The following is a 56,985-nucleotide window of genomic DNA, read 5'->3' as shown; positions in this document are numbered from 1 at the left end:
GCGCTGCGAGCTGGGCGAACAGCGTGAAGCGCTGCTGGCCGTAACGATCCCGGAACAGCAGGGCAGTTTCCTGCGTTTCTGCCAGACGCTGGGTGGACGGTCGATTACCGAGTTCAACTACCGCTACGCCGATGCGGACAAAGCCTGCATCTTTGTTGGCGTACGACTGACGCGCGGCGTGGAAGAGCGCAGCGAGATCATCAGCGAGCTCACCAGCGGCGGTTATCAGGTGGTCGATCTCTCGGATGATGAGATGGCGAAACTGCACGTGCGTTACATGGTGGGTGGACGTCCTTCTAAACCACTGCGTGAACGCCTCTTCAGCTTTGAATTCCCGGAGGCACCCGGCGCGTTGCTGAAGTTCCTGCAAACGCTGGGCACCCACTGGAATATCTCGCTGTTTCATTACCGCAGCCACGGCACCGATTATGGCCGTGTGCTGGCCGCTTTTGAACTTGGCAGCGATGAGCCACGCTTCGAAGAGCATCTCACCGATCTGGGTTACGACTTTCATGACGAAAGCCAGAACCCGGCGTTCCGCTTCTTCCTGTCAGGCAACTGATTACAGCTGGCTCCAGAAAGCACTGATCAGCGGCTCTCCGAGCCGCTTTTTTTGCACGCAGATGCCGAGTTCGAACGGCGCAACCGAGTCAATATTCTCCAGTAGCAGCACGCGGTTACGCACCGGCTCCGGGCTGTTTTCCAGCACCACATCCGGCAAAAGTGCAATACCGCAGCCCAGCGCCACCATCGAAACAATCGCCTCATGCCCCGAGACCGTGGCGTAAATCACCGGATTCGGGATGCGCTGGCGGCGGAACCAGAGATCGATACGTCGCCGTGCCGGTCCCTGCACCGGCAGGATAAACGGAATTTTTGACCAGTCGGGCTGCGGCTGTGTTGCCTGAGTACGAACGGCACAGGGCAGTGCAGGCGCGATCAGCACCAGCGGGATCAGGCCCAGTGGCATAAAATCAATGCTGGCGGGCAGCGTTTCAGGACGGCCGGCAATGGCCAGATCGGCATCGCCGGAGTGCACTTTTTCCACCGCATCCGCGGCATCGCCGGTATCCAGTTTGATTTCGACCTGCGGATGTTCAGCGCGAAAGCGGTCCAGGATGGGCGGCAGATGACTGTAGGCCGCCGTCACCGAACAGAACAGGCGCAGCTCGCCGCTGAGCGACGGACCGTTAAGATCCATCACATGGCGCAGTTGCTGATACTGCAACAGCGTCTGCTGGGCAAACTGGCGCAGGCGTTCGCCCGCTTCTGTCAGCGTCACGGTGCGGTTATCGCGCAGAAACAGCGCATGGCCGACATCTTCTTCAAGCCGCTGGATCTGGCGTGACAGCGTGGAAGGGCTGACGTGCATAGCACGCGCAGTGCGCCCGAAGTGGCAGCTTTCTGCCAGATGAAGAAACAGTTTCAGATCCCGTAAATCCATGTGCGCGTCGCCTCTGGGTGGTGTTGCATTTATTGCAATGTGACGTTGTTAATATATCAATTTAAGCAACAGAATTCCTGTCATATGATGGGGGCATTCGCGGCGCTGCATGACTCGCCGTTCCTGAACAAAAAAAGCAAACACAACCTTACCGGAGTACCCATGGCTAACTATTTCAACACATTGAACCTGCGCAACCAGCTGGCGCAATTAGGTAAATGCCGTTTCATGGCACGCGATGAATTCGCGGATGGTGCCAGTTTCCTGAAAGGTAAAAAAGTCGTTATCGTTGGTTGTGGTGCGCAGGGCCTGAATCAGGGTCTGAACATGCGTGATTCCGGTCTGGATGTGGCCTATGCACTGCGTGCTGAAGCAATTGCGGAAAAACGCCCTTCATGGCGCAAAGCGACCGATAACGGTTTCAAAGTGGGCACCTACGAAGAACTGATCCCGCAGGCTGATCTGGTGGTTAACCTGACGCCAGACAAGCAGCACTCCGCTGTAGTTCAGGCTGTTCAGCCGCTGATGAAAGATGGCGCTGCGCTGGGCTACTCGCACGGTTTCAACATCGTTGAAGTGGGCGAAAGCATCCGTAAAGACATCACCGTGGTCATGGTGGCACCGAAGTGTCCGGGTACAGAAGTTCGTGAAGAGTACAAACGTGGCTTTGGTGTACCGACGCTGATCGCGGTTCACCCGGAAAACGATCCAAAAGGCGAAGGCATGGCGATTGCCAAAGCCTGGGCAGCAGCAACTGGCGGCGATCGTGCTGGCGTGCTGGAGTCCTCCTTCGTTGCTGAAGTGAAATCTGACCTGATGGGTGAGCAGACCATCCTGTGCGGCATGTTGCAGGCTGGTTCACTGCTCTGCTTCGACAAGCTGGTGGCTGAAGGCACTGACCCGGCTTACGCAGAAAAACTGATCCAGTTCGGCTGGGAAACCATCACCGAATCACTGAAGTTTGGCGGCATCACACTGATGATGGATCGCCTCTCTAATCCAGCCAAACTGCGCGCTTATGCGCTGTCAGAGCAGCTGAAAACCATCATGGCACCGCTGTTCCAGAAACATATGGATGACATCATCTCCGGCGAATTCTCTTCCGGCATGATGGCGGACTGGGCTAACGATGATAAAAACCTGCTGACCTGGCGTGAAGAGACCGGCCAGACCGCGTTCGAAACCGCTTCACAGTATGAAGGCAAAATCGAAGAGCAGGAGTACTACGACAAAGGTGTGGTGATGGTTGCGATGGTTAAAGCGGGCGTTGAGCTGGCGTTTGAAACCATGGTAGACGCCGGCATCATTGAAGAGTCTGCTTACTACGAATCACTGCATGAGCTGCCGCTGATCGCGAACACCATCGCCCGTAAGCGCCTGTATGAAATGAACGTGGTGATCTCCGATACCGCCGAATATGGTAACTACCTGTTCTCCTTCGCCGCGGTGCCGCTGCTGAAAGAGTTCATGACCACGCTGCAGCCAGGCGATCTGGGTAAAGCGGTTGAAGGCACGCAGGTTGATAACGCGCAGCTGCGTGACGTTAACGAAGCGGTTCGCCAGCACCCGATTGAAACCGTTGGCCGCAAGCTGCGTGGCTACATGACCGACATGAAGCGTATCGCTGTCGCGGGCTAATTATCGTCATCACAGTTTTCAGCAAAACAAACCCCGGCTTGCCGGGGTTTTTTGTTGGTTAACAACGGCTGGACGGTTCTCTGTGAGACCGTGCCTGCACAGGCAACACGGTCAGATCGGAAAGACGCAAAACCGCCATCCATGGCATGCTCGGCCCGCGCGATTACGCACCTCATCCCTGAGGTGCGCCCGTTTCCGGGCCAACGCTTTGCGTTGTTCAAAAACGCTCCCGGCGTTTTTGTCCCTGGCGCGGGACGCTTTCCTCTTCTGACCGTATTCCCTGTGCCCTTAAGCTTCTTTATTGCTGCCAATATCAATACGCCTTTCAGCGAGGTCCGGTTTTTTCAAACAGAAAGCTAACCCGCTTAAGGCGTATGCTCCCTGAGCCTGTCGCCTGATATTGTTTAGCCCTTCAGAGCGGTTGTACTCTGTGAGCCTGCTCCATAAAAAAACCCGGCAGCCGCCGGGTTTTCACTGACCTTCATCCAGCCGGATTAAACGTCATACAGCGTCTGATTACGCGTCTCTTTACAAGCGAGCAATGCAATCAGCGTCAGCACGGCCATCGACGCCAGATAAAGTCCCACCGCCTGCAAACCATAATGCGCATTCAGCCAGGTCGCGATATAAGGCGCAACAGAGGCACCCAGAATCGATGAGAGGTTATAAGAGAACGATGCGCCGGTATAACGCACTTCGGTCGGAAACAGCTCCGGCAGCAGCGCGCCCATCGGACCAAAGGTCAGGCCCATAATGCTCAGACCCAGCAACAGAAACGCCATCACCAGCGCCTGCGATCCGGAACCGAGCATCGCCGGGAACAGGAACGAAAACGCGATAATCATCAGCGTAATGGTAATCATCGTCTTGCGGCGACCAAAACGGTCAGCCAGCAAACCGGCAATCGGCACCATCACTCCAAAGCCAATCACCGCCAGCATCAGCATCCACAACATACTATTACGCGGAATACCCAGACCGGCCGGTGCTGCCGTGGTGCCGTAGCTCATCGAATAGACGGTCATGATATAGAACAGCGTATAGGTCGCCAGCATGATAAAGGTGCCGAGAATGGTGGCAGTCAGATGCTTGCTCAGCAGCGCCGCAATGGGCACCCGAACCTGCTTCTTCTCTTTCTGTACTTTGGCAAACACCGGACTCTCATGCAGCGAAACGCGCACATACAGGCCAATCAGCACCAGCACGGCGGAGAGAATAAACGGCACGCGCCAGCCCCACTGCATAAACTGCTCGTCGGTCAGCAGCCACGAAAGCAGCAGAAAAGTGCCGTTAGCGAAGAAAAAGCCAATCGGCGCACCCAGCTGAGGGAAGGAACCGTAAAGCGCACGCTTCTTCGCCGGGGCATTTTCCGTCGCCAGCAGCGCTGCGCCACCCCATTCACCACCCAGTCCCAGTCCCTGACCAAAGCGCGCCAGCGCCAGCAGCAACGGAGCCATCACGCCGATGGTTTCATAGCCGGGCAGCAGACCAATCACCACGGTGGAGATCCCCATGGTCAGCAGCGAGGCAACCAGCGTGGCTTTGCGACCCACGCGATCGCCAAAGTGACCAAACACGGCGGAGCCAATCGGACGCGCGATAAAGGCGATAGCAAAGGTGGCCAGCGACTGTAGCGTCGCGACCGTGGCATCACCCTGCGGGAAGAAAATGTGCGGGAAAACAATCACTGCAGCAGTGGCATAAATATAAAAGTCGAAGAACTCGATGGCCGTTCCGACCAGCGAGGCAATCACCACTTTACTGCGTGAGTTAACCGGCGTGGGATCCTGCTGTTTGTCGAGCGTGTCTGTGAGGGAGGCTTGCATAACTGTTTCTTATTTGTAAATACAGACAAAGAATCTTACGCATCTGCCAGAGCGCATTCAATGAAGAAAACCCGCGCCGCGTCTGGCTTCAGCGGGCAAAAAGAGGATAATTTCTGAGGTGCGACGAATGTCGGGTGATACCGGGGTAATCCGGACGATATCTGGCGGGATACTCTACGAAAGGGCTAAATAAAAGTGACCCCTCAGCTATTCATCCTGTTATCTGGTTAAAAAATAGCCGAGGGATAATATTTTCCGCTGTTGTTAACGGATTACGATGATTTGTGTCGTGACGCGCTGCCCGCTTCAGGCATTTGTGGGTCGTCTTTATATTTGGCGGTGGCGATCCACGCCGCACAGAACAGCGTCAGACGGGCGAAGAAGTAGAAAAACGCCATCAGGCCGAGCACGGAACCAAAGGCCGCACCGGAAGGCGAGGTCGCCAGCTTCGGCAGCGTTAGCGTCATCACAAACTTGATCACCTCAAAACCGATTGCCGCCAGCAGCGTGCCGCGGAACAATGCTTTCTTACGCGGCTTATGACGCGGCAGGATCCAGAAAATCCACAGGAACAGCAGATAGTTAGCCATAACGGAAATCGAGGTGGCAATAATGGTCAGGGCGGGCCGTAACCAGTCGATGCCATCCAGCCCCAGTGCGCTGACGATCATTGCCTGCGCCGAACCGGCTACCGAGGTCAGCGACAGCGTAATTACCAGCGCCAGCATCAGACCGGTCAGCGACAGGAAATCGCGAATATAACGCTTCCAGATCTTCTCTTTGTCATCCGGTTTGCGTTCCCACACGTCGCGCGACTGGGCACGAATCGCTTCGCGCAGGTTACCCATCCAGTTAAGACCGGAGTAGAGCGCCAGCAGTAAACCGGTAATACCCACGGTGGCACGCTGCTGAATGGCGGTATTTACCGTATTCTTCAGCGTGGTGGCCAGCGTCGGGTCGCTGATGCTGCTGACGATTTTGTTGATGATATCGGTCAGCAGATCCTGGTTCGATGCCAGCACAAAACCCACGGCGGCAAACGACACCATCAGAATGGGGATCAGCGATAAAAAAGAGAAATAGGTAATGGCCGCGCCAAACTGGCTGCCGAGCCGATCATTAAAGCGGTCAAGGGCGCGAATAAAATGCGCCACTGCCGGGATCGCCTGAAACCAGGCGGCAAAACGCGACACGCGCACTATCGAATGATCAACCGTCTCGTTGCCGGTTTTAATATCGATAAGTGGCTTTTGCGGCTGCGTATCCTGTGGGTTTTCCTGCTTGTCTGTCATAGACCTTCACTGTCCTGTTTATCATTAAAATCAAAGTATAGCCGCTCAGGTGACGTACTCCTGTAACACCTGACTCAGCCACTCCATAAAAACCCGCACGCGACGCGCCACATTGCGCCGGTGCGGATAGAGCAGGTGGATCGGCATCGGTCTGGCGGGAAAGCGATGCAGCACTTCTACCAGCTCGCCTCTTTCCAGTAATGTCTGAATCCCGGCGGCAGGCACCTGAATAATGCCTAACCCCGCCAGACAGGCGGCGCGATAGGTTTCGGTGCTGTTCACGGTGACCACACCGCCGGTGTGAACATAGTGACACTGCCTGCCATCAAAATATTCAAAACCCGGTGAGGCCTGACCCAGTTGCTGGCTGTAATGCACCATCGCATGCTGCGACAGCTCTTCCAGCCGGATCGGCATGCCGAAACGCGAAAGGTAGCCAGGGCTGGCGCAGTTGATCAAGGTATGGGTACCAATTTTTCGCGCAATCAGGCCAGAATCTTTGAGCTCACCGACGCGGATTACGCAGTCAAACCCTTCCCTGATCACATCTACCTGACGGTCGCTGCTGCTCAGCTCAATCTCTACGCCGGGGTAGTGCTGCAAAAATTCCGGCAGCCGTGGCAGGATAAAACTGGTGGCCATGGCCACAGACATATCAATCCGGAGTTTACCGCTGAGCGAGGCAGGCTCGTGCTGGAACAGGCTGTCCATATCGTCAATCATCGACAATAAATCCAGACAGCGATCGTAATAGACCAACCCGTCCTGGGTTAGTTGCACCCGGCGCGTGGTGCGATGCAGCAAACGTGTTGCCATTTGATTCTCCAGCGCCTGTATCTGCCGCGAAACGCTGCCTTTGGGGACACCTAAACTCTCTGCCGCGCGGGTAAAACTGCCCATTTCGGCCACCCGCACAAACACCTGCATTGCTTGAATTTTGTCCATGTTGTTCACCGATTGTTGTTTTTATTGAAACAGTGATGCGCATTTAACACTGTTTATAGATCAATAATTCGCGAATATCCTTAACCTGTGTTCAATTTTTCAACAGGTGCGAGAGATGAATCAGAAAGTGGCGTTAATTACCGGTGCAAACCGCGGTTTAGGCCGCAATGGCGCGTTAAAACTGGCGGCCAGGGGGACAGACATTATCCTGACTTACCGCAGCCATGCCGATGAGGCACAGACGGTGGTGAAGGAGATTGAGGCGCTGGGACGGCGTGCAGTGGCGCTGGCGCTGGACGTCGGCGAAACCGGTCAGTTCGATCGTTTTGTCGGCCAGGTGAAAGAGGCACTGCAACAGCAGTGGCAGCGTGAGCGCTTTGACTATTTAGTGAACAACGCCGGACACGGACACTACAAGCCGTTTACCGACACCACCGAGGCGGAATTTGATGCGCTGGTTAATGTGCATTTCAAAGGGCCTTACTTCCTGACCCAGAAGCTGCTGCCGCTGATCAACGACGGTGGCCGCATCCTGAATATCTCCAGCGGTCTGACCCGGCTGATCTATCCTGGCTCCTCGACCTATGCGTCAATGAAAGGGGCGATGGAGGTACTGACGCGCTATCAGGCGAAGGAGCTGGGCGAACGGCGCATTCGCGTTAATATCCTGGCACCTGGCGCGATAGAGACCGACTTTGGCGGTGGCCGGGTGCGCGATACCCCCGAGATTAACCATCAGATTGCCGGGCTGACGGCGCTGGGCCGGGTCGGACTGCCGGACGATATCGGCGACGCCATCAGCGCGATCCTCAGTGACGAAACCGGCTGGATCACCGCTCAGCGTATTGAAGCCTCAGGCGGGCAGGGGATTTAACCGCTGGTGGCGTCGCGGAAAGCACCCCGCGACGTCGCCGCCGCCTTTTACAGCGTAATGGTGCCATCGATAACGGTAACGGTATTACCGCCAATCCAGATGGTTTCACCATTAAAGGTTACGTTCACCCGACCGGCACGCTGCAGGGCAGTACCCTGACGCACGCGATAGGAGGTGGTATGGCCTGCGGCTGCAAAATACCGCGCCAGACAGGCGTTGGCGCTGCCGGTCACCGGATCTTCGGTCAGGCTGCCATTTTCCACCAGCAGGCCACGCACTTCATACTGTTCATGCTCGCCCGAGGGCAAACGGCCAAAGGGCATCACGCCCGAGACACCCGCATGTTTAATCAGGCGCTGCAAATCGCTGACATTGGGCTGCAGCGCCAGCACGGCCTCGGCGCTGACCATCGGCACCAGCAGCCAGCGGATACCCATATCCACCACGGTCGGGCTTTGCGTCAGATCGAATGCATCGCTGTTTAAGGCGTTACCCATCAGCGCATCCTGCCATGGCATCAGGGTGGCAGCTGGCGCGGCAAAGGCCAGTCCGCCCGTCTCATTAATCTTCACCGTCACGTTACCGACGCCGCACTCCTGCACGATTTCACCCGGCGTACGGGTTGGCCAGCCCGCCTCCAGCAGCGCGTGTGCGGTGCCCAGCGTTGGGTGACCGGCAAACGGCAGTTCGCCTTCCACGGTAAAAATACGCACCCGGTAGTCCGCCTCTTCATGTTGTGGCGGCAGCACAAAGGTGGTTTCCGACAGGTTAGTCCAGCGGGCAATCGCCGCCAGCTGGCTGTCGCTCAACCCCTGAGCATCCATAATCACCGCCAGCGGATTGCCATTAAAGGCTGCTGAGGTAAACACATCGACTTGCTTAAACGCGACCTTCATGATGACTCCTTGCGATTGGGTTCAGTGCGGCCTTTTCTCTGCCGGATGATTGCTTATAACAGCTAACAGCGTTATCAATAAGTTAAAGATTTTACCGGAGACTGTGAATGCTAACGATCCTGGGACGCGCCTCCTCAATCAACGTGCGCAAAGTATTATGGCTGTGTGACGAGCTTGACCTTGATTACCAGCGCGAAGAGTGGGGCGACGGATTCCGCTCAACGCACCTGCCCGAATTCATGGCACTCAACCCCAATGCGATGGTGCCGGTACTGAAAGATGATGACTTTGTGATGTGGGAATCCAACGCCATCCTGCGCTATCTGGCGAACGCCTATGGCGGCGAGTGGCTCTATCCTCATCATCCGCAAACGCGTGCGCCTGTCGATCAGTGGATGGACTGGCAGTCCACTGAACTCAACACCTCATGGCGCTACGCATTTATGTCGCTGGTGCGAAATTCACCGGCTCATCAGGATCCACGTCTGCTGGCCGCGGCCAGCAAAGGCTGGGCACACACCATGAGCATTCTCAATCAGCAGCTGGAAAAAACCGGTCGTTACGTTGCCGGACGTAATTTCACGCTGGCAGACATTCCGATTGGTCTGGCGGTGAACCGCTGGTTTGAAACGCCGCTCGAACACCCTGATTATCCGGCGGTACGCACCTATTACGAACGCCTGACTGAACGCCACGGCTATACCGTCTGGGGCCGCAACGGTACACCCTGAGCCTCGCCGCAGGATACTCCCGCCAGTTCACAGGCGATTTCGCCCGCGCGTCTGATCGCCCAGCTGTAGCGCGCATCAAACGGATAGCAGCAGGAGAGGCGCAGTGCATGGTTGTAGCGCTCGCTCAGCGAATAGAGCGCGCCGGGCGTGACGCAAATCTGCTCCTGCAGCAGCCGATCAAACATCTCGGTGGTATTTACGCCGCCCGGTAACTCGACCCAGAAGACGAAGCCACCGCGCGGCAGCGTCGCGCGGGTGCCCTCCGGGAAGTAGCGGGCGATCAGCCCCCGCGCCTCATCCAGGTTGGCCGCGTAGCGACGGCGCAGCGTGCGCAGATGGTGGTCATAACCGCCGGAAGCAAGAAACTCCGCCAGCGTTTCAGAGAGCAGGGCGGATTCTGCCATCGACGACACCGCTTTCAGTCGGGCAATCGCATCATGAAAACGGCCAGCGGCGGTCCAGCCAATACGGAAATCGGGCGCCACGGTTTTGGTGAAGCTGGTGCAGTAGATCACCCAGCCGTCGCGATCAAAGGCTTTTACCGCGGGCGAGAGCGGCCAGTCGAACTGTAACTCGTCATACAGCCCATCTTCTATCAGCGGAACGTGGTAAGTATTCACTAACTTCGCCAGCCGCTTCTTGTTCTCCAGCGACATGCCGCAGCCCAGCGGGTTCTGCGCGCTCGGCATCGCAATCAGCGCCTTAATTCGCTGCTCCTGAAGCAGCATCTCCAGCGCATCCAGCGACAGCCCATGCTGCGGATCGGTGGGGATTTCCAGCGCCTTAAGGCCCAGTGAAGCCAGCAGCGGGAAGAGGAAAAAGTAGGTTGGCGACTCCAGTCCGACGCAGTCGCCGGGCTGCGTGACCGCCCGCAACGCCAGCTGAAGCGCCTCCATGCAGCCGTGAGTAAGAGTGATCTCATCGGCGGTGAGCGTCTGTCCGGCGTGCAGCGCCCGTCGCGCAATCTCCTCCCGTAAGCGCTCACTACCGGGCGGAAGCGCATAGCGCCCAATCATGTTCGGATGACGGCGCAGCAGTGAGGCGGTAATCCGGGCAATACGTGCCGCAGGAAACAGCTCGCTATCCTGGGGACAGGCCAGGGAAATATTGATGTAGTCGGGATGGTTCTGCGCCGCAAATACCTTATCGATCAGGTCGAGCTTGCTGCTGCTGGGGTCGCGTACCCGGGTTTTATGCTGACCATGGCGGGTCACGGCGGGCAACACGCCGCGCACGTAATAGCCCGACTGGGGACGCGCCTCAATCAGCCCGCGATCTTCCAGTAACTGCCAGGCATTCAGTACCGTATTGACGCTGACCTGATGTGACTGGGCTACGCGGCGGATCGCCGGCAGACGTTTGCCGGGTTTCAGCGTGCCCTGATGGATAGCCTCAGCGAAGCTGTCTGCCAGCTGCTGATAGAGCGGCTGATCGGAAGTGGGAGCAAGGGACACAGTAGCCTCCGGATTGGATGGGTACAATTGCTGTTAACGGGAACTGTAACCATAACAATAGAGATTTTGTGTCACTGTTACCATCCCTTTTCCCGCCGTAGCATAGAACTCTGTCTGTTTTCAGGAGAGTCACCATGCTCGATCCCTCTTTCTTCAGTTACGTTACCGTCATGTCGATTACGCCAGGCCCGAACAATCTGCTGCTGGCGACCTCAGGCGTCAATTTCGGCATGCGCCGCACGCTGCCGATGGTGTTTGGCATACTGGTAGGTTGTGCGCTGCAAACGGTGATCGCCGGCGTCGCACTGGAGGTCTTACTGCACTGGATGGCGGCGATTCGCCTGCCGCTGACGCTGGCAGGCTGTGCCTATCTGTTGTGGCTGTCATGGAAGATTTTCCGTGCGGCAGCACCTGAAGTGCGCAGCAAGCCGCAGCCCATGACGCTGCTGGGCGGTGCCTGTTTCCAGGCGATCAATCCCAAAGCCTGGCTGATGGCGACCAATGTGGCGCTGTTGTACAGCGCCAGCAGCGGCGTGCTGACGGTGATGATCGGCTTTATGCTGCTGAACCTGCCCTGCATTCTGATCTGGGCTGCGCTGGGCGATCGCCTGCGCAGCCATCTGCAGATTGCCTGGAAGCGTCAGTTATTTAACAGCCTGATGGCGCTGTCGCTGGTGGCGACTACCATCTGGATGCTGACCGACGCCTTGCTGGCCGCTTAATCGGGTGCACCAGGTGCAGTGGCCGACGGCCATTTCCAGTTCTGCACCTCCGGCACATCTTCACCGTGTTCACGCACATAGCGATGATGTTCAGCGATGCGCTCCTGCAGATCGTCCAGCAGCTCAGGATGCGCATCGGCCAGGCCAGGCACGCGAAGAATCGCCTCCTGCGCCAGATGATAGCGGTCAAGCTCGTTCAGCACCGTCATATCAAATGGCGTGGTGGTGGTTCCCTCTTCATTAAAGCCGCGCACATGGAAGTTGCGGTGGTTAGTTCGCGAATAGGTCAGGCGATGTATCAGCGTCGGATAGCCGTGGAAGGCGAAGATCACCGGTCTATCCGGGGTAAACAGCGCGTCGAATTCCGCATCAGATTTGCCATGCGGATGCTGATCCTGCGGCTGCAGCGCCAGAAGATCGACCACGTTCACCACGCGGATACGCAGTTCGGGCAGCATACCGCGCAGCAGATCCACCGCCGCCATCGTCTCCATGGTCGGCACATCACCGGCACAGGCCATCACCACATCCGGCTCCTCATGCTCTGGGGTGGTGCCCGCCCAGCGCCACTCGCCCATGCCCGCTTCACAATGGGTCACCGCACTCGCCATATCCAGCCACTGCGGCGCAGGCTGCTTGCCCGCCACAATCACATTGATGCGGTCCCAGGTGCGCAGGCAGTGATCGCCAACCCACAGCAGCGTATTGGCATCGGGCGGCAGATAGATGCGCACAATGTCCGCTTTTTTATTGGCAACGTGATCGATAAAGCCCGGATCCTGATGGCTGTAGCCATTGTGATCCTGTCGCCAGACGTGTGAAGAGAGCAGATAGTTCAGCGACGAGATCGGCTTACGCCAGCCCAGTTTACGCGACACTTTCAGCCACTTGGCGTGCTGGTTAAACATCGAATCGACGATGTGGATAAAAGCTTCATAACAGTTAAACAGCCCGTGGCGGCCGGTCAGCAGATAGCCCTCAAGCCAGCCCTGACACTGATGCTCACTGAGAATTTCCATCACCCGGCCATCACGCGCCAGCTGCTCATCGTAAGGCTCAGTACGTTCCAGCCAGGTACGGCTGGTCACGTCGAAGACCGGCGTCAGGCGGTTAGAGGCGGTTTCATCCGGGCCAAACAGGCGGAAATTATCGCGGTTGCGCTGGAACAGCACGCTGAGATAGCGGCCCAGATGCTCAGTGGCCTGCGCCATCTGTGCGCCTGGCTCGCTGACATCGCAGGCAAACTCCGCGAGTTCAGGCGCATCCAGCTCACGGCGCAACAGGCCGCCATTGGCATAAGGGGAAGACCCCATGCGTTTATCACCTTCCGGTGCCAGCGCCTGCAGTTCCGGCTTTAAGCGACCCTGTTCATCAAACAGGTCGTCTGGCTGATAACTCCGCATCCACGTCTCAAGGATCTGGCGATGTCCTTCATCTTCACGACAGGCCGCGACCGGCACCTGATGCGCCCGCCAGAAATCCTCCACTTTCTTTCCGTCGACCGTTTTGGGGCCGGTCCAGCCTTTGGGACTGCGAAGAATAATCATCGGCCAGCGCGGCACCCCGGTGGTGGCTTTGCCCTGGCGCGCCTCGCGCTGATAAGCGGCGATTTTACTGAAGGCACTATCCAGCGCCTCCGCCATCAGCGGATGCATTTTTTCAGGCTCATGCCCGCAGACGAACAGCGGCTCATAGCCGTAGCCACTGAACAACTGGTGCAAATCTTCATCGCTGCTGCGACCCAGCAGCGTCGGGTTGGCGATTTTGTAGCCATTGAGGTGCAGAATCGGCAGGACCGCGCCGTCACGTTCAGGATTCAGGAATTTAATGCCGTGCCAGCTGGAGGCCAGTGGACCGGTCTCCGCTTCGCCGTCGCCAATCACGCAGGGTACAACCAGTTCGGGATTATCGAAGGCCGCGCCAAACGCATGGGAGAGCGAATAGCCCAGCTCACCGCCTTCATTAATCGAGCCAGGCGTTTCCGGTGCCGCGTGACTGGGAATGCCCCCCGGAAAGGAGAACTGTTTGAACAGACGCTGCATGCCCGCCGCATCCTGCGTGATGTGCGGATAAATTTCGCTGTAGCTGCCCTCAAGCCAGGTATTCGCCACCATGCCGGGGCCGCCATGTCCTGGTCCGCAGATGTAGATCATATCCAGGTTTTGCTTCCGGATAACGCGGTTGAGGTGGGCATAGATAAAATTCAGGCCTGGCGTAGTGCCCCAGTGACCCAGCAGACGCGGTTTAATGTGTTCAGGCCTGAGTGGCTCACGCAACAGCGGGTTATCCATCAGGTAAATTTGTCCGACGGAGAGGTAGTTTGCTGCCCGCCAGTAGCGGTCGAGCAGCGTGAATTCCGGTGAAGCAGGGGAATAAGACATGCAGTTTCCTCCTGATCGTGCAGCTAAAAGATGCCTTAACCCTAATAGAGAATGCCCGGATCGACCAGGTAACCGGCCAATAAAAAAGGCCCCGCAGTGCGGAGCCTTTTTATCAATGGCGCTGAATTATTTGCCGACGACGAACGCGGTTTCCCGTCCTTCATCGTTTGCTGCCATCGGGGTAACCGGCGAATAGTCGAGCTGCAGAATCCGGCTGGTTTCGGCTAACACTTTCTCTGTCAGCGCTACGTCGCCGTTCAGCTTACGTCCCCAGGATGGGATCACCGCACGGATTTTGTTCTGCCATTCCGGCGAAGCCATCTGCTCAGGACAGACCTTGTGCAGCAGCTCCAGCATGATCGGTGCCGCCGTAGAGGCGCCAGGCGATGCACCCAGCAGTGCTGAAATCGAGCCATCCTGTGAGGCGACCACTTCGGTGCCCAGGCGTAACACGGCGCCCTCTTTTTCATCTTTCTTGATGATCTGCACACGCTGACCGGCAGTCACTAAGCGCCAGTCCTCCTGCTTCGCCTGCGGCACATAGGCGCGCAGGGCATCCATCCGGTCGCGATCGCTTTGCAGCACCTGATCCATCAGGTATTTCACCAGATCAAAACTTTTCAGCCCCACTTTCACCATCGGCAGCATATTGCTGCTGTTCAGTGAGGTGAACATATCCATCAGCGAACCCTGCTTCAGGAACTTAGTCGAGAAGGTGGCGAACGGGCCAAACAGCAGCACCTGCTTGCCATCCAGCACGCGGGTGTCGACGTGCGGCACGGACATCGGCGGTGCACCGACGCTGGCTTTGCCATAGACCTTGGCCATGTGCTGCGCGACGACCTGCGGATTTTCCGTTACCAGGAATGAACCGCCCACCGGGAAACCAGCGTAACCGTTGGCTTCCGGGATGCCAGCCTTCTGCAACAGCGGTAACGCTGCGCCGCCAGCACCGATAAATATTCTACCCGCCGTCAGTGTGCGACGTGTGCCGCTGTTCAGACACTGCAGCGTCACCTGCCAGCGACCGTCGGCGAGCTGCTTCAGCTCACGCACTTCCTGGCGCAGACGCAGCTGGAAATTCGCTCTCTTCTCTAACGAGGCGATCAGCTGACGGGTGATTTCACCGAAGTTCACGTCGGTGCCCATCTCCGTCCAGGTCGCGGCTACTTTCTGGCTGCGGTCACGGCCATTCATCACCAGTGGGATCCAGCGGGCAATCTGCTGCGGATCTTCGGAGTAGGTCATGCCACGGAACAGGGTACTTTTCTGCAGCGCCTTAAAGCGCTTGCGCAGGAAGTCGACATTGTCGTCACCCCAGACAAAGCTCATGTGCGGCGTGCTATGAATAAAGCTTTTAGGGTTGCGCAGGTTGCCTTTCTGAACCTGATAAGCCCAGAACTGGCGGGAAATCTGGAACGATTCGTTGATCGTTACCGCTTTAGAGATGTCGATGCTGCCATCCGCCTGCTGAGGCGTATAGTTCAGCTCTGCCAGCGCCGCATGACCGGTGCCCGCGTTATTCCAGCCGTTGGACGACTCTTCGGCCACGCTATCCAGCCGCTCCACCATTTCGATGGACCAGTCCGGCTCTAAATCCTGCAGCCACGCGCCGAGGGTGGCGCTCATCACACCTGCGCCAATCAGCAGCACGTCAACGTCTTTGCGCTCCTGCGCGGTAGTAGTGGTGTCCTTTGCCATGGCACTCATCGCGAGCGCAAGGTTTACAGCTGAATTGCACATGAGGCGACATCTCCTCTTCTGTTGACCTGAAGCCCAACAGTTTTGCAGGCGAAATAGTCACGCTTCTTACGAGCGCGTTGCGCTATTTCTCAAAGGTTAAGTCTCAGGTATAGGGTTAAAGCGGTAATAACGCGTTAACTGCACGTTATGCTTTGTCATCTGAATATAACATTCTCGCATCTGAATTAAACATTTGTTTATTTTTTAAATGCAGAAATGATTCAGCATTAGAATTAATCATCAGGGCCAGCGGCGTATTAGGGATTTTTTAGTGTTAAGTCAGTGGGTTAACGGAAATGGCATGTTGCTGAAAAGCCCCATACTGGTGCAACGACGGAATGGATATGAACCGTGCGGAATTATTTAATCCGCTGAAATTTAGCGATTTATTATGCAGTAAGGAATAACGGGAATCGGGGGAAGAGAGGCTGAAAGGCTGCTTGTGTAAAAATAATGTTACATTTTTGTGAGTCTGAAAATGCGTGCACACCGGCGCACGCATCGGATTCACTTATGACTGACTGGCGCTGACGGGCAACTTTTTCAGACTTATCGCCATGCGGTTGTAGGTGTTCATCAGACCAATCGCGATGTTCAGATCGACAATCTCTTTTTCACTGAAGTGCGCTTTCAGTGCGGTATAGCGGTCGTCTGGCGCACCCTGCTGAGCAATCAGGGTCAGGCATTCAGCCCAGTGCAGGGCAGCCTTCTCTTTATCACTGAACAGCGTACCGGATTCCTGCCAGACCGAGGTCAGCACGATCTTATCCCAGCCCATGCCCGCTTTATTCAGTGCTTTGGTATGTAAATCAATGCAGTAGGCACAGCCATTAATCTGCGATATGCGCAGGAACAGCAGTTCCAGTAAAGTGAGCGGCAGATCGGTTTGTGCCAGATAACTGTATACGCCGCCCAGCGCTTTCATGCCTGCCGGTGCTGCACTGTGAAAATCGATACGTTCGCTCATCTTATTGCCTCATTCAGGGTTGATAAGGCGATTTTCAGCCTTTCAATGGAGCAGATAAAGTGCCAAAAAATGAGAGTCTGACTGGTCCATCGCCGCTTTCCACGCTGACACTGCAGCGCGGCGCGTCACGTGGCCTCAGTGAACAACTGCGCCAGCTGATCGAACAGGCGATTGGTGAAGGTCGTTTACAACCTGGCGCACGTCTGCCTTCCTGCCGCGATCTGGCCGCTCAGCTCGGCGTGGCGCGTGGCACCGTTCGCGCCAGTTATGACATGCTGGTTGATGGTCAGTTTCTGCAGGCCAGAGGCGCAGCGGGTACCTTCGTCAGCCCATTACCGCCGTTAAAACCGGTCAATGCCGAGGCTGAACGCCAGCTGCTGGAGGGTGCAGAGGAGTATGAAGCGCCACCGCTGACCTTCCAGATGGGCATTCCTGCCAGCGATGCATTCCCGGCCAAAGTCTGGCTGCGCATTCTGCAGCGTCAGACGCGCATGCAGGTCAGCAGACCGGCCAGCTATCCCGATCCCCGCGGAAGCTTAGCGTTGCGGCAGGCGCTGGTGGCCTACCTGGCGGTGGCACGCGGCCTGCGCTGTCAGGCGGACCAGATTATTATTACCAGCGGCTATGCTGGCGCAATGGGGCTGATTGGGCTGGCGATGAATTTTCAGGGTAAAACAGCATGGCTGGAAGATCCCGGATTCTGGGTGGCGCGTCGCGCGGTTGAAGCGCTGCGCGTCACGCCGGTTGCCGTGCCGGTTGATGCCGAAGGGTTGCAGGTTGAGGCCGGGATTGCTCGCGCGCCGGATGCCGCTTTTGCGCTGGTCACACCGGGACAGCAGGCGCCGCTTGGCATGACGATGAGCCTGGCACGCCGCCATGAATTGCTTAACTGGGCCAGCCGCGCGCAGCGCTGGATTATCGAAGATGACTATCTCGGCGAGCTTCAGCCCGGCAATCGCGCCGCGCCGGCACTGGCCGCGCTCGACAGCCAGGGGCGGGTGTTGCACATCGGCACGTTCAGCAAGACGCTGACGCCGCAACTGCGGCTCGGTTTTATGGTGGTGCCACCCGCGCTGATGGCCCGATTCGGTGAGGTCTGCGCGTTGCTTTCGCCTGCCTCCTCCGGATTGCTGCACAACGCGGTGGCGGAATTTCTGCGGGATGGCCACTTTATGCGGCATCTGCGGCGCATGAAGCGCGTCTATCATGAGCGGCTGGAGCAGATGATCGCGGCGCTGCATCCTCACTTTCCTGACCTGCAACGCGCCGGGCTGGCGGTGATTGTCCGTTTACCCGCCGGTTCACCGGATCAGGTGATTGCGCAGCAGGCGGTGGAGTGGGGCATGGCGCCGTCACCGCTGTCGATCTGGTATCAGCAGGCGGATCAGCGCGGTGCGGGCCTGCTGCTGGGGGCGGCACATCTGCCACGTGAAGGTTATGCGCGCAGTGCCGAAAGGCTAAAGGCGCTGGTCGATGCGCAGGCGGTCAGCCCCTGAACCAGCGACGCCAGACAAAACGGATAACAAAAAACTCCAGTGCGCCCAGCAGCAAAAACCAGACGCAAAACACCACCGTGTAGAGCTGATTCAGGTCCTGCAAATGGAACATCTGCAACAGATGCTGCGCTACCGTCACGCTAAAGGCGGGCGCGGGCAGCAGCAGCGCCGAGAGAAAGCCCAGCAGTAAAATGCCACCAGGCACGATCAACGTTTCAAAAGGGTTATTCATAACCGGTATCCCATATTTATCAGCCCGGCATTTTCCGGTAAACAGCGACACGGTTCAATGGTGGCGCGCTGCTTCGTGCGCATCCGGCATGCTGCATGGCCAGACAAATGGTCAGAAAATGCTTTGCTACCATCGACTTAGCGCCATTCATAGCGGATGATAAGAGTTATAGCCTTTGCTATACTTAAATCCCTGATTTTACTGTCTTTTTATCTTTGAGTTTGCATGGTAGACTGCGCCCACTTTTTCATAACTGAACACTTTGTGTGGTGAATTCAGCGTGAATTGCCGCTTTTTCGCCCCAGGTGAATAAATCATGACCTTTATTGCCACTTTAATTCTTGCGCTGGGTATGTCGATGGACGCGTTTGCTGCTGCGCTGGGCAAAGGTGCTACGCTGCATCGTCCCGGTTTTAAAGAAGCGCTGCGTACCGGTCTGATCTTCGGCTCTATTGAAGCACTGACGCCGCTGATTGGCTGGGCGCTTGGCCTGGCCGCCAGCCGTTACATCATGGCGTGGGATCACTGGGTGGCTTTCAGCCTGCTGGCGTTTCTGGGGGGCCGCATGATGATGGAAGGTTTCCGTCAGACTGCCGTCGCAGAGCTCTGTGAAGCCCCACAAAGCCATGGCTTTATGGTACTGGCGACCACCGCCGTAGCAACCAGCCTGGATGCCCTGGCTGTTGGTGTGGGTCTGGCTTTCCTGCAGGTGAATATCATTACTACCGCGCTGACCATTGGTGCAGCCACTACGGTGATGGCGACGACTGGCGTATTAGTCGGGCGCTTTATCGGTCCGGTCCTGGGCAAATGGGCTGAAGTGCTGGGTGGAGTCGTATTGATTGCCGTCGGCTCTACCATTCTGTTGCAGCATCTCGGCTACACCGCGTAGGGCTTTTGCACATAAAACCGCCATTTTTGTGATCTGGTTCAAATTTATTTGCTGTTAAAACGCACAGGAGCTATACTTTTTCGGTATATGTTCAACTAAATTTGAATCAGGTGTTCCATGAAACGTATTTTTAAACACGTGTTCCGCGCTTACGTTGAGACGTTCAAACACGTACCGCCGGGTGCCATGTACTAAGCACCCCGCAAGAAACCCTCGATAATCGCGGTCAGGGATCGACCTGTGATTATCACCTTTTCTGCTTTTTCTGCTTTTTCTGCCTTTGCTTCTGCTGATTTAAACCCGCGTTTTTGCACTTCGGGTGCATCCTGTTTGTTGCAACTCCTCTCCTTCTGATTTTCCCGTTATGCGTCACTTTGAGCCAGAAAAGACGTTGCTGCAGTGATCTAATCTGCCCGGGATATTTCCGGATGCCAGACAAAATGGCGGCATACCTTAAACAGGAAACAAGCACTTTTAATGGGGCACGGGATTGCCTGTGCCGAAACAAAGATTCACGGTTAACCCTGATGATTCTTCCTGAATATTTTAGTAAACCATTCGATAAAGACCCGGACCTTAGGCGGAAGATAGCGTCGGTCAGGGTAGAGTATAGAAACCGGTTTCGTCACAGTCGCATAACCCGATAATACTTCCTTCAGCTGGCCTGTTTCGAGGCAGGGCTTTAATGCCGTATATAATGCGTGAAGCATGCCGAGGCCCGCCACGCCACATGAAAGAAGGACGTCAGAATTGTTAACTCGTATGCTGCTTCCCGGATGCCGTGAAACAATTTCGCCATTCATGACAAATTTCCATTCCTGGATGTCCCGACTGTGTTCATTAAAAAAATAAATGGCTTTGTGATCTTTAAGGTCATCAGGCGTTAAAGGAGTGCCATATTTATCCAGATAAGAGGGTGCTGCACAGGTGACCATCTGCAGGCTGCCCATTCTGCGCGAAATAAAATTCGAATCAGCAAGCTCACCGAGACGAATAACACAGTCCACACCTTCTGTAATTAAATGGGTCAGGCGATCTGAAGCGGTTAAGACTATTTCAATTTCAGGATATAAAGCCTGAAACTCGCTTAATTGTGGGATCAGGATACTGTGCGCCAGCGCCAGTGGAACATCAATGCGCAGCTGGCCACGAGGTCGCTGATTTGAAGAGTAAGAAGCCATGATATCGCTGGCATCACTCAGCAGCGTTTTAGCCCGCTGATAAATTTCCTCCCCTTCAACGGTCACACTCAGACTGCGCGTGGTGCGGTGCAATAGCTTAACGCCAAGCTTGTCTTCCAGTTGTTGTACGGACTTACTGACCGCAGGGCGATGCAGCTGCAAGGCGTCAGCGGCCCGGGTGAAACTACGGAATTCAACGACGTGAACAAAAATATCCATCAATTCCAGCATGTTCGAGCGCATCATTTAACTCCGCAAATAATATTCCTGCCGAAATAGTGTATTGCGGATTATATCTCATTCCGATTGTTTCTCCTGCAGTAACACTGAAGTCCTTTTACGTGGCTTTTTACGCCTCTCTGCTTTTTTTATCATCGCCCTATTGGATGCATACACATGGGAAATGACAAAATGAAAGCATGGTTACTGAAAGATTTTGGCCTTGAAAACTTAAAGCTTGAAGAGGTGGAAACGCCTGTACCTGGTCCGGGTGAACTTCTGGTTAAAGTTGGCGCGGTGTCTCTGAACTTCAGGGATAAGGCAATAGTAGAGGGCTTCTATGAGCCTCATCTGGTTCCAAAGCCACTGATTCCTGTCTCGGATGCCACGGGCACCGTTGTTGCCACGGGACAGGGTGTATCCCGTTTTAGCACGGGTGATCGCGTTAACTCGCATCTCTATTCACGCTGGTTAGAGGGTGAACCTGCAGCCGATGAGCCAGCATGGTGTATTGGAATGCCGTTACCCGGCGGGCTGGCTGAGTACATGATCATTCATGAGGACAGCGCAGTTAAAGCGCCTGACAGCATGACAGATGAAGAAGCCTCTACACTTCCCATCGCTGCGCTTACGGCATGGTACTCGCTAATGGATATCGGCAATCTGCAGCCCGGTCAGACCGTGCTCGTACAGGGAACCGGTGGTGTATCGGTCTTCGCTGCTCAGATAGCGCATGCCTATGGTGCAAGTGTCATTGCCACCTCCAGTAACGATGCAAACCTTGAGCGCATTAAATCACTGGGAGCAGATGAAGGGATTAACTATAAAAAATACCCTGAGTGGGAAAGAAAAGTGCTTGAAATGACTGATGGTAAAGGCGCTGACGTAACGATAGATGTCGCCGGGGGCAATGGCATCAATCAGTCAATTGCTGCGACAAAAGTTGCCGGTACGATTGCTCAGGTAGGATTTCTTACCGGCCAGACAGCACAACTTGATTTGATGCCGTTAATTTTCCGTCAGACAAAAATCCGGGGCATTGCGGTTGCACCACGCTCCTCGTTTGATCGGATGAATCCGTTCCTCAATAAACATAATATTAAACCCGTCATTGAACAGGTTTACAGTTTTAATGAGGCGGTTGAAGCCTTCCGGCATCTCTCCCGTGGTGCATTTGGCAAAATCGTCATCAGAATTAGCGACTGATAACGACTTTTCATTCCTCAATTCTGGCAGTTTTTACTGACTGCCAGATACTTTTGGATCCCAATCTCACCGCGTTAAACCCCTTCTCAAAGCGTGCTTATATTCCTTTCTGCACATCGTCAAAAGGGCCGCTTTCTGTATCACCACGACCGGCAGCGGTGAGTTACTTTTGCGGGGGGATAAGCCGAAAAGTACGGACAATTTTCGCCCGGCAAAAACGCTCCTGTCTTAAATTGCATCGGCCAAAAATTCAATAAATGTCCGTACTTTCGAATTGAGTGCCGAACGTTCGGTGACACAGGCATAGATATTCATCGGCAGGGACTCAATGGTGCTCTCGCCACTGTGACCTGACCAGGACAAAGGCCTTAGCAGACCGCTGTCTATCAGTGGCTGAGCAACAAAACTTGCCAGACGGGCAATGCCGCCGCCGTTTACGGCTATTCTGGCGATGATATCAATATCATCGCTGATAAAACTGGGGTTGAGTTTTGCATTAACAGGCTGTCCGTTGACCATAAACGTCCATGGCAGAAACCGTCTGTCGGTGGGATAGCGGAAAACCAGGCAGGCGTGCTGGCTAAGTTCTCCAGGCGTCTGAGGCGTACCAGCGCGATCAAGATAAGCGGGAGCCGCACAGAATATAAAGGGTAACGATGCAATTTTTCTGGCGATCAGTTGATCATTCAGCTGTGCTTCGATGCGGATACTGACATCGACGCCTTCCAGGCGATGATCGACGTTGCGATCGGTACTGATCAGTTCAATATCTATATCGGGGAAAGACGCTTTGAAAGCGGGCATAAGGGGAGCCAGAACGTACCGACCAAACGCGGCTGTCGTAGCGATACAAAGTGGCCCCTGTGGTTTGGTTTCATTCGCAGCAGCCTGAGAGGCGAGTTCGATATCATGTGGGATGTGACGGACTTTCTCGAAATAGCGTTTACCGTTTTCCGTTAAGGTCATGCTGCGGGTGGTGCGCGATAGCAGTCGCACGCCCAGATGCGCTTCAAGACGGGAAAGACTCTGGCTGACTGCTGCCGGACTCATACCTTTAGCGCGTGCCGCCGCTGCAATACTGCCGTTTTCCACCACGCGAATAAAAGTGCTAATCAGCCCTAAAATGTCCATCGTATCCTCAACCGTTAATTCGTCACTTTTACTTAATAATGATTAAAGCATAACCGCTCTACAACCCCCCGCATAAGCTTGTTAAGTTAGCCGCAGTCTTATCTACTTTTGTTAAACAGGATATTCAGATGACTGATGCTGCAACAAAAAAAACCTTACGAACCCGCTTGCCGGTGCGCACGACACCGTACATATTTGCGCTTTATATGGCGATCATCATGGCGTTCCTGATGAGTCTGGTCATCACGTTAGCCGAATTCGGAATGGGGCCTCATTACATGACAAATGTGATGAATGCTTACCGGGTCGCCATGCCAGCGGCTTTCTTTTGCATACTGGTTGTCCGTCCTGTTGTTATCCGGCTCGTAGGATTGACCGTTCACGGTCACTGAGACAGTCAGCATGCCCAAAATGGGCGGACAGGTAGGGTTTAGCCCGCTTCTCGCTCATCGCGGCAGGCTGCTTCTGCACCAGAATGGAGGCGGGTGGCAAACCTCCAGCATTTCAGATGCAGGGTGAGGGCGGGCAGGTCGTCCGGATACTGACCGGTATCAGGATGAAAGATACCGAAGAGCCGGGCGTACGATATGCAGCAGGTAAAGCTCACAGATGAAGAGGGCGGTGACAGCGCTTCGCTGGCCGTGCGGAAATTTTTAGGCGATGTGACCTTACTGGCTCTGTTTATTGTTAAGCATCAACGTTAAATCGGCACCGTCATTATGACAGGATTAGCCTGCTCCTCTTCGCACACAGCGGAGCCTGAAGCACTTCCTGAGCAGTCAAAATAAAACAGCCATTCAGCCATCTGAGCGTTTAAATGGTTAAAATAAATAAACATATACATTGCTAAATTATTATCGCTATGTCTTAATGCGTCATCGGTTTGGAACACAGACCTTATGAAAGCAGTTTTAGTAAAGTAGTCCTCAGTTCAAGTGTTATCCACAGATATCCTTCTTCGAGAGCCTCCTCCTAAGTGCCCAATAAGTAAATCTCTAACTACAGGCCATCTTCGCCGCTCTTAGTGGCTAATCGATTAAGGAAATATCTATGTCTAACAAAATGACTGGTTTAGTAAAATGGTTTAACTCAGATAAAGGTTTTGGCTTTATCACTCCCGATGATGGCAGCAAAGATGTATTCGTGCATTTCTCTGCTATCCAGGGTGATAACTACAAAACGCTTGATGAAGGTCAGAAAGTCTCCTTCACCATTGAAAATGGCGCCAAAGGCCCTGCAGCTGGCAACGTCACAGCGCAGTAAGCCGCGCTCATTATCAGCGATGCTTACAATAGCGATGAAGACATAAGTCTGAGCAGATAAGATCTGCTGATAATAAAATAAACCCGCCCGGTGCGGGTTTTTTATTGCCTGAAATTCGTATTATCTCTGGTCCGTTAACCTGCTCCGTGTTTATTCGTCCACCCCGAAGTTAATCCTCTTTTCATAAGCCCTGCCCGTGATGAAATGTGACGTTAAGCCATCGGGCAAAAGCCATAACGCGCCTTTCGAAATCAGCGATGCTCCCCTGAGGTGTATTACTGATTACCAGCAAGTCATCCATTTCTTTTGCTAACGCTGGATATCGGGCATTGAATGTAAAGCGATACTCCTCGGGTGTTTCAGTCATTGCCTTCCCGCTTACACCAGACAGATCTCCCGCCAGAGTTCATCACCCGCAATGCCAGCGTCTTCTTAGGCGAAACCCCATACTTTTTCACACCATCGCGCGGATAACCCGCCTGCTGCCTGATCCCGACCTACACTGAATTATTCTCCCCAAACCAGGAGCAGCGGATGATCCAGAAGCATCGACGAAAACAGGTAGCGATTGTGGCAGGTGTTGGATTGGGTGTGGCGGCCACGTTATGGGGCATGAAACGCTGGCGGCAGCTTAAGGAGACGCCGCCGGTGTCGCCGAACAGTCATCACGCCGGTCTTGCCGGTTATTATCAGCAGATTGGTGACTGGCGCATGTTTACCCGCGTTACGCCCAATGAGGATCAGGGACTGCCGGTCGTGTTAATCCACGGTCTGGTGATGTCGGGCCGGGCGATGGAGCCACTGGCGCTGGCGCTGGGGCGCGACTATCACGTGCTGGTGCCGGATCTGCCCGGTTTTGGCGCCAGCACACTGCCCCCTTCTTCGCCGATCATGTCGGTGGATCAGCTGGCGGATGCGCTGTGGCTGTGGTTACAGCATAACGGTTTCCAGCGCGCTATCTGGGTCGGCAATTCGTTTGGCTGCCAGATTCTGGCCGCGCTGGCGGTGAAATATCCGCAGGCGGTAGCGGGACTGGTGCTGCAGGGGCCGACGGTCGATCGTCATGCCCGCAGTCTGCCGCGTCAGCTCTGGCGCGACTGGCGTAATGGCCGGCTGGAATCCCGTCGTCCACCGGGGCCACTGGCCCGAATCGATTACGCCAAAGCGGGCCTGCGGCGCGCCTTCGGTACCCTGCGCGCCATGATGCGCGACCGCATTGAGCATCGCCTTACTTACATTAACGCACCCACGTTGCTGCTGCGGGGCTCGCGCGATCCCGTCTGTCCGGCCCGCTGGCTGGATGAACTCGCCGCCCTGATGCCGCGCAGTGAACGACTGACATTACGCGACGGGACGCACACTTTGCACTACGTCTACCCGTGGAGTTTCTGTCACGCCATCCGCCCGTTCCTGGCACGTATCCAGCAGGAGGATCAACATGAGTAAACCACCAAGAGGGATTGCCCGCTTTGACTCTGCTGCTGCCATGCTGCTTGCGCTGGCCAATGCGCTGCACGACCGCCCCTTTGCCAGCCCCAGCCAGTCACCGACGCTGGATCGCCTGTTGCCCTCACTGAACCGGCTACCGACCGGGCTGCGTGAGTGGGGCTATGCGCTGGGCGGCATGGCAGAAGGCATCAGCCTGCGCCAGGCGGGTGAACTGGATGTGGAAGGGATCGCCGAATGGATGGTGAGTGAATACCCGCAACAGGATTATCCGGCGGCCTTTATCGGTTCATCGAACGGCGCGCTGGTGCATCTGGCGTCAGCGATGAGCGTGCCCTGGCTGCCGCAAACCTTTCTCTGTCCGGTGCGCGCGGCCAATAGCGATCCCGATGATGTACAGGCGAGTTTTGAGCAGGGTAAAGAGGTGGCGGCGGCACTGCTGGCCGCCTGGCCGCGTCTTGCGGTTCACCATATGCATGACCCGAATCAGGATCGGCTGATGCTCGACCAGATGCGCTATTTCCGGCTGAAACTGCGCGAGCTGCCGCTGGCCTTTAACGAATTCCTGATGGGAAGTCTGCCCGCTGGCTCCACGCTGTTTATCAATCACTGCACCCGGCAGTGGCCGGTAACGCGCACCAGCGATCGCTCGTTTTTCCAGTTTGGTGCGCCGGGCGGAGCCAGCGAAAAAGAGTTTATGCAGGGTGGTCCGCGCGTGGCGGAATATCTGGCACGCTATGGCATCGATCGCGAGCGCTGGACGCCGCCGGCCATTACTGACCACGTGCCGGAAGCGGAGTGGGGACTGGATGGTTATCTGATTTCGCCGCTGAAAAAACTGGCGGCGGCGCAGAACTGGAAGCTGATGGAGATTCGTTACGAAGATCCGGAGGCGATGAGCTATGTGGTGGCAGAGATCTACCGCGACTGGTATCTGGCGGCGGGAATTTTACCGACCCGGCTGACGGTGGACAGCTTCCTGTTGATGGACCCGTGGTGCACTCAGCAGCAGCAGGCGATTCCATTCTGGCTGAGCTTCAGCAACGAATCCTCGGCCTCGGCCCTGCAACGCTTCCTGGAAAAACAGCCGCCGTTCCGCAACATCGACATGATGCTCTTTTCTCACGGCACCGACAGTATCGGTCTGGCGGAGATTGACCGCTGGCGGGCGCTGCTCTCCCATGCACGTGATGAAGGCGTATTCATCGGGGTGGATGAAGAACGTTTCCCGCGTGATTTCGCGACGTTTGCCCGTTTCGACTCGGCGCTGCGTGAACGGGCGCCGCTGTTGCCACCTCCACCCGCGCTGAGCGCGGAGAAGGTGATGACGGGTATTCAGCGTTATGGTGCGAAATATGGGGTCACCCTGACGGCGCTGACGTAGCAGTCGCGCCGTCAGCCGTGATTATTCGCCGTCGGTGATCGGCTGGCGCACCAGCAGCAGGTAGGCGAGTGCGCCAACCAGCGTCACGCAGGCACAAATCATCAGCGCCATGCTGAACGATTTGGTGGTGTCGAGCACCCAGCCGGTGATGACCGGCGCGAACGAGGCGAAGATAAAGCTGGCGAAGTTCTGGATGCTGCCGACAGACGCTGTCATACGGGCGGTGACGTTGGCGTGGATCAATCCCCAGCACGACGTTCCGGCGAAGTGGATACAGAACAGCGCCATCCCAATCAGCGTTACGGCGCTGGTGGTGTCGGTCGCGCGGGTCACCACGGCGGTAAAGCCGGCGGACAGCAGCATCCCGCTGACGATGCAGACTTTGCGGGTTTTCACCGCGTTAAAGCCGCGACGTACCAGCGAGTCGACCACATAGCCATTCAGCAGCATGCCCGCCGCACCGAACAGGAACGGAATCGCCGCCAGCAGGCCGGTACTTTTAAGATCGAGATGATAGGTCGACTGCAGGTAGCCCGGCAGCCAGGCGATATAGAGCCAGGCGGTGTAGTTGATGCCGCTGAAGCCAATCATCATTCCCCACATGGTGCGCTGCTTAAACAGGCCGCGCCACTCTTTGAAGCTGATCGGCTCTTTACGCGAGGCAACGCTGCCCGCCTGCAGATAGTGGATCTCTTCAGCGCTCAGGGTGTTGTTGTCGCGGTCGCGGTAGATCATATACCAGCCGATAGCGAGGAACATGCCGAGGATACCGATCGTGACAAACATGCCACGCCAGCCCATCACCAGCATCATCGCCGCCAGAATCGGCGGAGCCACCGACAGTCCAATCATCGAAGCCGCATTGAACATTCCCATCGGCATGCCGCGATCTTTAATGTTGAACCAGTCGTTGATCACTTTCACGCCGCACGGGTTCATCGGCGCTTCGCCAATGCCGAGGCCGATGCGCACCAGGATGAACTGGGTAAAGTTATGCACCAGGCCAGAGGCGGCCTGGAACAGCGACCAGATAAACATGCCAATGCCGAGCATAATGCGCGGCCCTTTACGATCCAGCAGCGCGCCGCATGGCAGTTGCGCCAGGCCATAAGCCAGCGAAAAGGCGGAGAGCAGGAAGCCGATTTCGGTGGCGCTCAGCCCCATCTCCTCGCGGATGGTCATATTCGCGACTGACAGCGAGCTGCGATCCAGATAGTTGATGATGGCGGCGAACAGCAACAGCAGCATCGCCGTGATCTGAATCTTGCGGATACGCGGTGAACGCACCACGTCGCTACGCATCGGCACGAAATCCTGGTCTGATGGCATGTCGCCAGCTGCGCTGTCGCGGCCGGTTACTGAAGTCTTTTCCATTGCACTCTCCCGAAACTGGGTACTTATCGTTATGGTGAGAAGGGGTCTGCGCGCAGCGGCAAAAGGCCGCCGTGACGTTGCAGTCGAGACTAAGAGCAAAGGGTTAAGGATGTTGCAAAGATGTTTCTGAATCGTGCGGGAGCTAATGCTTTGTGGTTTTTAATCGGTTTTTAATTGTACTGACCGATTGAGCGCACCATCGAGGTTTTAGCGGTCGCCAGATGGTTATGTAATGCACAGAGGGCGTCGACATCCTGACGGCCAATCAGCGCGGTCAGAATCGCCATATGCTCCTCCAGCGCCACAATATTTCGCTGCTTGAGGTCGCTCTCATCCCACTGATAATGCGAGTGAAAGATCACAGAGATAATCTCCAGCGACTGATTGAAAAACGGGTTGTTGGCGGCGGATAAAATCAGCGAATGCATCTGACGATCCAGCGCGGCAAAGTGGCGATAGTTGCTGGCGATGGTATCGCGCATAGATCGGTGACGATCCAGCAGATCCCGCGCCTGAACCCAGCGCTCGTCGCCTGCGGGCAGATTCAGGAAGCGGCTCAGGGCGTGGGTTTCCAGCATCTCGCGCAGTTCAAACAGCTTCTCGGCGTAATCCTGGGTGAATTTTTTCATCCGCCACTGGCCGCGTCTGACCGGCTCCAGCAGGTCATAGCGCATAAAGCGCAGCAGGAATTCGCGCACCACCACCGGACTGACTTTCACCTGCTGCGCCAGTTGCAGCTCGCTGAAGGTATCGCCGGGCACCAGCTGCCGCTGATTAATCATATTAAAAAACATCTGCTCAAAGTGGCTGGCCTGCTGCTCAATCGGCGGCGTTAACGCGCTAAAACCGTCATCTTCGCGCGGATCGCGCACGATAACCCAGGTTTGATCCACCTTATCCAGCACGCCGCACTGATGCAGATAGTGCAGGGTGTGGCGCACCGTAGTCCGGCTGATATTGAACATTTCCGCCAGTGCCGCCTGGGGCGGCAGCGGTGAACGAATGTGGTGCTGAGCGATGCTTTCCAGCATCTGGTTGATGACGTTCTGGCGCAAATTCTGGCTGCGGCTCATCTCATTCTCCGGTTTTTTATGCATTAAAAACCATTCAAAGCCCAAAAAAATCGCGGTGCTTCACACTTCCCGCAAACGAACACCGCAGCGCGTGCAGGATTCGCCATAACTGCCTGCAGGACAACCGGAGAATCACCATGACAACAATGAAAGCACTGGTCATCGCTGAACCACGTAAGATGGTATGGACCACCCGCGATATCCCCACGCCCGCCGCTGGCGAGGTAGTGATTAAAATCCTCACCGCGGGAATCTGCGGCACCGACATCCACGCCTGGTCCGGTAATCAGCCATTCTTCAGCTATCCACGGGTGCTGGGCCATGAAATCTGTGCCGAAGTCGTGGCGCCGGGAAGTGGTGCGGAGAGCTTTCAGCCGGGCCAGCGGGTGGCGTTAATGCCTTACATCTCCTGCCTGCGCTGTGACGCCTGCCAGAGCGGCAAGACCAACTGCTGTGAGCAGATCTCAGTGATTGGTGTGCATCAGGATGGCGGGTTCTGCGACTACCTGAGCGTGCCGGTCAGCACGCTGCTGGCGGTGGATGATGTCGCGCCGGAAGCGGCTGCGCTGATTGAGCCGTTTGCCATCAGCGCCCATGCAGTGCGTCGTGCCGCAATTGTGGCGGATGAGCAGGTGCTGGTGGTGGGTGCCGGACCGATTGGGCTGGGTGTTGCCGCTATCGCCGCCGCCAGCGGCGCGCAGGTGGTGGTGGCGGATACCAGCGAATTTCGTCGCCAGCATGTTGCTGACCAGCTCGGCCTGGCGGCACTGAATCCGGCTGATGAAGCGTTTTACAGCGCGCTGCGCGAGGAGTTTGGTGGCCGTCTGGCGCTGAAGGTGATCGACGCCACCGGCAGCCCGGCGGCGATGAACAATGCGGTCAACCTGATGCGACACGGCGGCACGATCGTTTATGTCGGCCTGCACAAAGGCGATCTGGTGATCCCGGACAGTGAATTCCATAAAAAAGAGACCACCCTGATGGGCAGCCGCAACGCCACCCGTGAAGATTTCGATCGGGTGCGTGCGCTGATGGCCAGCGGCCAGCTGCGCGCCGAAATGATGCTGAATCACCATCTGGCCTTCTCCACGCTGGATGAAACCTTTGAGGCGCAAATCATCAACAACCGCGAGCTGATCAAAGGCGTGATTCATTTCGACCGGTAACGCGGCCAGTCGGTTCGCGTGGTTCAGGGCGCGGTGAGAGTCTGAAAGAAGTGCGCCCGCACCGCGTCAGCATCCACGCCAAGTGCGATACGCTGGGCGGTCAGGCCGTTAAAGGGATCCTGGCGGGATGCCAGCGCGCTCAGCTTACGCACCGTCTGACCGCAGGCGATGCCCTCCGTGATCACCCGCAGCGGGCTTTCGGTCAGGGTAAACGCCTGTGGCAGAGTGAGCCACGCCACCGCCAGGGTGTCGTGCAGCGCCATTCCCTCGAATCCCTCTTTCTCCAGACTGTAAGCCAGGTAAGGGCGACAGATCGCACTCAGCACCGGCTGATTCAGACGCTGAACCTCATCGCCGCTGATCAGCACTTTGTGTGTGACATCCAGCGGGATCACCACCACATTCAGCGCCGAGGCGAGCACCTGATCGGCAGCATGCGGATCTTTCCAGATATTAAATTCGCTGAAGGGCGTCACGTTGCCACTGTGCCCGTCGGTGCCAAATGCGCCACCCATGATGACCAGCTCTTTCACCAGCGGAATAATATCCGGCGCCTGATTAATGGCCGTGGCGATATTGGTCAGCGGACCAATCGCCACCAGGGTGATCTGATGCGGCTGCGCCCGCACGCTGTCGATAATAAACTGCACCGCGCCCGGCGCCTGATCGCTGCACGCATTATCAAACGCATCGCCCAGCCCATCTTCACCGTGCAGTCTGGCGGGCGCAGAGGGTGGCAGCGCCAGCGGTCGTGAACAGCCGCGATAGACCTCCGCGTTAATCGCCATTTTCCCGCAAAACAGTCGGGCGTTTTTCACCGCCTGACCCACTGCCACGTTGCCGAAGACCGTGGTAATCCCCAGCAGATGCTGCGTCCGCGCCGCATAGGCCAGCGCAAAGGCGTCATCCACGCCGATATCGGTATCAAAAATCAGGGTACGCATAGGGTCTCCGCAACAGGCTGTAAACCATCAGCATTACTCCGTCTGTGGCGTGCGCGTCAAGGTTTTCAGCCGCCATGACCTCACTGTTGCCAGCCTGAAACGGGCGTCGTATTATCACCGGCTCAAGGTGATGGCGTGCCACCTTTCCCAACCGCCGGTGGGCTTTACACCGGCTGATGACGCCTGACACTCAATCCTTTCGCGGGAGCTGAGGTGTCAGGCGCAGTTTATCTCTGCCTTTCCCCCTCAGCCCGGCGTCAATCTGCAATCAGGAGCAAGACATGTTGAAACCGTTATTGGCTGTGATGATCGGCGGCTCTGCCGGCTGTGTACTGCGCTGGCTCTTTGCGATGCGCTTTAATGCGCTCTTTCCCAATCTGCCACCTGGCACACTGCTGGTGAATCTGATCGGCGGTCTGGTGATCGGCGGCGCGATGGCCTGGTTTGTTCGCCATCCCGATATCGACCCGATCTGGAAACTGCTGATCGTCACCGGACTGTGCGGCGGGCTGACCACCTTCTCCTCTTTTACGGCGGAATTAATGGGGTTGCTACAATCAGGGAACTATTTCTGGGCGATGACCAGCGCGCTGGTGCATGTGATCGGTTCGCTGCTGATGGCGTTTGCCGGTTTCGCACTGGTCACGATGCTGGGCTGATCCGGCTAAGCGGCGCTTGTCATACTCCTTAAGAGGTAGATGCTGTTTCAGGTTTTACGCCCGACCATCCTGCATGAACGGGTGCAGAAGCTGAACGTCACCGATTATTCCGGACGATTAAGGAGCCGAGCAATGCGAACTAACCCCACTTTCCTTAACCTGGTGCTGTTAAACGGTGAACCCGGCCAGAAGCTCCAGGCGGCGCATGACGCCGGTTTCGATCAGGTGGAGATCTGGCGCGAGGATGTCGAGGCGTGCGAGGGCGGCGCGGCGGCACTGGCTCAGATCGCTGCCCGGCAGGGACCTGGCTTTACCAATCTCCAGGTGCTGCGCGATTTCACCGGGGCACCCAGTGCGTTGCGCGGACAGAAGCGCGAAGAGCTGCGCCAGTTTATTCAGATTGCCCAGGCGCTGGGCTGCGACACCATTCAGGCGCCGGCCAGCACCCGTGAGGATTGCTGCGCCGACCAGATTGATGATGACCTGCGCTGGATGGCCTCTGAAGCTGCGCGCTACAACATGCGCATTATGTATGAGCCGATGGCCTGGTGCAGCGTGGATAACACCCTGCCGCTGGCGTGGCAGCGATTGCAGCGGCTCGATCAGCCCAATATCGGGCTGGTGGTCGATCTGTTCCATATCTGCGCGCTGGGCGGCGATGCCTCGCAACTGGACGGCATTCCAGCCGATCGCATCTATGAAGTGCAGCTGTGTGACATGGCCGCCGTTCCCGCGCAGGATAAGCAGAGCCTGATGGCGATGGCGAAGCATCAGCGTCTGCTGCCCGGCGATGGCATTATCGACATTGAACGCTTTGTCGATAAGCTTAAAAGCGCGGGCTATCAGGGACCGGTGGGCATTGAAGTTTTTAATGATGCGCTGAAACGCCTGCCGCCTGAGGTCGCTGCCCGTCATGCCTGGCAGGCATTAAAGCGCTGCTGGGGTTAATCCTGTAAGCACTGCGCGATAAACGCGGCGGCATGCATGGCACCCTGAGCGGAGATGGTGTGGCCGGTGGCGGGTTCAAATCGCGCTTCTACCGGCACCAATGCGGCCCTGAGTCGTGCTGCGGCAGATTCGCTCTCCTGCCACGGAATCACCTCATCGGCCTGGCCGTGGATCAGCAGCGCGGGCAGATGAGGCTGTGGCGTCAGCTCACCGTCAACCGCCAGACGACCCGAAAAGGCGACCACGCCCGCCAGCGGATAACGGCCAGATGCCAGCGCATCCAGCGCCATGATCGACCCCTGTGAAAAGCCGACCAGCACCACATCCTGCCAGCGGTCGGCGAAGCCGTGCTGTGCGATAACGTCGCTGAGGGTCGCGTCAAACGCCGCCCGCGCGGCCCGTACCCGACCTGGCCGGTTCTCTGGTGTCACCTCCTCCAGGCTGAACCACTGCCAGCCAAAACCGGCGGTAAAACGTTCGGGCGCATTGGGTGAGGCAAAAATCACATCCGGCAACAGCGTCGCCCAGTGACGGCCAATCGGTGCCAGATCGTCGCCGTTACTGCCTACGCCATGCAGAAAAATTACCAGTGCTTTTGCCATTATTGCTCCTTTAAAGACCGTACTCACTCAGATCCGGGCCTGCCGGAACGATCCCGTTCGGGTTCAGTGCCTTGATTGAGTAGTAACCCTGTTTGATATGATCGATGCTGACCGTCTCACGCACGCCGGAGACTGACAGCATGCTCTTAAGATAGCGATTCAGCAGCGTATAGTCGCGTATCCGGCGCAGGTTGCATTTGAACAGGCCATGATAGGCGACGTCAAAGCGAATCAGGGTGACGAACAGGCGAATATCGGTTTCAGTCAGCCGTTCACCCAGCAGGAAGGTGCGTCCATCGCTGAGCAGGGCTTCCAGTTCGTCGAGCTGGCTGAAGACGTCATTAAATGCCTGCTGGTAGCTGATCGATGTGGTGGCGAACCCGGCGCGGTAAACGCCGTTATTCAGACGCGGATAAAGACTCTCATTCAGCGCATCAATCTCAGGGCGCAGCGCGGCGGGATAGAGGTCGATGCGGTTATCGGCCAGATCGCCAAAGCCGCTGTTGAACATACGCACAATGTCAGCGGACTCGTTGCTGACGATGGTGCCGGTTTTCTTGTCCCACAAGACCGGCACGGTGGCCCGGCCCGTGTAATCGGGCGCGACGCGGGTATAGATTTCATGCAGGTACTGCGCGTGATTCAGCGGGTCCTGCTGTGCGCCGGGAAAATTGCCAAAGCGCCAGCCCTGAGCACCGAGCTGCGGTTCAACCACCGTCACGCTAATCAGCGACTCCAGCCCTTTGAGCTTGCGGGCAATTAACGCGCGCGACGCCCATGGACAGATCAGCGCCACATAAAGATGGTAGCGATCCGCTTCTGCCGCAAATTCAGTGGAGCCATCGCTGCTGATAAAATGCCGGAAACCGGACGTCTGACGGACAAATCCGCCCTGTTTATCGGTCGACTGCACCGGGTGCCAGTCACTACTCCATTTGCCTTCTACTAACATCGCGCGACTCCTCTGTAATGTGAGAAGCAGCTTAACTGATGACTAAACGGCTGATAATCCGGTCATAAAGACAATCATTTCTTCCATTCTGGAAGAAATTACGCGGGCGGAAAACGGGTAAAGTGGCTCACCAGGAAGTCGATAAGCAGGCGCGCCCGGTGTGCCAGATGACGGGCGGGCGGATAAACCGCAAACAGGCCAAGCGGTGGCGTGTCGAAATTCTCCAGCAGCCGGACAATCTCACCGCGTTGCAGCGCGGGAGCTGCGATAAAACCGGGCAGCCGCGCAATGCCCAGTCCGGCCATCGCGGCCTGCAGGCAGGCTTCGGTGTTGGCGAAGCGCAGACGCCCGCGGACCGGTACGGTGATAATCTCGCTGCTGCCGCCGCCGCCGGCAAACGGCCAGTGCCAGGGATCGCGAAAATTGGTGTCGATGATGCACTGATGCTGGGGCATCTCGCGCCAGTGCTGCGGCGTGCCAAACTGCTCAAGATAGACCGGCGAGGCGGCGATGCGCACATGCACCTCACCCAGCTTGCGCGCGACCAGGCTGCTGTCGCTGAGGGTGCCGATACGGATCGCCATATCAAAGCCTTCATCGACGATGTTGACGGACCGATCTGAAAAGCTGACATCCAGTTCAATCAGCGGATAGCGCCGGGCAAACGCCACCAGCACCTCAGACAACACCACAGTACCAAAGGAGCCGGGGGCGCTGATTTTCAGCCTGCCGGTAGGCGTCGTAGCGCTTTCACGCACGCTGGCATCCAGCGTCTCAAACGCATCGAGCAGGTTTTTGACCCGCTCATAATAGCTGCGCCCGACATCGGTGGGTGACAGGGCGCGCGTGCTGCGCTTAAACAGCTGGACGCCGAGCCGCTGCTCCAGCTTTGAAACCAGCTTGGAAGCCTGACTGCTGCTGGTGCCGAGACGTAACGCCGCCGCAGAAAAGCTGCCGGTTTCCAGCACCGTGACAAACATCCGGTCACAATCGAGTCGATCCATGGCGGTGTCCTGTGGAGATAAAGTCGCAGTATAGAAGCTGTGCTCCGCTGATGCAGCCTTCACTTTGCGTGCCTTAACCCTTTCGCTGACGCGGAAAACCTGCTTGACTGACTCTCTGCCCGACGTTCTCTGGAGTAATTCATGTCGCTGATTCACCTGACGTCACTGGCGGAGATCCCGGCCGCCGAGTGGGATGCGCTGTTGCCTGATGACCAGCCCTTTTTGCGCCACGCCTTTCTGCTCACGTTAGAACAGAGCGGCAGCGTGCGGTTAGAGGCGGGCTGGCAGCCCGATCATCTGCTGTGGCGGGAGGAGGGGGTGACCCGCGCCGCGCTGCCAGGCTACCGCAAACGCCATTCACAGGGCGAGTACGTCTTTGATCACGCCTGGGCGGATGCCAGCCAGCGCGCCGGGATCCGCTACTACCCGAAATGGCTGGGCGCGATCCCCTTCAGCCCGGTCAGCGGCGCGCGCCTGCTGGGCGAAAACGCTGCCGCGGCGCAACTGCTGTCGGCCCTGCCTGAGAGCCTGTTACAGCAGGGCTTAAGCGGGGCACATATCAACTTTACCGATGCGCAGGCTAACCAGCTGCTGGCCGATCAGCCCGACTGGCTCTCCCGGCTCGGCTGTCAGTATCACTGGCATAACCGTGGCTACCGCGATTTTCAGGATTTCCTGGATTCGCTGATGTCGCGCAAGCGCAAACAGCTGCGTAAAGAGCGTGAGCAGGTGATGCAGAGCGGCTTTGAGTTTGACCGCTACCTGGGCTACCAGCTGCGCGAAGATCAGTGGGATTTTGTCTACACCTGTTACGCTAACACCTATGCGGTGCGCGGTCAGCGTCCCTATCTGACGCGTGACTTCTTCAGCCTGCTGGCGGAACGCATGCCGCAGAATATTGTGGTGGTGATCGCCCGTTTACAGCAGCAACCGGCCGCCATGGCGTTTTATCTGCGGGACAGCAACGCGCTCTATGGCCGCTACTGGGGCTGTCTGGCGGAGTTTGACCGGCTGCACTTTGAAACCTGTTTCTATCAGGGAATGGATTTGGCCCTTGATGAGGGGCTGACGCGGTTTGATGCTGGCGCACAGGGCGAGCACAAGCTGGTGCGCGGCTTTGAGCCGCAGATTACCCACTCCTGGCACTATCTGCTGCATCCCGGCCTGCGCGATGCCGTGGCAGATTTTCTGGTGCAGGAGCGGGAAGGCGTGCGCGGCTGGGCGGAAGAAGCCCGCGACGCCTTACCCTATCGACGCGGCGATTAATCGATGCCGACAAAACCGCCGGTCTGATGCTGCCACAGCCGGGCATAGAGACCGTTTTGCGCCAGCAGCTCGTGATGGCTGCCCATCTCGGCAATGCCGCCTTTATCCAGCACCACCAGCCGATCCATCTTCGCGATGGTCGACAGGCGGTGCGCGATGGCGATAACGGTTTTGCCCTGCATCAGTGACTCCAGGCTCTCCTGAATCGCCGCTTCCACTTCGGAGTCGAGCGCCGAGGTGGCCTCATCCATGATCAGAACCGGCGCATCCTTCAGCAGCACGCGGGCTATCGCCACACGCTGACGCTGACCGCCCGACAGTTTCACGCCGCGCTCGCCCACGTGCGCATCCAGCCCGGTGCGACCCAGCGAGTCGGAGAGCAGCGGGATAAACTCATCGGCGCGGGCGCGGTGAATCGCAAGCTGCAGCTCCTCTTCGCTGGCGTCGGGACGACCATACAGCAGGTTTTCACGGATTGAGCGGTGCAGCAGCGAGGTGTCCTGGGTGATCATGCCAATCTGGCTGCGCAGGCTCTCCTGCGTCACGGCGGCGATATCCTGATCGTCGATCACAATCCGCCCTGCGTTCAGGTCATAGAGGCGCAGCAGCAGGTTCACCAGCGTCGATTTACCGGCGCCCGAGGGACCAATCAGCCCAATCTTCTCACCAGGTTTGATGTCAAGATTAAAGCCGTTAATCACCTGACGGCCACCGCCATAATCGAAGCGCACATCCTCAAAGCGGATGTTGCCGCGCGTCACCTTAAGCTGCTTCGCCTGCGGCGCATCCTGCACGCTCAGCGGCTGCGCAATGGTTTTCAGGCCATCCTGTACCGTACCAATATTTTCGAAAATGCCGTTGACCACCCACATGATCCAGCCGGACATATTCACCAGGCGGATCACCAGACCGGTCGCCAGCGCAATCGCCCCGACGCTAATCAGCGACTGGCTCCATAACCACAGCGCCAGCCCGGAGGTCGAGACAATCAGCAGGCCGTTCAGCGCCGACAGGGTCAGATCCATGCTGGTGACCATGCGACCGGCGTTCTGGGTTTTTTCGGTCTGCTCCTGAATCGCCTCACGCGCATACTGCCGTTCCAGATCGCTGTGAGCGAACAGCTTGATGGTGGCGATGTTGGTATAACCATCGACAATGGTGCCCATCAGCTTAGATCGCGACTCTGAGGAGACCACCGAACGCGCTTTAACGCGCGGCACAAAGAAACGCAGGGAGGCGCTGTAGGCCACCATCCACAGAATCAGCGGGATCATCAGCCGCCAGTCGGCACCGGCAAACAGCACCAGCGAGGTCACCGCGTAGATCAGCACGTGCCAGATGGCATCCACCAGCTGCACCGCGGAATCGCGCAGTGAACTGCCGGTCAGCATAATGCGCTGGGCGATGCGACCCGCGAAATCGTTCTGGAAGAAATTGAGGCTCTGGCGCAGCACGTAGTTGTGATTCTGCCAGCGGATCATGCTGGTCATGCTCGGGCTGATGCTTTGATGTACCAGCATGTCGTGCAGGGCGATAAAAATCGGCCGCAGAATCAGCGCCACCGCCCCCATCCACAGCAGTATCGGCCAGTTATCCCGAAACAGGGTGGCGGGCGTGGAGTGATTGACCATATCGATAATGCGGCTCAGATAGCTGAACAGCGACACTTCAATCAGGGCTGACGCCAGTCCCACTACCAGCAGTGCCGCGAAACTCGGCCAGACCTGCCGCAGATAGTAGAGGTAAAACGACCAGACCGTTGAAGGGGGCGAGTCGGTGGGCGCGTCATGAAAAATATTGATAAAACGCTCAAAACGGCGATACAACATAGCGATACTCTTTCCGTCCGGTAAAGAGCTACAGCTTAGTGCATGAACCCCGTTCGGCTAAAAGGAGAAAATATGGAAATCATTATTCGGGCACGGGAACCGCAGGATGCCGCCGCCTATCAGCGACTCTACAGTCATCCCGATGTTTATCCCTGGACGCTGCAGCTGCCGTTTCCCAGCGTTGCCACCTGGGAGAAAAAAATCGCCAGAATGGATGCCGAGGGGTTTATCGCCTTTGTCGCGGAGATCGAGGGCGAGCTGGCCGGTGAGCTGACGCTGTTTGTGGATAACAAGCCGCGCACCCGCCACTGCATCAGCTTTGGGCTGGGTGTGCATCCCGATTACGCCGGTCGCGGCGTCGGTGAGCGCCTGATCCGCACCGCGCTCGACTATTCCCGTAACTGGCTGGGGATTACGCGTATGGAGCTGGAGGTGTTTCACGACAACGAACGGGCGCTGCGGCTCTATGAGCGGCTGGGCTTTGAGCGTGAAGGGGTGATGCGGCAGGCTGCCCTGCGCGACGGTCAGCTGCGCGATGTGGTGATGATGGCGAAACTGCTGCACGAGAAGTGATAACCGGAGCGGCAGCGCTGCCGCTCCGCTTTTCATTACGGATTTTTATTGCTGTATTGCTGCATGTTCTGCTGCGTCACCAGTTCAAACGGGATCCACTGGTGGGAATCGACTTTTTTCCCTTTGATCATCTGCTGCGCCACCTCGACCGATTTTTTGCCCTGACCCACGGCATCCTGGAACACGGTGACGGCCAGTTTGCCGCTTGCCAGGGCTTTCAGGCCATCCGGCGTGGCATCAATGCCGCCCACCAGAATGGTTTTCTTCGGTTTCGCCTGGGCAATCGCCATGGTTGCGCCAATCGCCATTTCGTCGTTGTTGGCGGCGACAATATCGATCTCTTCCCCGTTCGACAGCCAGTTGAGCATTAAATCCATGCCCTCATTACGCGAATAGTTTGCGGTCTGCTTCAGCACTACTTTCATGTCGGGATACTTTGCCACCACCTGCTCCACATCTTTGGTGCGCTGCAGCGCACCCGCATCGCTGAGGTTACCGATGATAATGGCGACTTTGCCACGATAACCCGCCTGCTTCGCCAGCGCTTCCATCTGCAACGTGCCCGATTCGCGTTCGTCAGAGCCGACAAACACCACGCCCGGCGGCAGGGTTTTATCGCCCGGTGTGCGGTTAACGTAAACCAGCGGAATGTGAGCCTGCTGCGCCAGTCTGGTCAGGGCAGGGGTGCTGGCGGAGTCGACCGGATCGACGATAATCGCGTCCACCCCGGAACTGATAAAACTCTGCACCTGATCGGTCTGACGGCCCACGTCGCCGCGTGCATCTTCGAACTGCGCATCCAGCTGACGCGCTTTGGCCTCTTTCTCGATCGACTGGCGGATAATGGTCAGAAAGTTCTGGTCGAAATAGGCCATTGAGACGCCAATTTTCTCTGCCAGCGCCGACGTGGAAAGAGAGAGCAGACAGAGTATTGCCCATGCACGTTTTTTCATTGCAGACTCCCGAGGTTAACTGAGTGGAATAGATTTTTCATTTATTATAAAAATGGACAAAGATTATCATTTGCAGCTTATGAACAGTCGCCGGGTTTGACAACCGGCCCTTTTCACTCTTGCTAGCGCCGCCACACTTTGCCGTAAAATCGCCGCGTCATAGCTGCCAGCGCCGATGAAATCCTCGACGTGGCGCACACTCTGCGGCAGGCAGCCGCGGCTTTTTGCGCTTTTGTGCAGCATCGCACTGGCCTTTGTGGTGGTTGTCAGAAAATCGTTCAATCGGGCCTGACGATCTCAACATCCGCACAATGATCCATCGTTAGCCTCCTATCTATATTTCCTTAAGCGGGAAATCTCAGCGTTATTCCTGAAAAAAACCTCGTGGCGCAACCTGCCGCTTTTTAAGGAATTCAGCTCATGCTTAAAGACCAAACGACTCACCGGACGTCTCATGTGCGCATCTGGATCCTCTGCCTGATCCTCTTTCTGTCGGTCGTGGCTTATGCCGACCGTTCGATCCTCTCGATCTCCGGATCGGCGATCAAAGAGGAGTTCGGCCTGTCAGCGATCCAGCTGGGATTGATCCTCTCTGCCTTCAGCTGGGCCTACGTTATCGGTCAGATTCCCGGCGGGCTGTTTCTTGACCGCTTCGGGGCTAAAAAAGTGTATGGCGTCACGCTGGCGCTCTGGTCAGTCTCGACGCTGGCGATGGGATTCGTTGGCGAGTTCTCCAGCGGCATGACCGGCGCGCTGATGCTGATGTTTGGTCTGCGCTTTATGCTGGGATTGATCGAGGCACCCAGCTTTCCCGCCAATGCGCGCGTGGTGATTATGTGGTTCCCTGGCGCAGAGCGGGGACGGGCTTCATCGCTGTTCAGCTCGGCGCAATATTTTGCCGTCGCCATCTTCTCGCCGCTGTCAGGCTGGCTGGTGTCGCGCTTTGGCTGGGAGTGGCCGTTCTTTGTGCTGGGCGGCATCGGCCTGCTGGCGGTGTTTGTCTGGGCTGCCTGGATGCGCGAGCCGCGCAATCACCCTGGCGTGTCAGAGAGTGAACTGCGCCACATCGTCGACGGTGGTGCGCTGGTGGATATCGACTCGGCGCAGACGCTGAAAGCGCGGCCACCGGTCAGTAAAGCGATGTTCAGAAAGCTGCTCACTAATCGCATGCTCTGGTGCGCCTATCTCGGTCAGTACTGCATCATCGCGCTCAGCTACTTCTTTATTACCTGGTTTCCGATCTATCTGGTGCAGGCGCGCGGCATGAACATCATGGAGGCGGGCTTCGCCACCGTGGCTCCGGCGCTGTTTGGTTTTCTGGGCGGGATCAGCGGCGGCTACCTGTCAGACAAGTTAATCGCCCGGGGCTGGAGCGTCTCCTGGGCGCGTAAAACGCCCTATATCGTCGGCATGCTGATGGCGTCCAGCCTGGTGCTGGCGGCGATTATTCCCGGTAACGGCGGCATTATCGCCATTATGTCCTTCGCCTTTTTCGGTAAAGGCATCGCGGCCGGTGCAGGCACCTGGACGGTGATCAGCGACACCGCACCTAAAGAGGCGGTGGGCCTGGCAGGTTCCATTTTTAACGGCATCGGCAATATTGCCGGTTTCACCACGCCGCTGCTGTTCGGCATCATCGTCGGTCTGACCGGCAGCTACAGCATCGGGCTGGCGTTTGTGGCGGCACACTGCGTGGTAGCGGCCCTGCTGTTCCTGCTGGTGATGGGACCGATTGAACGCGTCGGTGAAGAGAGCGATCGCCCGGCATCCTATAACAATCAGGAGAAAGAAGATGGCATTAAAGCAATGTAAGGTGCTGATCAGAGGGAAATTCCTGCCGCCGCAGCTGATAGAGAACATTGAAAAGACGTTCACCGCGTTCCGGCTGTGGGAGGCGGAAGATGAGGCAGCCTTTCTGGCTGAGCAGGGCGTAGATATCGACATGCTGGTCACCAGCGGCAACGCGGTGATGGGCGCACCGGCCGCGCTGATCGCCGCGCTGCCAAACCTGAAAGCGATCTGCAGTAACGGCGTCGGTTATGACAGCATTGATACGGAAGCCGCCCGGTCGCGCGGCATTGTGGTGACCAACACGCCGGAGGTGCTCAATGATTGCGTCGCCGATCTGGGGATGGCGCTGCTGCTGGATGTGGCGCGCCGCATCAGCGAGGCCGATCGCTTCACACGCGCCGGTCACTGGACGCAGGGCCGCTTTCCGCTGAGCAGCAAAATCGGTGGCAAGGTGTGCGGTATCGTCGGGCTGGGCAATATCGGTCAGGCGGTGGCAAGGCGCGCGCAGGCGTTTGATATGGCGATTCACTATTACAATCCGCGTTCACGCCCCGATGTGCCCTACACCCGTCATGAGAGCCTGGTGGCGCTGGCGCAGCAGGCCGATTTCCTGGTGCTGACCCTGCCGGGCGGTGCCGCGACGCGCCACATTATCAATGCGGAAGTGCTGCAGGCGCTGGGACCGCAGGGCTATCTGATTAACATTGCGCGCGGCAGCGTGGTGGATCAGCAGGCGCTGGTGGATGCGCTGGAAACCGGGCAGATCGCCGGTGCCGGGCTTGATGTGTTTGAACAGGAGCCGCAGGTGCCTGACGCACTGCGCCAGCGCGACAATGTGGTGATCACGCCGCATATCGCCAGCAGTACCCGCGAAACCATGGCGGCGATGGCTGACCTGGTCTTTGAGAATATGCTGGCGTTTGCCCGTGGTGAGCCGGTGCTGACCCGGGTAGTGTAACCACCGCGGCGTCTTAACCCCCTGCTGAAACGGGGGCGAGGCAGGACGCCTCTCCTCTGACCACTCACCAGACCCTCACCTTCGCACAAAACAGCCTGAAGAAAATTTGTCCGGCTGCCGATATCACCTTACCACCCGCTGATATTAAAGAGTGATAGCGTGATAAAGCTGATTACCATTGATGAATTGCGCCCAGGGATGTTTATCCACAAGCTGGAGGTCTGGTGGATAAAAGACCAGCGCATTCATAATGAGATGCTGATCACCGATCCCCGACAAATCGCCATGCTTCGCACTGAAGGGATCCGCCAGCTCTGGATCGACCTCGATCGATCGGTGCAGGCGCCGATCGCCTCCACGGTCGCGAAGAGAACCATTGGCCGCACCCCGTTTTTCCAGGAACTGGATCAGGCACAGCAGATCTTTTTGCAGGGCAAACCGAAAGTGCTGGCGATGTTCAACGAAGCGCGGCTGGGTAACGGCCTGAAGCTTGATTATATGATGGATCTGGTGGATGAAATCGCCGGATCGATCACGCGTGAACCCTCCGCCATGCTGAGCGTGGCGCGACTGAAAAATCATGATGACTACACCTATCTGCACTCCATGGCGGTCTGCGGGCTGATGATTGCGCTGGGTAAAAAACTCGGGCTGGATGAGCAGGAACTGCGTCGGGTGGGCATGGGCGGTTTACTGCATGATGTCGGCAAAGCGGCCGTGCCGCTGGCGATCCTGAACAAAGCGGGCAAGCTGACTGAAGAGGAGTTCAGGGTGATGCGTGAGCATCCGGTGGTCGGTGCGCAGATGCTGATAGAAGCCGACGCCGATGACGATCTGCTCGATATCACCCTGCATCATCATGAGAAATATGATGGCAGCGGCTATCCGCACCGCCTGAAAGGCGAGGCGATTTCGCTCTACGCCCGCATGGCGGCGGTGTGCGATGTCTATGATGCCGTCACTTCGACCCGCTCCTATCGCAACGGCTGGACACCCGCCGAGGCGATGCACCAGATGCTGAGCTGGCGCGGCCATTTCGACCCTGGCTTGCTGCACACCTTCGTACGGACCATCGGCATCTATCCGGTGGGATCGCTGGTGCGTCTGGCCTCCGGCCGGGTGGCGCTGGTGGTGAAAGCGGGCGAAAAATCGCTGATGCGTCCCTGCGTGCATGTCTTCTGGTCGCTGCACGCCCAGCGTGAAGTGAAACCGGAAGAGCTCGACCTTGGCGACAGCTTCTGCACCGACAGCATTGTGGGCGCAGAGGACAGTACGCTGTGGGGTAACGTCGATCTCAATCGTATCTGGGCGCTGGAAGTCGCCTGATTTTTCGCCATTTTTACACTATTTTTACGCCCGCCCGCTGCATTTTAACCCCTTCTTTATACGCCTCCGCGCAAGCTAAGCCATAAATCCAATCCTCTGGAGGTTCCTGTGAGCGTGGGCGTAATAACCGGCATTGTGCTGGTGGTGTTGTTACTGGGCTATCTGATCTATGCCCTGTTAAATGCGGAGGCCTTCTGATGGCGGCCAATGCTTTTTTACTCATCGCATTCTATCTGCTGCTGCTGATGGTGCTGGCGCAGCCGCTCGGACGGGGTCTGGCCTCGTTAGTGGCTGACAAGCCAGTGTTTGCCCGCCTGGAAGCGCCGCTGTGGCGACTGCTGGGCGCGCAACAATCGGACATGCGCTGGCCGCACTACCTGCTGGCGATTTTGCTGTTTAATGCGCTGGGTTTCGTGGTGCTGCTGGCAATATTGCTGATGCAGGGCGCGCTGCCGCTGAATCCGCAGCAGCTGCCTGGCCTGAGCTGGCATCTGGCGCTTAACACCGCCGTGAGCTTCGTCACCAACACCAACTGGCAATCCTACAGCGGCGAAAGCACCCTGAGCTATTTTAGTCAGATGGTGGGCCTGACGGTGCAGAATTTCCTCTCAGCCGCGACCGGTATCGCCGTGGCGTTTGCATTGATCCGTGGCTTCGCTAATCGCAGCTCTGCGACCCTGGGTAACGCCTGGCGCGACCTGACGCGCATCACGCTCTATGTCTTACTGCCTATCAGCCTGCTGATGGCGCTGTTCTTTGTCAGCCAGGGCAGCATCCAGAACTTCGCGCCTTATCACAGTTTCTCCACGCTGGAAGGCGTGCAGCAGACGCTGTCGATGGGGCCGGTGGCGTCGCAGGAAGCGATCAAAATGCTGGGCACCAACGGTGGCGGCTTCTTTAACGCCAACTCCTCCCATCCATTTGAAAACCCAACGGTGCTGACTAACCTGGTGCAGATGCTGAGCATCTTCCTGATCCCGGCGGCGCTCTGCTTCGCGTTTGGCGAAAGCGTGCGTGACCGTCGTCAGGGCCACATGCTGCTGTGGGCGATGACGCTGATGTTTGTGGCGGCGGTCTCGGTCGTCATGTGGGCCGAACTGCAGGGCAACCCGCACTTCCTCCAGCTGGGTGCTGACAGCGCCATCAACATGGAAGGTAAAGAGACGCGCTTTGGCATTCTTAACAGCAGCCTGTTCGCGGTTATCACCACTGCCGCCTCCTGCGGTGCGGTGAATGCCATGCACGACTCCTTTACTGCGCTGGGTGGCATGGTGCCGATGTGGCTGATGCAGCTGGGCGAAGTGGTGTTTGGCGGCGTCGGTGCCGGTCTCTACGGCATGCTGCTGTTTGTGCTGCTGGCGGTGTTTATCGCCGGGCTGATGATCGGTCGTACCCCGGAATTCCTGGGTAAAAAAATCGACGTCTGGGAGATGAAGATGACCGCGCTGGCGATTCTGGTCACACCGGCGCTGGTGCTGATCGGTACCGCACTGGCGATGATGACCGACGCCGGACGCAGTGCCATGGCCAATCCCGGCATTCACGGCTTCAGCGAAGTGCTCTACGCGGTCTCCTCGGCTGCCAACAACAACGGCAGCGCCTTTGCCGGACTGAGTGCTAACACGCCGTTCTGGAACCTGTTACTGGCTGCCTGCATGCTGCTGGGCCGCTTCGGCATCATCATTCCGGTGATGGCGATTGCCGGTGCGATGGCGGTGAAAAAAGTGCAGCCGGTGGGTAACGGCACGCTGCCAACCCACGGTCCGCTGTTTATCGGACTGCTGATCGGCACGGTGCTGCTGGTGGGTGCACTGACCTTTATTCCTGCTCTGGCGCTGGGCCCGGTGGCTGAGCATCTGCAACTTGTTCAGGGACAATCCTCATGAGTCGTCAACAACAGGCGTTATTTGACGCAGCATTGCTGCGTACCTCGGCCTGGGATGCAGTGAAAAAGCTCGATCCCCGGGTGCAGTTCCATAACCCGGTGATGTTTGTCGTCTGGCTCGGCAGCATTCTGACCTCGCTGCTGGCGCTGGCGATGCTGACCGGCCGGATCAGCGGCAGCGCCAGCTTTACCGGGGCGATTGCGGTCTGGCTCTGGTTCACCGTGCTGTTCGCCAACCTGGCGGAGGCGCTGGCAGAAGGGCGCAGTAAGGCCCAGGCCAGTAGCCTGAAAGGGGTGAAAAAAACCAGCTTTGCCAAAAAACTCTCAGCGGCGCGCTATGGCGCCGAGTGGCAGCAGGTCAGTGCCGATGAGCTGCGTAAAGGTGACGCGGTGCTGGTGGAAGCGGGCGACATCATCCCCTGCGACGGTGAAGTAATGGAGGGCGGTGCCTCGGTGGATGAGAGCGCCATTACCGGTGAGTCCGCACCGGTGATCCGTGAGTCGGGCGGTGACTTCGCCTCCGTCACCGGCGGGACCCGCATTCTCTCTGACTGGCTGGTGATCACCTGTAGCGCCAACCCGGGCGAAACCTTCCTTGACCGGATGATCGCCATGGTGGAAGGCGCGAAACGCCGTAAAACCCCGAATGAGATTGCCCTGACCATCCTGCTGGTATCACTGACCATCGTGTTCCTGCTGGCGACCGTGACACTCTGGCCGTTCTCGGCATGGGGCGGAACGCCAGTCAGCATCACGGTGCTGGTGGCGCTGCTGGTCTGTCTGATCCCGACTACCATCGGCGGCTTACTGTCGGCGATTGGCGTGGCGGGGATGAGCCGGATGCTGGGTGCTAACGTCATTGCGACCAGCGGACGTGCGGTGGAAGCCGCGGGCGATGTGGATGTGTTGATGCTGGACAAAACCGGCACCATCACGCTGGGTAACCGTCAGGCGACCCAGTTCCTGCCCGCGCCGGGCGTCAGCGAAGAGCAACTGGCCGACGCCGCACAGCTCGCCTCGCTGGCCGATGAGACGCCGGAAGGGCGCAGCATCGTGGTGCTGGCAAAACAGCGATTTAATCTGCGTGAGCGCGATCTCAGCAGCATGGGTGCCAGCTTTATTCCGTTCTCTGCGCAGACCCGCATGAGCGGCGTAAACGTGCAGGATCGACTGATCCGCAAAGGCGCGGTCGATGCGGTACGACGCCACATCGAAGCGAACCATGGCCGTTTCCCTGCCGAGGTCAATGCGCAGGTGGAAGAGGTGGCACGCAGTGGCGGCACGCCGCTGGTGGTGTCAGAGGGCGCGAACGTGCTGGGCGTGGTGGCGCTGAAAGATATCGTCAAAGGCGGCATCAAAGAGCGCTTTGCCGAACTGCGCAAAATGGGTATCAAAACGGTGATGATCACCGGCGATAACCCGCTGACGGCCGCAGCGATTGCCGCTGAAGCGGGCGTGGATGACTTCCTGTCAGAGGCCACGCCGGAAGCCAAGCTGGCGCTGATCCGCCAGTATCAGGCGGAAGGACGTTTAGTGGCGATGACCGGCGACGGCACCAATGATGCGCCTGCACTGGCGCAGGCGGATGTGGCGGTAGCGATGAACTCCGGTACCCAGGCGGCGAAAGAGGCGGGCAACATGGTCGATCTCGACTCGAACCCGACCAAGCTGCTTGAAGTGGTGCACATTGGTAAACAGATGCTGATGACGCGTGGTTCGCTGACCACCTTCAGTATCGCCAACGACGTGGCGAAATACTTCGCCATCATTCCGGCGGCGTTTGCGGCGACCTATCCGCAGCTCAACATGCTTAACGTGATGCACCTGCACTCGCCAGCCAGTGCGATTCTGTCGGCGGTGATCTTTAACGCTCTGGTGATTGTCTTCCTGATCCCGCTGGCCCTGAAAGGCGTCAGCTACCGCCCACTGAGCGCCGCTGCGCTGCTGCGCCGCAACCTGCTGATTTACGGTCTGGGTGGCCTGCTGGTGCCGTTTGTCGGCATCAAAGCGATCGATCTGCTGTTAGTGTTTTCAGGCATGGCCTGAGGAGAGAAAAATGAGTCAGTTACGTCCGGCAATTTTACTGTTGTTGCTGCTTACGCTTGTTACCGGCGTGGTTTATCCTTTGCTCACCACCGGTCTGGCGCAGTGGCTGTTTCCGTCCCAGTCCAGCGGCTCGCTGCTGGAGGAGGATGGCGTGGCGCGCGGATCGGCGCTGATTGGCCAGAACTTTACCCAGCCCAACTATTTCTGGGGCCGCCCTTCAGCCAGTGGCGATAAACCTTATAATCCGCTGGCCTCAGGGGGCAGCAATCTGGCCGCCAGCAACCCGGCGCTGGACAAAGCGGTAGCCGATCGCGTCGCTGCGCTGCGGGCCGCCAATCCGCAGGCACCGGCCGCCGTCCCGGTTGAACTGGTCACCGCGTCAGCCAGCGGGCTGGATCCGGATATTTCGCCACAGGCCGCCCTTTGGCAGGCACCGCGTATCGCCGCCAGCCGCCAGTTGCCGTTGCCGCAGGTCGAGGCGCTGATTGATAAGATGACGCATCGTCCGCTGATGCCATTCCTCGGCACACCGACCCTCAATGTGTTGCAGCTGAATATGGCGCTCAACGAACTGTAATGGTGTTAAGAGCCTATCCCATTAGGCTATTTTATTTGTCAGTCTGAACCTGGGCAGTGCTCACACAGGCTGCTTTAGCAACCTGAACGCCCGTCAGGGCGGCCCTGAAGGGGCGAGCGCAGCGAGTTATCCTCACGTACTACGTGTACGCTCCGGTTGTTCCGCGCTGTCCGTGTCCAGACTGTCTGCAACAATTACGCCTACTGGCATAGGCTCTAAGGAAGCGATGAACCACGAACCCCAGCGTCCCGATCCCGACGCGCTACTGCAGGCTAATCGCGAAAGTCATCGCGGGCAGCTGAAAATTTACTTTGGTGCCTGTGCGGGCGTGGGTAAAACCTATGCCATGCTGCAGGAGGCACAGCGGCTGCGCGCGCAGGGTCTGGATGTCTTAATCGGCGTGGTAGAGACCCATGACCGGCCGGAAACCGCACAGCTGCTGACAGGGTTAACTCTGCTGCCGCGTCGCGCAACCGGCCGCTCGCGTCATGCAGAGTTTGATCTTGATGCCGCGCTGGCTCGCCATCCGGCGGTGATCCTGATGGATGAGCTGGCGCACACCAACGTGCAGGGCTCGCGCCATCCCAAGCGCTGGCAGGATATTGAGGAGCTGCTGGAAGCGGGCATCGATGTACTGACTACTGTCAACGTACAGCATCTTGAGAGCCTCAACGATGTGGTAGGCGGCGTCACCGGCATTCAGGTGCGCGAAACCGTGCCCGATCCCTTTTTCGACAGCGCCGACGAAGTGGTGCTGGTCGATCTGCCGCCCGACGATCTGCGGCAGCGGCTGAAAGAGGGCAAAGTCTACATTGGCGACCGCGCGGAACGCGCCATCGAAAACTTTTTCCGCAAAGGTAACCTGTTCGCCCTGCGTGAGCTGGCCCTGCGTCGCACCGCCGATCGGGTGGATGATCAGATGCGCGCCTGGCGCGATCAGCAGGGACGGGAGCGCGTCTGGCACACCCGCGACGCCATTCTGCTCTGCATTGGCGACGACAGCGGCAGTGAAAAGCTGGTGCGCACCGCCGCCCGACTGGCGGCGCGGCTTGGCAGTGAATGGCACGCGGTCTATGTCGAAACGCCCCGGCTGCACCGGCTGCCGGAAGCGCGGCGACGGGCGATTCTGCGCACGTTACAGCTGGCGCAGGAGCTGGGCGCGGAAACCGCGACCCTCTCTGAACCCGATGAAGCCGAAGCGGTACTGGGTTACGCCCGCGCGCACAATCTGGGCAAAATTGTCACCGGTCGTCGCCCGCTGCGGCGCTGGCGGCGTGACAGCTTTGCCGAACGGCTCGGCCAGCTGGGGCCGGATCTCGATCTGCTGGTGGTGGCGCTGGATGAGCCGCTGAAGGATGCGCCGCATCCGCTGCCGGATGGCCGCGTCACCAGCGAAAAATGGCGTATTCAGCTGCGCGGCGTAATGATGGCGCTGGTGCTCTGTATTCTTGTAACCGCCGCCGGGCAGTCGGTACTGATCGGTTTCGATCCCGCCAACTGCGTAATGATCTATCTGCTGGCGGTGGTGATCGTGGCGCTGCGCTATGGTCGCTGGCCGTCGGTGATCGCCACGGTGATGAATATCGTCGCCTTTGACCTCTTCTTTGTTGCCCCCACCGGCACGGTGGCGGTCTCCGATCTGCAATATCTGGTCACCTTTGGCGTGATGCTGGCGGTAGGCGTAATCGTCGGCAATCTCACGGCAGGCGTGCGTTATCAGGCGCGGGTGGCGCGCTACCGCGAGCAGCGGGCGCGCCAGCTCTATGAGATGGCGAAATCGCTGGGCAGTGCGTTAACGCCGCAGGATATCGCCGCCACCAGCCAGCGGGTGCTGGATGCCACGTTACAGGCGCGCTGCCTGCTGCTGCTGCCGGATGAGCAGGGCGAACTGCAACCGGTGGGCGATGCGTTACCGGCCAGCGAGCCGGATCGCGCGATTGCTAAATGGAGTTACAGCAAAGGCCAGCCTGCGGGTGCGGGCACTGATACCTTACCGGCGGTGCCTTATCAGATCCTGCCGCTGAAAAGTGGCGCGCACTGCCGGGGTTTGCTGGTGGTGGAGCCGCAGAACCTGCGTCAGCTGATGATCCCCGAGCAGCAGCGGCTGGTGGAAACCTTTACGGTGCTGATTGCTAACGCACTGGAACGGATGGCGCTGTCGCATAGCGAGGCGGCGTCCCGGCTCTCGGCGGAGCGTGAACAGCTGCGCAATGCGCTGCTGTCGGCGCTGTCCCACGACCTGCGCACCCCACTGACCGTGCTGTTTGGTCAGGCGGAAATGCTGATGCTCGACCTGGCCAGCGACAACTCAAAATATGTGCCGCAGGCCAGTCAGATCCGCGAGCAGACGCTGAGCACCATCCGGCTGGTGAGCAACATGCTGGATATGGCGCGCATTCAGTCGGGCGGCCTCAATCTGCGTGAGGAGTGGCTGGCGCTGGAAGAGGTGGTCGGCGGGGCGCTGAGCAGCATGGCACCGTCGCTGAAAGGGCATGAGGTCCGGCTCGATCTGCCGGACGACATCGTGCTGATCAAAGGCGACAGCACGCTGCTGGAGCGGGTCTTCACCAACCTGATTGAGAACAGCCTGAAGTATGCCGGTAACAGCGCACCACGCGGCATTCGCGCCTGGCGTGCGGCATCACGGCTGGAGATCTCGGTCTGGGATAGCGGACCGGGCATTGCCGAAGACGATTTAAGCCGGATATTCGATAAATTCTGGCGGGGCGACAAAGAGTCGGCGGTGCCGGGCGTCGGGCTGGGTCTGGCAATCTGTAAAACCATTATCGAGAGCCACGGCGGTCAGATCTGGGCAGAGAACAGGGCCGAAGGTGGCGCGGCATTTCGTCTCTCGCTGCCGCTGCCGCCGGTCCCTGAAATTTCTGACGAAGGGCTGAAATAACTTCACAGTTGATCGGTTATACTCCCGGACCTGTTTGATTATTCGTGGGATTGTATGGAACGTTTTACCGAAAACCTGATGTATGCATCGCGCTGGTTGCTGGCCCCGGTTTACATTGGACTTTCGCTGGGATTGCTGGCGCTGACCATTAAATTTTTCCAGGAAATTTTCCACCTGCTGCCCAACATTTTCAGCATTGCGGAAAACGATCTGATCCTGCTGCTGCTGTCGCTGGTGGATATGACGCTGGTTGGCGGCCTGCTGGTGATGGTGATGCTGTCAGGTTATGAGAACTTCATCTCTAAGCTCGATATCGACGAAGATAAAGAGAAGCTGAGCTGGCTGGGCAAGATGGACTCCGGCTCGCTGAAAAACAAAGTCGCCGCCTCCATTGTCGCCATCTCCTCAATTCACCTGCTGCGGGTGTTTATGGAAGCGCGCAACGTCGAAAACGACAAGCTGATGTGGTACGTGATTATCCACCTGACCTTTGTGCTCTCCGCCTTTGTGATGGGCTGGCTGGATCAGATGTCGCGCAGCGATAAAAAACCGAAGTAACCTCTCTGGCGGCCCGCTGAGGCGGGCGCCTGCTTTACCCTTTCCGCTCTGTTCCCCCTGAACGACCCGCTGGCTGTGAGGCCGGACGCGTGCCCGCCAGCTGCGGCATCACCTCTTTGATCATGGCAAAAAAGTGTTGCAGCCTGGCCGGGTAGTAACTCGCCCAGGGATAGGTCAGCCACACCGGCAGCGGCGGTGCCTGCCACGCGGGCATCAGCTGAACCAGGCCGCCATCCGCCAGATCTTCCTGCACCGCCCAGGACGAGACGATCGCGGCTCCCATCCCAGCCAGTGCCGCTTTGCGCACCGCATATAAACTGTCGCTGCTCAGCCGGGGCATAATCGGCAGGTTCACCGGCTGGCCGTCGTCAATCTTCTGCAACACCACTTCGTTACGGTAAAAACTGGTCAGTGCCAGCCACGGCAGATCGCGCAGCTGTTCAACCCGCTCTATCGGCGGCTGCTGCGCCAGCAGGTGCGGGGCGGCCACCACAATACGTGGCACTTCTGCCAGCAGTATCGCCACCACCGAAGGATCGGTTGGCGCACCGACCTGAATGGCGCAGTCCACATTCTCCGCCATAAAGTCGGGCGTGCGGTCATTCAGCATCCACTCAATATTGAGCCGGGGGTAGCGGTGCAGATAATCCACCAGCGGGGCGATCAGCTGATCCTGGCCAAAGGCGTGCGGGGCCCGAACCCGCAGCGTACCGACCGGGTCATCGCTGGCCCCGGTCAGCTCATCTTCCAGCGCATGCCAGGTCGCCAGCAGCTGCCGCGCCTGGGCGTAGCAGCGCTCGCCATCATCGGTAAGCTTCAGTGCATGGGTGGTGCGCAGGATAAGCTTGAGGCCCAGCCGCTGCTCCAGGCTCTGCAGTCGGCGGCTGACGGTGGGTTGTGTCGTGCCGAGCTGCGCGGCGGCGGCGGATAAGCTGCCGCTCTCAACAATACGGATAAAAGTCTGCATCAGATCGATGCGATCGCTGCTGTTAGGATTGTTCATACGCACCACGTATAACGGTTTTGCCTGATGTCAGTCTACCGCGTATAACCGCAATGCGCTTTAATGGCAGGACGAAATGATGAGGATTACAGCATGTCAGCCATACAGACCCAGACCCAAAATGAACCGCTCTCTGCGCCGCTGGTGTTTACCCTGGCCGCCGGTGCCGGACTCAGCGTCGCATCGATCTACTACAGTCAGCCGATGCTGGATATCATCAGCAAGCAGTTTAACGCCGGCATCGGCGCGGTCGGCATGGTGCCGATGCTGACCCAGGCGGGCTATGCGCTGGGCATCCTGCTGCTGGCTCCGCTGGGCGATCGCCATGACCGGCGCACCATTATCTTTATCAAAGGCTTAATGCTGGTGGCGGCGCTGCTGCTGTGTGGTTTTTCCGGTGGACTCAGCGCGTTGCTGATTGCCAGTTTTATCACCGGCCTGACCGCCACCGTGGCGCAGGATATTGTGCCCGCTTCGGCGGCGCTGGCGCCGGAACGCAGCCGGGGTAAAACAGTCGGCACGGTGATGACCGGGCTGCTGGTGGGCATCCTGCTGTCGCGGGTGGTCAGCGGGGTGGTGGCAGAGTATTTCGGCTGGCGCACCATGTATATGATTGCCGCGCTAGCGGTGCTGCTGATTACGCTGACGCTGTGGCGGGTACTGCCGCGTTTCGCGCCAGGCACCTCGGTGAGCTATCCGCGCCTGTTGCTGTCGCTGGTGCACCTGTGGCGTCACCATCAGACGCTGCGTCGTGCCGCACTGGCTCAGGGGCTGTTGTCAGTGGGTTTTAGCGCCTTCTGGTCGACGCTGGCGTTAATGCTCAGCGACCGCTTTCATCTGGACAGTGCCGTGGCCGGGGCGTTTGGTTTAGCCGGTGCGGCGGGTGCCATGGCGGCACCGCTGGCGGGCAGTTTTGCTGACCGCATCGGTCCGGCAAGGGTCACGCAGGCTGGCGCCGCGCTGGTAACGATCTCCTTTGCGCTGATGTTTCTGCTGCCGCTGCTGCCGATGCCGGCCCAGCTGGCGCTGATTGTCCTCTGCACCATCGGCTTCGATTTAGGGGTGCAGGCCACGCTGGTGGCGCATCAGACGCTGGTCTATGGCCTGGCGCCGGAAGCACGCAGTCGCCTGAATGCGTTGCTGTTTACCGTGGTGTTTATCGGTATGGCCACCGGTGCGGCGCTGGGAAGTCTGGCGCTGGCACACTGGGGCTGGAATGGCGTGGTTGCGCTCTCGACCTTAGCCGGTGCAGCCGCGCTGGCGGTCCGCTTCGCCAGTCGACACCTGAAAAACTGACACCTCGCCCGTCAAAAAATGTGCCAGGCTTATTCATAAACCCGAAATAATCTGGAGTGTTATGAACTTTTTAGCCTGGACAGCAGCGACGGGCGGCCTTCTGCTGCTGATGTCGCTGGCTTCCGGTTGGATTCACCGGGGGCCAGTCACCTCATTTGGTCTGTTCCTTATCGCGGGCATGCTGTGCGGCCCGTGGGGATTTGATGTTATCCACATCGATATTGTTACCCATTCCGAAGCCGTGGCGCACATCACTGAAATCACCATGGCTGCCTCGCTGTTCATCACCGGCCTCAAGCTGCGTCAGCCGCTGCAAAATAACTGCTGGCACACCGGGCTGAAACTGGCTTTTCCCGCCATGCTGCTGACCGTGGCCGCGATGACCCTGCTGTCGCACTTCCTGGTGGGATTAGACTGGCCGATTGCACTGGCGTTTGGTGCCATTGTCGCGCCAACCGATCCGGTGCTGGCGAGCTTAATCTCGGTCAACGATGCGCAGGATGATGACTCGCTGCGCGTGGCGATCTCCAGCGAAGCGGGTATGAATGATGGTTCCGCGCTGCCGTTGCTGATGCTGGCGCTGCTGCTGTTTAATGGCGAAAGCCTGAGCGTGGCGATGCTGGGGCACTGGGGTGCGGTCGAGGTGCTCTGGGCAATTGGCGGCGGTCTGATCATCGGTTTTGTGCTGGGGCAGTTGATTGGCCTGCTGGCGACCCGACTACGCAATGCCAATGGCGATGTGGCGCCCAATGATTTCCTGGCGCTGGCGCTGATTGCGCTGAGTTATTCACTGGTGGAGTGGCTGGGTGCCTCCGGCTTCCTGGCTGCCTTCGCCGCCGGGCTGGGATTACGCCGTGCTGAGATGGGCGTATTCCGTCGCCATCAGCCGGACGATCTCTCTGACGACGAGCGCGTGCTGCCCTCTGAAGCACTGGTGAACCCTAACAAACGCCTGGCGCATCAGGGCGACAACAATATGGTGAAGTCGATAGGGTTTGTAGTAGGCGACGCCCTCTCTTTTGGCGATACTATTGAACGTTTACTGGCGGCTGGCATGATGGTGGTGCTGGGCGTCACACTGGCGCAGCACTGGAACATCTACGGCGTGCTGATTGGCCTGGTGCTGTTTGTGGTGGTGCGGCCACTGGCCGTCTGGCTGGTGACGCTGCGCGCCGGACTGCCGCTGGGGCAGCGTCTGCTGATTGGCTGGCTGGGCATCCGCGGGATTGGCAGTCTGAACTACATCGCCTATGCCTGGACGCACGGTATGGAGGGCCCGCAGATGGAAATTATGACCAATATGGCGTTAACGCTGGTGGTCTGCAGCGTGGTGGTCCACGGCACCACCGTGTCGCCGCTGCTGAACTGGCGTCAGAAACGCCTAGAAGCCCTTCAGCGTAAGGTTTAACCCGAACTAACAGGAGTTAAGAATGAAAGTAACTCAGATAGTGCTGCTGAGCATCCTCGCCACCGGCAGCGCGCTGGCGGCGGACGAGGCTGACACTGAGCAGAATGTTTATGCCAGTCAGCTGTGCCACATTGTCAGCGGCGAGAAAAAGGTCGCCAGTGCGGATCAGTATGTCGAACAGATGAAATCGACCGTGGCGCGCAGTCAGTCGCCGTCGGCGATGAATCAGCCCGAGTTCGATGAAGAGTCCGCGCGTGAAGTGGCCAGTGCCTGGCTGCAGCTGGGTGATGATGAGCGTGCCAAACTGCGCGTTAACGAACAGCAGTGTGAGCAGGCCGTGATGGCGCAGTTCCAGCAGGAAGATTAACCGCATCGGATTAAATAAAAACGCGCCTGCCGGCTAATGCCAGCCAGTTAAGCGACAGGTGATAACGCAGTCTGGTGCCGCTCATGGGCTGGCGGTCCTCGCGCCGCTGCGCGGTTCCTTCACTTCATTCGCCTGCCTGACGGACCGCCGGGGATGGCACAT

General features: G+C 57.8%; 52 protein-coding genes and 1 riboswitch (1 of these 53 only partly in view). Of the genes, 30 read left to right on the top strand and 22 right to left on the bottom strand.

Annotated elements, in window-relative coordinates:
- Positions 1-562, top strand: partial view of a threonine ammonia-lyase, biosynthetic gene (gene ilvA / locus HFD95_RS20790; protein WP_010253553.1) — the 3' portion only. Its footprint begins 986 nt before the window's first position; the window shows 562 of its 1,548 coding nt (coding positions 987-1,548); its start codon lies beyond the left edge, outside the window; the stop codon is at positions 560-562.
- Here ilvA and ilvY read toward each other — a convergent pair whose 3' ends face one another.
- Positions 563-1,444 (bottom strand): HTH-type transcriptional activator IlvY, encoded by an 882-nt coding sequence (gene ilvY, locus HFD95_RS20785; RefSeq protein ID WP_010671461.1) that lies wholly within the window; start codon positions 1,442-1,444, stop codon positions 563-565.
- Positions 1,445-1,606: 162 nt separating this feature from the next.
- Between ilvY and ilvC the strand changes: the two genes are divergently transcribed.
- Entirely contained in the window at positions 1,607-3,082 is a 1,476-nt protein-coding gene (gene ilvC, locus HFD95_RS20780; RefSeq protein WP_010253551.1) for a ketol-acid reductoisomerase, read from the top strand.
- Positions 3,083-3,576: 494 nt separating this feature from the next.
- Here the strand turns inward: ilvC and HFD95_RS20775 are convergent, their stop codons facing one another.
- The 3 genes from HFD95_RS20775 to HFD95_RS20765 all read right to left on the bottom strand — a co-directional run bounded on the left by HFD95_RS20775 (position 3,577) and on the right by HFD95_RS20765 (position 7,145).
- Positions 3,577-4,908: an MFS transporter gene (locus tag HFD95_RS20775; protein WP_010671462.1), complete on the bottom strand. Its 1,332-nt coding sequence runs from the start codon at positions 4,906-4,908 to the stop codon at positions 3,577-3,579.
- Positions 4,909-5,180: 272 nt separating this feature from the next.
- The gene (yhjD, locus tag HFD95_RS20770) at positions 5,181-6,200 is read right to left on the bottom strand and encodes an inner membrane protein YhjD (RefSeq protein ID WP_010671463.1); all 1,020 of its coding nucleotides are present in this window, start codon (positions 6,198-6,200) and stop codon (positions 5,181-5,183) included.
- Positions 6,201-6,245: 45 nt separating this feature from the next.
- The gene (locus HFD95_RS20765) at positions 6,246-7,145 is read right to left on the bottom strand and encodes a LysR family transcriptional regulator (protein ID WP_167430671.1); all 900 of its coding nucleotides are present in this window, start codon (positions 7,143-7,145) and stop codon (positions 6,246-6,248) included.
- Positions 7,146-7,260: 115 nt separating this feature from the next.
- Between HFD95_RS20765 and HFD95_RS20760 the strand changes: the two genes are divergently transcribed.
- Positions 7,261-8,019 (top strand): SDR family NAD(P)-dependent oxidoreductase, encoded by a 759-nt coding sequence (locus HFD95_RS20760; RefSeq protein WP_010671464.1) that lies wholly within the window; start codon positions 7,261-7,263, stop codon positions 8,017-8,019.
- 47 nt (positions 8,020-8,066) lie between these two features.
- Here HFD95_RS20760 and HFD95_RS20755 read toward each other — a convergent pair whose 3' ends face one another.
- Positions 8,067-8,915, bottom strand: a complete 849-nt coding sequence (locus HFD95_RS20755) for a PhzF family phenazine biosynthesis protein (protein ID WP_010253539.1) — start codon at positions 8,913-8,915, stop codon at positions 8,067-8,069.
- Positions 8,916-9,022: 107 nt separating this feature from the next.
- Here HFD95_RS20755 and HFD95_RS20750 point away from each other — a divergent pair, with 107 nt between their 5' ends.
- Positions 9,023-9,646 carry a glutathione S-transferase family protein gene (locus tag HFD95_RS20750; RefSeq protein WP_010253536.1) on the top strand — a complete coding sequence of 208 codons (624 nt, stop codon included), beginning with the start codon at positions 9,023-9,025 and terminating at the stop codon, positions 9,644-9,646.
- On the opposite strand, the gene HFD95_RS20745 is transcribed toward HFD95_RS20750, so the two are convergent.
- Entirely contained in the window at positions 9,613-11,100 is a 1,488-nt protein-coding gene (locus HFD95_RS20745) for a PLP-dependent aminotransferase family protein (protein ID WP_022623956.1), read from the bottom strand. The two genes, HFD95_RS20750 and HFD95_RS20745, sit on opposite strands and share 34 nt — an antisense overlap.
- A 134-nt stretch (positions 11,101-11,234) precedes the next feature.
- On the opposite strand from HFD95_RS20745, the gene HFD95_RS20740 reads away from it, so the two are divergent.
- Positions 11,235-11,822, top strand: coding sequence for a LysE family translocator (locus tag HFD95_RS20740; RefSeq protein WP_031593770.1), 588 nt, complete (start codon positions 11,235-11,237; stop codon positions 11,820-11,822).
- Here the strand turns inward: HFD95_RS20740 and HFD95_RS20735 are convergent.
- The 3 genes from HFD95_RS20735 to HFD95_RS20725 all read right to left on the bottom strand — a co-directional run bounded on the left by HFD95_RS20735 (position 11,819) and on the right by HFD95_RS20725 (position 16,913).
- Positions 11,819-14,203: a phosphoketolase gene (locus HFD95_RS20735; RefSeq protein WP_167430670.1), complete on the bottom strand. Its 2,385-nt coding sequence runs from the start codon at positions 14,201-14,203 to the stop codon at positions 11,819-11,821. The two genes, HFD95_RS20740 and HFD95_RS20735, sit on opposite strands and share 4 nt — an antisense overlap.
- 126 nt (positions 14,204-14,329) lie before the next feature.
- Entirely contained in the window at positions 14,330-15,946 is a 1,617-nt protein-coding gene (gene mqo, locus HFD95_RS20730; RefSeq protein ID WP_167430669.1) for a malate dehydrogenase (quinone), read from the bottom strand.
- Positions 15,947-16,457: 511 nt separating this feature from the next.
- Positions 16,458-16,913 (bottom strand): carboxymuconolactone decarboxylase family protein, encoded by a 456-nt coding sequence (locus HFD95_RS20725; protein ID WP_010253523.1) that lies wholly within the window; start codon positions 16,911-16,913, stop codon positions 16,458-16,460.
- Between the two features lie 59 nt (positions 16,914-16,972).
- Here HFD95_RS20725 and HFD95_RS20720 point away from each other — a divergent pair, with 59 nt between their 5' ends.
- On the top strand, positions 16,973-18,409 hold the full coding sequence (locus HFD95_RS20720) for a PLP-dependent aminotransferase family protein (protein ID WP_064691006.1): 1,437 nt from the start codon (positions 16,973-16,975) through the stop codon (positions 18,407-18,409).
- On the opposite strand, the gene HFD95_RS20715 is transcribed toward HFD95_RS20720, so the two are convergent.
- Entirely contained in the window at positions 18,399-18,641 is a 243-nt protein-coding gene (locus tag HFD95_RS20715) for a DUF1158 domain-containing protein (protein WP_010253517.1), read from the bottom strand. The genes HFD95_RS20720 and HFD95_RS20715 overlap by 11 nt on opposite strands.
- 316 nt (positions 18,642-18,957) lie before the next feature.
- On the opposite strand from HFD95_RS20715, the gene mntP reads away from it, so the two are divergent.
- Both mntP and azuC read left to right on the top strand, forming a co-directional pair.
- Positions 18,958-19,533 (top strand): manganese efflux pump MntP, encoded by a 576-nt coding sequence (gene mntP, locus HFD95_RS20710; RefSeq protein WP_167430668.1) that lies wholly within the window; start codon positions 18,958-18,960, stop codon positions 19,531-19,533.
- 117 nt (positions 19,534-19,650) lie between these two features.
- Entirely contained in the window at positions 19,651-19,728 is a 78-nt protein-coding gene (gene azuC, locus HFD95_RS22335) for a stress response protein AzuC (RefSeq protein ID WP_111534772.1), read from the top strand.
- Between the two features lie 323 nt (positions 19,729-20,051).
- On the opposite strand, the gene HFD95_RS20700 is transcribed toward azuC, so the two are convergent.
- A complete protein-coding gene (locus HFD95_RS20700; RefSeq protein ID WP_060681292.1) occupies positions 20,052-20,957 on the bottom strand; it encodes a LysR family transcriptional regulator in 906 nt (301 codons plus the stop codon).
- Positions 20,958-21,125: 168 nt separating this feature from the next.
- On the opposite strand from HFD95_RS20700, the gene HFD95_RS20695 reads away from it, so the two are divergent.
- Positions 21,126-22,139: an NAD(P)-dependent alcohol dehydrogenase gene (locus HFD95_RS20695; RefSeq protein WP_060681279.1), complete on the top strand. Its 1,014-nt coding sequence runs from the start codon at positions 21,126-21,128 to the stop codon at positions 22,137-22,139.
- A 228-nt stretch (positions 22,140-22,367) separates the two neighbouring features.
- Here HFD95_RS20695 and HFD95_RS20690 read toward each other — a convergent pair whose 3' ends face one another.
- The gene (locus HFD95_RS20690; protein WP_033766567.1) at positions 22,368-23,270 is read right to left on the bottom strand and encodes a LysR family transcriptional regulator; all 903 of its coding nucleotides are present in this window, start codon (positions 23,268-23,270) and stop codon (positions 22,368-22,370) included.
- A gap of 128 nt (positions 23,271-23,398) precedes the next feature.
- On the opposite strand from HFD95_RS20690, the gene HFD95_RS20685 reads away from it, so the two are divergent.
- Both HFD95_RS20685 and cspA read left to right on the top strand, forming a co-directional pair.
- Positions 23,399-23,662 (top strand): DUF2798 domain-containing protein, encoded by a 264-nt coding sequence (locus tag HFD95_RS20685; protein WP_010253502.1) that lies wholly within the window; start codon positions 23,399-23,401, stop codon positions 23,660-23,662.
- 658 nt (positions 23,663-24,320) lie between these two features.
- A complete protein-coding gene (cspA, locus tag HFD95_RS20680) occupies positions 24,321-24,533 on the top strand; it encodes an RNA chaperone/antiterminator CspA (protein ID WP_010671477.1) in 213 nt (70 codons plus the stop codon).
- 181 nt (positions 24,534-24,714) lie between these two features.
- On the opposite strand, the gene HFD95_RS20675 is transcribed toward cspA, so the two are convergent.
- Entirely contained in the window at positions 24,715-24,900 is a 186-nt protein-coding gene (locus HFD95_RS20675; RefSeq protein ID WP_181955279.1) for a hypothetical protein, read from the bottom strand.
- A 167-nt stretch (positions 24,901-25,067) separates the two neighbouring features.
- Here HFD95_RS20675 and HFD95_RS20670 point away from each other — a divergent pair, with 167 nt between their 5' ends.
- Positions 25,068-25,979, top strand: a complete 912-nt coding sequence (locus tag HFD95_RS20670; RefSeq protein WP_060681276.1) for an alpha/beta fold hydrolase — start codon at positions 25,068-25,070, stop codon at positions 25,977-25,979.
- Positions 25,972-27,363, top strand: coding sequence for a hypothetical protein (locus HFD95_RS20665; RefSeq protein ID WP_060681274.1), 1,392 nt, complete (start codon positions 25,972-25,974; stop codon positions 27,361-27,363). Before HFD95_RS20670 ends, HFD95_RS20665 begins: the two co-directional genes overlap by 8 nt.
- Before the next feature lie 21 nt (positions 27,364-27,384).
- Here HFD95_RS20665 and HFD95_RS20660 read toward each other — a convergent pair whose 3' ends face one another.
- Together HFD95_RS20660 and HFD95_RS20655 are read right to left on the bottom strand one after the other, a co-directional pair.
- Positions 27,385-28,737: an MFS transporter gene (locus tag HFD95_RS20660; RefSeq protein WP_167430667.1), complete on the bottom strand. Its 1,353-nt coding sequence runs from the start codon at positions 28,735-28,737 to the stop codon at positions 27,385-27,387.
- 170 nt (positions 28,738-28,907) lie between these two features.
- Positions 28,908-29,810: a GntR family transcriptional regulator gene (locus tag HFD95_RS20655; RefSeq protein ID WP_010671481.1), complete on the bottom strand. Its 903-nt coding sequence runs from the start codon at positions 29,808-29,810 to the stop codon at positions 28,908-28,910.
- Positions 29,811-29,947: 137 nt separating this feature from the next.
- Here HFD95_RS20655 and HFD95_RS20650 point away from each other — a divergent pair, with 137 nt between their 5' ends.
- Positions 29,948-30,976: a zinc-binding alcohol dehydrogenase family protein gene (locus tag HFD95_RS20650; RefSeq protein WP_167430666.1), complete on the top strand. Its 1,029-nt coding sequence runs from the start codon at positions 29,948-29,950 to the stop codon at positions 30,974-30,976.
- Between the two features lie 23 nt (positions 30,977-30,999).
- Here the strand turns inward: HFD95_RS20650 and HFD95_RS20645 are convergent, their stop codons facing one another.
- The gene (locus HFD95_RS20645; RefSeq protein ID WP_033785721.1) at positions 31,000-31,920 is read right to left on the bottom strand and encodes a nucleoside hydrolase; all 921 of its coding nucleotides are present in this window, start codon (positions 31,918-31,920) and stop codon (positions 31,000-31,002) included.
- 117 nt (positions 31,921-32,037) lie between these two features.
- Positions 32,038-32,113: riboswitch (Fluoride riboswitch) on the top strand.
- A gap of 88 nt (positions 32,114-32,201) precedes the next feature.
- Between HFD95_RS20645 and crcB the strand changes: the two genes are divergently transcribed.
- On the top strand, positions 32,202-32,579 hold the full coding sequence (gene crcB / locus HFD95_RS20640; RefSeq protein WP_022623971.1) for a fluoride efflux transporter CrcB: 378 nt from the start codon (positions 32,202-32,204) through the stop codon (positions 32,577-32,579).
- A gap of 132 nt (positions 32,580-32,711) precedes the next feature.
- Positions 32,712-33,527 carry a sugar phosphate isomerase/epimerase gene (locus HFD95_RS20635; RefSeq protein WP_010253472.1) on the top strand — a complete coding sequence of 272 codons (816 nt, stop codon included), beginning with the start codon at positions 32,712-32,714 and terminating at the stop codon, positions 33,525-33,527.
- Here HFD95_RS20635 and HFD95_RS20630 read toward each other — a convergent pair.
- From HFD95_RS20630 to HFD95_RS20620, 3 genes are all read right to left on the bottom strand, one after another.
- Complete coding sequence (locus HFD95_RS20630) at positions 33,524-34,129, bottom strand: alpha/beta hydrolase (protein WP_010671486.1); 606 nt, start codon at positions 34,127-34,129, stop codon at positions 33,524-33,526. The two genes, HFD95_RS20635 and HFD95_RS20630, sit on opposite strands and share 4 nt — an antisense overlap.
- 10 nt (positions 34,130-34,139) lie before the next feature.
- Positions 34,140-35,081: a glutathione S-transferase family protein gene (locus HFD95_RS20625; protein WP_010671487.1), complete on the bottom strand. Its 942-nt coding sequence runs from the start codon at positions 35,079-35,081 to the stop codon at positions 34,140-34,142.
- Positions 35,082-35,179: 98 nt separating this feature from the next.
- Positions 35,180-36,085: a LysR family transcriptional regulator gene (locus HFD95_RS20620; RefSeq protein WP_045139531.1), complete on the bottom strand. Its 906-nt coding sequence runs from the start codon at positions 36,083-36,085 to the stop codon at positions 35,180-35,182.
- Positions 36,086-36,226: 141 nt separating this feature from the next.
- Between HFD95_RS20620 and HFD95_RS20615 the strand changes: the two genes are divergently transcribed.
- Complete coding sequence (locus tag HFD95_RS20615; protein ID WP_167430665.1) at positions 36,227-37,351, top strand: GNAT family N-acetyltransferase; 1,125 nt, start codon at positions 36,227-36,229, stop codon at positions 37,349-37,351.
- On the opposite strand, the gene HFD95_RS20610 is transcribed toward HFD95_RS20615, so the two are convergent.
- Positions 37,348-39,180 carry an ABC transporter ATP-binding protein gene (locus HFD95_RS20610; protein ID WP_010253459.1) on the bottom strand — a complete coding sequence of 611 codons (1,833 nt, stop codon included), beginning with the start codon at positions 39,178-39,180 and terminating at the stop codon, positions 37,348-37,350. The two genes, HFD95_RS20615 and HFD95_RS20610, sit on opposite strands and share 4 nt — an antisense overlap.
- A 72-nt stretch (positions 39,181-39,252) precedes the next feature.
- On the opposite strand from HFD95_RS20610, the gene HFD95_RS20605 reads away from it, so the two are divergent.
- Positions 39,253-39,753 (top strand): GNAT family N-acetyltransferase, encoded by a 501-nt coding sequence (locus tag HFD95_RS20605; RefSeq protein ID WP_167430664.1) that lies wholly within the window; start codon positions 39,253-39,255, stop codon positions 39,751-39,753.
- 35 nt (positions 39,754-39,788) lie between these two features.
- Here the strand turns inward: HFD95_RS20605 and HFD95_RS20600 are convergent, their stop codons facing one another.
- Positions 39,789-40,706 (bottom strand): sugar ABC transporter substrate-binding protein, encoded by a 918-nt coding sequence (locus tag HFD95_RS20600; RefSeq protein ID WP_022623976.1) that lies wholly within the window; start codon positions 40,704-40,706, stop codon positions 39,789-39,791.
- 420 nt (positions 40,707-41,126) lie between these two features.
- On the opposite strand from HFD95_RS20600, the gene HFD95_RS20595 reads away from it, so the two are divergent.
- From HFD95_RS20595 to HFD95_RS20555, 9 genes are all read left to right on the top strand, one after another.
- Positions 41,127-42,518 carry an MFS transporter gene (locus HFD95_RS20595; RefSeq protein WP_033759126.1) on the top strand — a complete coding sequence of 464 codons (1,392 nt, stop codon included), beginning with the start codon at positions 41,127-41,129 and terminating at the stop codon, positions 42,516-42,518.
- On the top strand, positions 42,499-43,455 hold the full coding sequence (locus HFD95_RS20590; RefSeq protein ID WP_163763341.1) for a 2-hydroxyacid dehydrogenase: 957 nt from the start codon (positions 42,499-42,501) through the stop codon (positions 43,453-43,455). Before HFD95_RS20595 ends, HFD95_RS20590 begins: the two co-directional genes overlap by 20 nt.
- Before the next feature lie 159 nt (positions 43,456-43,614).
- Positions 43,615-44,781, top strand: a complete 1,167-nt coding sequence (locus HFD95_RS20585; protein WP_010253446.1) for an HD-GYP domain-containing protein — start codon at positions 43,615-43,617, stop codon at positions 44,779-44,781.
- 108 nt (positions 44,782-44,889) lie between these two features.
- Positions 44,890-44,979, top strand: a complete 90-nt coding sequence (gene kdpF / locus HFD95_RS20580; RefSeq protein ID WP_010253443.1) for a K(+)-transporting ATPase subunit F — start codon at positions 44,890-44,892, stop codon at positions 44,977-44,979.
- Complete coding sequence (gene kdpA, locus HFD95_RS20575; RefSeq protein ID WP_010253440.1) at positions 44,979-46,667, top strand: potassium-transporting ATPase subunit KdpA; 1,689 nt, start codon at positions 44,979-44,981, stop codon at positions 46,665-46,667. The genes kdpF and kdpA overlap by 1 nt, the downstream gene beginning before the upstream one ends.
- Positions 46,664-48,712 carry a potassium-transporting ATPase subunit KdpB gene (gene kdpB / locus HFD95_RS20570; protein ID WP_167430663.1) on the top strand — a complete coding sequence of 683 codons (2,049 nt, stop codon included), beginning with the start codon at positions 46,664-46,666 and terminating at the stop codon, positions 48,710-48,712. Before kdpA ends, kdpB begins: the two co-directional genes overlap by 4 nt.
- 10 nt (positions 48,713-48,722) lie before the next feature.
- The gene (gene kdpC, locus HFD95_RS20565; protein ID WP_022623980.1) at positions 48,723-49,289 is read left to right on the top strand and encodes a potassium-transporting ATPase subunit KdpC; all 567 of its coding nucleotides are present in this window, start codon (positions 48,723-48,725) and stop codon (positions 49,287-49,289) included.
- 226 nt (positions 49,290-49,515) lie between these two features.
- Positions 49,516-52,191, top strand: coding sequence for a two-component system sensor histidine kinase KdpD (gene kdpD / locus HFD95_RS20560; protein ID WP_010253433.1), 2,676 nt, complete (start codon positions 49,516-49,518; stop codon positions 52,189-52,191).
- A 54-nt stretch (positions 52,192-52,245) separates the two neighbouring features.
- Positions 52,246-52,749, top strand: a complete 504-nt coding sequence (locus HFD95_RS20555) for a TIGR00645 family protein (protein ID WP_010253431.1) — start codon at positions 52,246-52,248, stop codon at positions 52,747-52,749.
- Positions 52,750-52,783: 34 nt separating this feature from the next.
- Here the strand turns inward: HFD95_RS20555 and HFD95_RS20550 are convergent, their stop codons facing one another.
- The gene (locus HFD95_RS20550; protein WP_167430662.1) at positions 52,784-53,752 is read right to left on the bottom strand and encodes a LysR family transcriptional regulator; all 969 of its coding nucleotides are present in this window, start codon (positions 53,750-53,752) and stop codon (positions 52,784-52,786) included.
- Between the two features lie 93 nt (positions 53,753-53,845).
- Between HFD95_RS20550 and HFD95_RS20545 the strand changes: the two genes are divergently transcribed.
- The 3 genes from HFD95_RS20545 to HFD95_RS20535 all read left to right on the top strand — a co-directional run bounded on the left by HFD95_RS20545 (position 53,846) and on the right by HFD95_RS20535 (position 56,823).
- Positions 53,846-55,048 carry an MFS transporter gene (locus HFD95_RS20545; protein WP_010253427.1) on the top strand — a complete coding sequence of 401 codons (1,203 nt, stop codon included), beginning with the start codon at positions 53,846-53,848 and terminating at the stop codon, positions 55,046-55,048.
- Between the two features lie 61 nt (positions 55,049-55,109).
- Complete coding sequence (locus tag HFD95_RS20540; protein WP_010253425.1) at positions 55,110-56,456, top strand: sodium:proton antiporter; 1,347 nt, start codon at positions 55,110-55,112, stop codon at positions 56,454-56,456.
- Between the two features lie 22 nt (positions 56,457-56,478).
- Positions 56,479-56,823, top strand: a complete 345-nt coding sequence (locus tag HFD95_RS20535) for a hypothetical protein (RefSeq protein WP_010671501.1) — start codon at positions 56,479-56,481, stop codon at positions 56,821-56,823.
- The last annotated feature ends 162 nt before the right edge of the window (positions 56,824-56,985 follow it).

Source organism: Pantoea sp. EKM10T, assembly GCF_011800685.1.
Classification (GTDB): Bacteria; Pseudomonadota; Gammaproteobacteria; order Enterobacterales; family Enterobacteriaceae; genus Pantoea; species Pantoea agglomerans.
The sequence above is the reverse complement of the archived record's forward strand: the minus strand, read 5'-3'. Positions and strand labels throughout refer to the sequence as shown.

Coding starts and splice junctions, on each gene's coding strand:
- ilvY (WP_010671461.1), bottom strand. CDS start 1,444: ATGGATTTACGGGATCTGAAACTGTTTCTTCATCTGGCAGAAAGCTGC.
- ilvC (WP_010253551.1), top strand. CDS start 1,607: ATGGCTAACTATTTCAACACATTGAACCTGCGCAACCAGCTGGCGCAA.
- HFD95_RS20775 (WP_010671462.1), bottom strand. CDS start 4,908: ATGCAAGCCTCCCTCACAGACACGCTCGACAAACAGCAGGATCCCACG.
- yhjD (WP_010671463.1), bottom strand. CDS start 6,200: ATGACAGACAAGCAGGAAAACCCACAGGATACGCAGCCGCAAAAGCCA.
- HFD95_RS20765 (WP_167430671.1), bottom strand. CDS start 7,145: ATGGACAAAATTCAAGCAATGCAGGTGTTTGTGCGGGTGGCCGAAATG.
- HFD95_RS20760 (WP_010671464.1), top strand. CDS start 7,261: ATGAATCAGAAAGTGGCGTTAATTACCGGTGCAAACCGCGGTTTAGGC.
- HFD95_RS20755 (WP_010253539.1), bottom strand. CDS start 8,915: ATGAAGGTCGCGTTTAAGCAAGTCGATGTGTTTACCTCAGCAGCCTTT.
- HFD95_RS20750 (WP_010253536.1), top strand. CDS start 9,023: ATGCTAACGATCCTGGGACGCGCCTCCTCAATCAACGTGCGCAAAGTA.
- HFD95_RS20740 (WP_031593770.1), top strand. CDS start 11,235: ATGCTCGATCCCTCTTTCTTCAGTTACGTTACCGTCATGTCGATTACG.
- HFD95_RS20735 (WP_167430670.1), bottom strand. CDS start 14,203: ATGTCTTATTCCCCTGCTTCACCGGAATTCACGCTGCTCGACCGCTAC.
- mqo (WP_167430669.1), bottom strand. CDS start 15,946: ATGTGCAATTCAGCTGTAAACCTTGCGCTCGCGATGAGTGCCATGGCA.
- HFD95_RS20725 (WP_010253523.1), bottom strand. CDS start 16,913: ATGAGCGAACGTATCGATTTTCACAGTGCAGCACCGGCAGGCATGAAA.
- HFD95_RS20715 (WP_010253517.1), bottom strand. CDS start 18,641: ATGAATAACCCTTTTGAAACGTTGATCGTGCCTGGTGGCATTTTACTG.
- mntP (WP_167430668.1), top strand. CDS start 18,958: ATGACCTTTATTGCCACTTTAATTCTTGCGCTGGGTATGTCGATGGAC.
- azuC (WP_111534772.1), top strand. CDS start 19,651: ATGAAACGTATTTTTAAACACGTGTTCCGCGCTTACGTTGAGACGTTC.
- HFD95_RS20700 (WP_060681292.1), bottom strand. CDS start 20,957: ATGCGCTCGAACATGCTGGAATTGATGGATATTTTTGTTCACGTCGTT.
- HFD95_RS20695 (WP_060681279.1), top strand. CDS start 21,126: ATGAAAGCATGGTTACTGAAAGATTTTGGCCTTGAAAACTTAAAGCTT.
- HFD95_RS20690 (WP_033766567.1), bottom strand. CDS start 23,270: ATGGACATTTTAGGGCTGATTAGCACTTTTATTCGCGTGGTGGAAAAC.
- HFD95_RS20685 (WP_010253502.1), top strand. CDS start 23,399: ATGACTGATGCTGCAACAAAAAAAACCTTACGAACCCGCTTGCCGGTG.
- cspA (WP_010671477.1), top strand. CDS start 24,321: ATGTCTAACAAAATGACTGGTTTAGTAAAATGGTTTAACTCAGATAAA.
- HFD95_RS20675 (WP_181955279.1), bottom strand. CDS start 24,900: ATGACTGAAACACCCGAGGAGTATCGCTTTACATTCAATGCCCGATAT.
- HFD95_RS20670 (WP_060681276.1), top strand. CDS start 25,068: ATGATCCAGAAGCATCGACGAAAACAGGTAGCGATTGTGGCAGGTGTT.
- HFD95_RS20665 (WP_060681274.1), top strand. CDS start 25,972: ATGAGTAAACCACCAAGAGGGATTGCCCGCTTTGACTCTGCTGCTGCC.
- HFD95_RS20660 (WP_167430667.1), bottom strand. CDS start 28,737: ATGGAAAAGACTTCAGTAACCGGCCGCGACAGCGCAGCTGGCGACATG.
- HFD95_RS20655 (WP_010671481.1), bottom strand. CDS start 29,810: ATGAGCCGCAGCCAGAATTTGCGCCAGAACGTCATCAACCAGATGCTG.
- HFD95_RS20650 (WP_167430666.1), top strand. CDS start 29,948: ATGACAACAATGAAAGCACTGGTCATCGCTGAACCACGTAAGATGGTA.
- HFD95_RS20645 (WP_033785721.1), bottom strand. CDS start 31,920: ATGCGTACCCTGATTTTTGATACCGATATCGGCGTGGATGACGCCTTT.
- crcB (WP_022623971.1), top strand. CDS start 32,202: ATGTTGAAACCGTTATTGGCTGTGATGATCGGCGGCTCTGCCGGCTGT.
- HFD95_RS20635 (WP_010253472.1), top strand. CDS start 32,712: ATGCGAACTAACCCCACTTTCCTTAACCTGGTGCTGTTAAACGGTGAA.
- HFD95_RS20630 (WP_010671486.1), bottom strand. CDS start 34,129: ATGGCAAAAGCACTGGTAATTTTTCTGCATGGCGTAGGCAGTAACGGC.
- HFD95_RS20625 (WP_010671487.1), bottom strand. CDS start 35,081: ATGTTAGTAGAAGGCAAATGGAGTAGTGACTGGCACCCGGTGCAGTCG.
- HFD95_RS20620 (WP_045139531.1), bottom strand. CDS start 36,085: ATGGATCGACTCGATTGTGACCGGATGTTTGTCACGGTGCTGGAAACC.
- HFD95_RS20615 (WP_167430665.1), top strand. CDS start 36,227: ATGTCGCTGATTCACCTGACGTCACTGGCGGAGATCCCGGCCGCCGAG.
- HFD95_RS20610 (WP_010253459.1), bottom strand. CDS start 39,180: ATGTTGTATCGCCGTTTTGAGCGTTTTATCAATATTTTTCATGACGCG.
- HFD95_RS20605 (WP_167430664.1), top strand. CDS start 39,253: ATGGAAATCATTATTCGGGCACGGGAACCGCAGGATGCCGCCGCCTAT.
- HFD95_RS20600 (WP_022623976.1), bottom strand. CDS start 40,706: ATGAAAAAACGTGCATGGGCAATACTCTGTCTGCTCTCTCTTTCCACG.
- HFD95_RS20595 (WP_033759126.1), top strand. CDS start 41,127: ATGCTTAAAGACCAAACGACTCACCGGACGTCTCATGTGCGCATCTGG.
- HFD95_RS20590 (WP_163763341.1), top strand. CDS start 42,499: ATGGCATTAAAGCAATGTAAGGTGCTGATCAGAGGGAAATTCCTGCCG.
- kdpA (WP_010253440.1), top strand. CDS start 44,979: ATGGCGGCCAATGCTTTTTTACTCATCGCATTCTATCTGCTGCTGCTG.
- kdpB (WP_167430663.1), top strand. CDS start 46,664: ATGAGTCGTCAACAACAGGCGTTATTTGACGCAGCATTGCTGCGTACC.
- kdpC (WP_022623980.1), top strand. CDS start 48,723: ATGAGTCAGTTACGTCCGGCAATTTTACTGTTGTTGCTGCTTACGCTT.
- kdpD (WP_010253433.1), top strand. CDS start 49,516: ATGAACCACGAACCCCAGCGTCCCGATCCCGACGCGCTACTGCAGGCT.
- HFD95_RS20555 (WP_010253431.1), top strand. CDS start 52,246: ATGGAACGTTTTACCGAAAACCTGATGTATGCATCGCGCTGGTTGCTG.
- HFD95_RS20550 (WP_167430662.1), bottom strand. CDS start 53,752: ATGAACAATCCTAACAGCAGCGATCGCATCGATCTGATGCAGACTTTT.
- HFD95_RS20545 (WP_010253427.1), top strand. CDS start 53,846: ATGTCAGCCATACAGACCCAGACCCAAAATGAACCGCTCTCTGCGCCG.
- HFD95_RS20540 (WP_010253425.1), top strand. CDS start 55,110: ATGAACTTTTTAGCCTGGACAGCAGCGACGGGCGGCCTTCTGCTGCTG.
- HFD95_RS20535 (WP_010671501.1), top strand. CDS start 56,479: ATGAAAGTAACTCAGATAGTGCTGCTGAGCATCCTCGCCACCGGCAGC.